The sequence below is a fragment of the Blautia sp. An249 genome (genome assembly GCF_002159835.1).
GTDB lineage: Bacteria > Bacillota > Clostridia > Lachnospirales > Lachnospiraceae > Blautia_A > Blautia_A avistercoris.
Window position 1 is genome coordinate 1 of the sequence record NZ_NFJL01000001.1, and the last position, 57,671, is coordinate 57,671.

Here is a 57,671-nt window from a genome sequence, read left to right on the forward strand (position 1 = left end):
GAGGAAGCCAGCGAAAAGATCTCAGAGCTGTACGAGGACGGCCAGGGAAGCTACGGGGGCGTCCATCAGGAGAAGATCACGGTCAATGGCTCGGAAAACTGGAGTGTCTACACGGACAATTCCTTTGAGTCATTAAAGACAGAGGATATTGAAAAGATCGCAGAGACAAAAGGGATTGCCGACTATAATATCACCACAGTCCCTACTGCCGTAAAACCGGCGGACTTTGAACGAATTGAGGACGCGGACACCGACCAGACCAATGACTTTCGGGGTGTCACCCTCATCGGAAACCGGGATATGGCGCTGGATGCCAATGTCTTAAGCGGAAATGTTACCATCAAAGAGGGGCGGATGACCACAAAAGGGGATGCCAATGTGTGTGTCATCTCAGAGGACCTGGCGGAGAAAAACGGACTGAAAGTGGGAGACCGTATGAGGTTTCACCCTCTTAAGGAAGAAGAGCCTGTACAGGAAGCAGAGATCGTAGGGATCTGTCAGGTGCAGGAGCCCATGCAGCCCTATATGTCCGGGGACACGTTCCGCTGGGAGAATGTGATCTTTACGGACCTGGATTTCCCTGCAAAGGCGGAGCAGGATGATCCGCTGTATGAAAAGGCCTATTTCAAAGTGGCAGATGTGGATGATTATGAGACGGTGAAAGACGCCATTCGGAAAACGGACATGGAGTGGGAATGGTATGACCTCATAGATAACAATGGCAATCTGGATACCATGGCGTCCAATTTTAACGATCTGGAGAAAATCAGCAATACCCTTCTGGCGGTTGTGGCGGGAGCCGGATTTGCGATCCTGTTTCTGATCTTTATTTTCTGGATCAGGAACCGGACCAATGAGATCGGAATCCTGATGTCCATCGGCATCGCAAAGGGGCAGATCCTCCTGCAGATTTTAACGGAAACGGTTCTGATCGGGGGCCTTGCCATTGTTTTGTCGTTTCTCATCGCCCCCGCGGTGTCAGACGCAGCGGCACATTACCTGACCGGTCAGCAGGAACAGCAGGCCGGGGTACAGGAGGAGATGGACGCCGGAAAGGTTGCCACGGATTACCAGGCGCCGGAACTGACTGTGACAGATGTGGAAACCAAGATTACCCCGGAGATGCTGCTTACAGACGGGGCTGCGGTGACAGGGCTGATCGTCGTTTCCACCTGCGCCTCCAGTATCCTGATTTTCCGCAGAAAACCGAAAGACATTTTAAGTGAAATGAGTTAGGAGGAAGGAAGAATGATCTTAGAAGCAAGGAATCTCATGTATTCTTATTCGTCAAAACGGGAGAAACTTGTCCTGAAAAATGTGTCGGCCTCTTTTGAAGAAGGGACGTTCTATACGGTGGTTGGTGCCAGCGGCTCCGGGAAGACTACGTTCCTGTCGCTTCTCGCGGGGCTGGACGGCCCCGTGTCCGGACAGATCCTTTATCATGGAGAAGACATCCGTAAAAAAGGGTTGAACTACCACCGCAGGCACAATATCTCTCTGGTATTTCAAAACTACAATCTGATCGACTATCTGACTACCGAGGAGAATGTAAAGCTGGGCGGCAGGAAGAACGCGGGGAGACTGCTCCGTGAAGTCAGTATTCCAAAAGAGGACTGGAAGCGAAATGTGCTGAAACTCTCCGGCGGCCAGCAGCAGAGGGTGGCGATCGCCCGTGCCCTGGCAAGTGAGGCGAGGGTGCTGTTGGCGGATGAACCCACGGGAAATCTGGATGAAGAGACTGCGGCGGAGATTATCGAACTGCTGAAGCGGACCGCCCACGAACTGGGGAAATGCGTGATCGTAGTGACACACAGTAAGCAGCTTGCAGGGGAGGCGGATGAGATTCTGGAGATGAAAGAAGGGAAACTAAGAAAGCAGGTGATATAGCTGAAAAGTGAATGAAAAATAACATTGACTGGATGGAGTGAAAAATCGATATAGAAAAAGTTGAAATTATTCGCTTTCCTGGGCGTATGGGACTAATCATATTTTGGCTTATCAACTATTACAGCCCATCGCCCCATACAGCCATAATAACCTGACACTACACCTGCATCCGGCTATGCCAATTTCCGTTTTTCCGCGTTTAGTTTTCAAATCTTCATCAAATCTTTGGAAGTTTATCCTACGATGTTTTTTGTAAATAGCAGAAAGGAGCCAAACAACATGGATTATATTTTGAAAACAACTAATCTCTGCAAATCATTCAAAAAACAGTTGGCGGTAAATGAGGTTTCCCTAAATATTCCGAGGGATTCCGTATATGGATTGCTTGGACCGAATGGTGCGGGAAAATCTACTACCTTAAAAATGCTTACTGGCATTATGAGGCCGACATCTGGAACAATTACATTTAACGGAAAGGCATGGAACAGAGAGGGATTAAAACATATTGGAGCACTTATTGAAATGCCGCCACTCTATGAAAATCTGACAGCAAAAGAAAATTTGAAAGTGCGTACTACCTTATTGGGGCTGCCTGATACACGGATTGAGGAAGTTTTGCAAATTGTTCAGCTTACTAACACTGGCAAAAAACGAGCCGGTCAATTTTCCCTTGGAATGAAACAGCGTCTTGGAATTGCAAATGCGTTGTTGAACCATCCCAAATTGTTAATCCTGGACGAACCAACAAACGGTCTTGACCCCGTAGGTATCGAAGAATTAAGGGAACTGATTCGCTCATTCCCCAAAAAGGGAATTACGGTAATCCTGTCCAGCCATATCCTTTCCGAAGTCCAGCAGACTGCTGACTATATTGGTATTATCGCAAATGGTATCCTGGGTTATGAGGGGCAGCTTCGTGATGGAGAGGATTTGGAACAACTCTTTATGCAAGTTATCAAACATGAGAGAAAGGCCGGTGAGTAAAATGAGCGGTATTATAAAAGCGGAACATCTAAAATTCAAACACACCTTTACCAAATATCTCCCTGTAATCGCGCCGATGATAACACTTCTGTTAGTGCTGGCATTGACTGGTGGATTGGAAAATGCTTTTCCGGCTGGGGCGTGGAACTGGTGGTATGCTACTTTGCTGCCTGGAACATTAGCTGTGATGTGTTATTTGAGTATAGCCAAAGACAGAAAGAACCATTATTACAATTTGAAAAGTCTGCCCGTATCAGGGCAAAAACTGATGATTGGTAAAATGATATATCTTGCGTTAGGACTTTTAGCTGCTAATGTGATCGTTTTTCTCGGAGCAACTATCGGCGGAACTATTTTTGGTACAACCATCCCCATTGAGGGTGCAGCAGTAGCTACCATTCTATTAACGATTTCTTACTTATGGGAAATTCCGGTATATCTGTTTTTAAGTGCAAAATTTGGTATGTTTGTCGATATTTTTCTCTGTATGGTGATTTCGATTGGCGGTGTGGTGACCGTGGCAGACAAAAGCTCTTGGTGGCTTTGTCCGTCCTCCATTCCAGTACGTTTAATGTGTCCCACTTTGGGCCTGCTACCCAATGGCTTGCCAATCCCCGCTGAAAGTGAATTGTGGAATACAGGTGTTATTTTACCTGGCGCTATTCTGTCCCTGGTCTGGTTTATTGTATGCGTGGTCATTTTAAATCTATGGTTTAAAAAAATGGAGGTGAAGTAAAATCGTGCTTTTTCGTTATTATGAATCAGATTTTTTAAAAACAAAGCATAGTTCAATACGAGCTGCCCATCTTTTCATTCCTATTGTGGCTGCGCTTATTTTCAGTGCATACTATTCTTACGCACCTTGGGATGATTATGTGAAAGTGGATATTTACTATCAGGTTATTGGGATGGCATTGCCATTTCTAATTGGTGTATTCTGCGCGATTATATCAGAACAGGAACAATCTGCGGGTTGCTTTCAAATGATGCTTATGACATCCAAAAAAGTGATTCCGTTTTTATCTAAACTCTTGTTGCTTCTGATATTTTGCGCTGGGGCGCTTTTCCTGGCCTCTGTGATCTTTGGCGCTATATTTCTACTTGGACTACATGGAAAAGTTGTCGGGAACGTGTTCTATCTGCTTGCCGCGCTGGTGTTGCTTTGCAGCAGCGTACCACTATATCTTCTGCACTTGTATTTATCCTTTCGGTGGAATAAGGGTGTGTCTATCGGACTGGGAATTGTAGAAAGCGTATTGTCCGCACTTTTTCTGACTGGTTTGGGTGATAGTATTTGGAAATATATTCCTCTCGCGTGGCCTGCCAGAACAGTGTCTACATTTTTAGCTGCTTATAACGGCGAAAGTCTGGCTTGTGCGGAGTTGAAACAAGTTGCCTGTATAGGTATCTTTGTAGTTGCAGCCGGAACGCTCACTTATTTATGCTGGGCTTATCGCTGGGAAGGCACCAGAACGGCGGACTAAGGTTTACTTTATATTGACAAATCATTATAATCCATAACAGGGAGGTGAACGATATGGCATACATTTTAGCGGTGGATGATGAACCTGGAATCCTGGATATGATACAAAGCATTTTAATGAAAGACGGACATCATGTAACGTGTATTGCCGCCCCCCAAAAGGTTGACTACACGAAAATCAATTCTTTTGATTTAATTTTGCTGGACGTGATGATGCCGGAAATAGACGGGTTTTCTCTTTGTCAAAAATTAAGAGGTCAAGTAGACTGCCCGATTGTTTTTTTGACTGCAAAATCAGAAGAAGATAGCTTAGTAAACGGTTTGGCTCTCGGTGCAGATGATTATATTTGCAAGCCTTTTGGAGTTATGGAATTGAGGGCAAGGGTTTCAGCTCATTTACGCAGGGAAAAAAGAGAACATTCTGTCCGTATCTCGTTTGAACGTGCCTGTTTTAATATTTCTGCAAAGCAGTTTTTGGTTGAAAATGTGGTTGTCCCTTTAACAAAAGGTGAATATGAGATTTGTGAGTTTTTGGCCAGGAATCCAGGACAGGTATTTTCAAAAGAGCAAATTCTTGAAAATGTTTTTGGCTTTGATAGTGAAAGTAACGAAAATACGATTATAACTCACATAAAAAACATCCGCAATAAATTGCAGGCATTTGACTATGCGCCGATAAAAACAATATGGGGGGTTGGATATAAATGGGAAAAATAAAACGAAAATCTCAGATTTCTTTGAGCTTATTTTATCTCAAATATTTTGTCTATATCTTTGCCCTCGTCCTTTTTTTGGCGATTGGTTTATTGGTTCTGTTCAATGCCTTGATGAATGACAGCATTGTATATCCGGCAAACTATGCACAAGAACAGGCAGAAAGCGCGTTCAGTAAGATTCAACAAGCAGAACAGGTTACAGAAGATATTATCCCGGAGTTATGTCATTACGCAGTTTTTGATCTGGATGGGAATTGGAAAAGTGGTAACTTAACAGGAACATCCGCACAAGAAGCATGGGACGCAGTACAGAAAGGCAGCACAGTGGGCGTAAAATATAATTATACTGTTATACCGAGAGAAACAGAATATTGTGTTTTGCGATATACCCTTTCTCCCCAATACAAGTCTTCCTTTTTGCAAAAACTTCTTGTTCCGCCTGAAATACTTATTTTTGTATCTGCAATTCTCGGAACATTTTTGATAATTGCAATCGTCGCCATTCGTTTCGGCAAAGTGATGAACAGAAAGTTATCTACACTGATTTTTATTGCCAACAAGGTTGAACGACAGGAATTAGATTTTGAGATTTCAACGAGCGGTATTAAAGAAGTGGATGTAATACTTCGTTCGTTGGATCAAATGCGCGTCGCAGTAAAAGATGCTCTTGAGAGCCAGTGGAAAACAGAGCAGAAAAAAAACCGTCAAATATCCGCGTTAGCACATGATTTAAAAACCCCCCTCACTCTTGTGCGCGGAAATGCGGAACTTCTTCTTGAATCTGAACTTTCAGAGGAACAAAGGAAATATACCGGATACATTGAAAGCAGCTCCTTGCAAATGCAGAATTATGTGCATACATTGATTGAAGTCACAAAATCGTGGCAGGGGTATCACTTCCGTCCTCAAAAAATCGAATGTGACGTTCTTGTCCATGAAATAAAGCAACAGTTAAAAGGATTGTGTACGGTTCATAATCTGACGGCAGCGTGTGAGTGCCATTATACTATCCATGAAATCACAGCGGATTACGATCTTCTTATCAGAGCGATTGTTAATGTCTTATCCAACGCTGTGGAGCGTACTCCAACAGGAGGAAAAGTTTTGCTATCTGTTACCGAAGAAAATAATTTTCTGCTATTTACAGTAATAGATACGGGAAGTGGTTTCTCACCAGATGCATTAAAACATGGTACAGAACAGTTTTATATGGATGATAGCAGCAGGACTTCTAAGACCCACTTTGGAATTGGCCTATATGCGGCAAATTCTATCGCCCAAAATCATGGCGGGCAACTGATTTTGAACAATTCGACAGAAACGGGCGGCGCAAAAGTCACAATTAAGATTCCCTGCTAAAGTAGAGTGGACGGAAAATTCTGTCCGATAAGCGTCAAAACGGGCTTGCAGAAAAGAAAGAAGTGTTTACATTCTTGAAAAATGATGTTTACATACCTCACAAAAGATAAAATAAAACCTTATGTTAATGCCTGTGGACAAATTTCCAACTCAACTTGCTTGTTATTAGCCTTGCGAAATTCTATACTCCATTCATAAAACATAAGGAGGACTATATCGAATGAAGTTTAATGAAAAACTCTTATCACTCAGAAAAAGGAAAGGATTATCTCAGGAAGAATTGGGTATGGAGCTTCAGGTTTCGAGGCAAACCATTTCCAAATGGGAGGCAGGCCAATCATACCCTGATTTTCAACGGCTGGTTTTGCTAAGTGACTATTTCAATTTGACCTTGGATGAATTGGTAAAAGACATTGACGTTCAGGATGTGCGTGAAAAAAATATGACAGATGAAAGAGTTGCGTCTATCTATCTGGATATTGAGAATGGAAAAGCGTCATTGAAAAAGGGGGCACGAATCGTTGGTTATATTCTTCTTGCGGTAGCAGTCATTTTTCTTATTGGATTCCTGGCTCATTTGGCGTTTCCTGATATAGAGTGGCTTTGGAGGCGCTCTTAAAAATCGTTTTATCTGCCGGACGACGGCAAAAGAAAAAAAGCCGTCGTTCAGCAGCCCATGCTCATGCTATGGACAGCCTATCGGAACTTATATGAAAGAATACCGCATTAGATAAGCTGCAATCTTATTGAGGCAGACACAGGCAACCATAGCTGAAATCGCGAATCAAGTTGGATATGAAAATCAGAGCAAATTTGCCACACCGTTTCGTGATGTTCTAAAGATTGCGCCAGCGGAGTATCGTAAAGAAAATAGTAATAATTAAGTTTGAATTTAGTTCTTAAGTTAATGTGTGAGGGTATAACTAAAATAAAGGCAGATAGGGTATTTTCTGCCTTTATTTTATAAATCAGTAGTTTCGCTATTTTGAATTTCTAACAACTGTTCAACTAAAAAATTTAGAGAATATTTAATTGCAGTATGCTCAAAGTGTCGATTGACTTTTTACTATCAAAATGATAATATTTTCATATATCGAAGCGGGAGGGCGAAAGATGACAGATAAACTTATGGATTGCATTACAAATCCGGTGAAATGCAAATTGCTGCTTGAAATATATTCAAAAGGGAAAGCAACAGCGAAACATTTAGCCGATACTTATAACGATATTCCTCAAGCTACCCTATACCGGCATATCAGGAAAATGTTGAGCGATGGCATTTTACAAGTGGTAGAAGAAACACAGGTACGCGGTACAGTAGAAAAAACCTACGCACTCGCATACGACATTAACAGCAATATGGAAACGATGGTTGAAGAAAATTCCGGCGAACTTTATATGCAGTATTTCATGCAGTATATCTTTGGATTTGCAAAGCAGTTTCAAGAGTATTGTCAATCCCCCAATATAAATATCAAAAAAGATATGACAGGATTTTCTCTCTCCCCGCTATATCTCTCGGATGATGAGTTGACATCTCTTGTGACAAGAATTTCTAAAATAATCAATACAGTAAAAAACAATGAACCTAACTCAGAACGTAAGTTACGGACTATAGGTGTAATTGTATCTCCGGCAGAAAATACAGACAAATAAAACGACCGTCCCAAATTAACGGGACGGTTTCTATTGACTTTATATTATCATTATGATAATATTATTAAAACGATAAAATTAAGGAGGAAAAACATTGAACATTCTATTTGAAATTCTGCCCTTGCTGATTCCTGTTTTGTTGGCAGACATTGCTCTTGCAGTGGCGGCGGTAAGACACATTCTGCAACATCCACACTATCGCTTTGGAAATAGAGTTATGTGGCTTGTGATTGTTGTAATCTTTTTACTCTTTGGACCGATTATTTATTTTGTTTTTGGAAAGGGGGAGAGCGAATGAACGTCCTCACAATCCAAAACTTATCAAAAAGTTTCGGAAAGCAGAAAATCATTGACAATCTTAATCTGTCTGTACCAGAGGGAAGTGTCTTTGGCTTCATAGGGAAAAACGGAGCTGGTAAAACAACGACCATGAAAATGGTATTGGGACTATTACAGCCCGACAACGGAGAAATCCATGTTTGCAATGAGTCTGTCTGCTTTGGACAGACAAGAACAAATCAATATATCGGATATTTGCCGGACGTCCCGGAATTTTATAACTATATGACGCCGATACAGTATCTAAAGCTATGCGGAGAAGTCATTGGTATATCAAAAGCCGAAATATCAAAAAGAAGTGAAGAACTTCTCTCCCTTGTCGGCCTAAATAATGTAACAAAGCAAATCGGCGGGTTTTCTCGCGGTATGAAGCAACGATTGGGAATTGCGCAGGCATTGCTCACACAGCCCAAATTGCTGATTTGTGATGAACCAACAAGTGCGCTTGACCCCGTAGGCAGAAAAGAAATTTTGGATATTCTCTATAAAATCAGAGGTACGACAACGGTGTTATTTTCCACACACATTCTTTCTGATGTAGAGCGTATTTGCGATCACGCCGCTTTTTTGAACGAGGGAAAAATCGCTGTCATTGGAACACTCGCAGAAATTAAGGCTTTGCATGGACATGACAGCTTGCTTTTGGAATTTTCAGCCGATAAAGATTTGCGTCTTTTCAAGAAACAAAAATCCATAGAGCCATTGTTACTCCATTCCGAAGAAAATAACAGGGAACTTATTTTACATAGCCGCGATATGGTAAGTGTGCAAAAATCCTTGTTTCGTGTACTTGCGGAAACAGGGATTTGCCCCATAAGGATAGAACTTATGGAGCCGTCCCTTGAAAGTCTGTTTTTGGAGGTAGTGAAATGAGTGGATATATTGCTTTTGCCAAAAAAGAATTTACGGAAAATATGAAAAACTATCGTTTTCTCATCCTGTTCGCACTCTTTTTGATTTTCGGTATTATGAGTGCGTTTCTTGCAAAATTCACACCGGAAATTTTATCGGCTTTAGCCGCAGATATGGAAATGACTTCTGAACCAGTCGCTTTGGACGCATGGAAACAATTTTACAAGAACATTTCCGGCGTTGGGTTCAGCGCATTTATCATTTTGTTTGGAAGCTGTCTGTCAAATGAATATTCCAAAGGAACCTTAGTTTTAATGGTCACAAAAGGATTATCGCGTAAAGCTGTTATTCTTGCAAAATATACGGCAGCCGCTGCACTTATGACAATCAGTTATTGGATTGGATATGCTGCGACATACGGCTATACAGCCCTTTTATGGAATGATAGCAGTCTTTCAAATGTTGCTTTAGCTGCAGTTTCGCTTTGGATAGTTGGTTTTTTATATTTGAGTATTCTGATGATTGGGTGCGTGATATTCAAGCAGACTTTTACAAGCATACTCTTTACAGGCGGCATTGTTGCCCTTATATCTTTGATAGGAATGATTGAACCGATTGCTAAATTCAATCCGTTTATTTTAACATCAAAAAATGTGGATTTAATTTCCGGCGAAGTTATTCCGGCAGAATTTGTAATACCAGCTTTCATTTCCGTCAGTTTATCCATTTTCGGATTGCTGATTGCTATTCGGCTTTTCAATAAAAAACAGCTTTGAACAGTAAATATAAAATGATTAAGACTTGTGATTGTTTGGATAAATAATTTCATACTCTTGCTTATCTTTTTCTTTTATTTGAGGATGGAAACGGCCCCGCCGAAGCGGGGCCTTCCGATTGGAGAATAAACAGAAATTCATCAGCCAGATTATGACCAGTAAATCCCCCGTCCGTGCCTGCGAGGACGTGGATGATGCGGCGCTCTCCTATGCGGAGATCAAGGCGTTGGCCACGGGCAATCCCTACATCAAAGAAAAGATGGATCTGGATATACAGGTCAGCAAGCTGAAACTGATGAAAGCCAACCACACCAGCCAGAAGTACCGGCTGGAAGCGAATATCGCAAAGGATTACCCGATGCAGATCACGGCGGCAAAGGAGCGCCTGGAAGGACTGAAAGCAGATAAGGAAGCGGTTCATCCATTTTTGGAGAAAGCGAAGGACGAGTTTTCCATGGACATCGGCGGAAAGATCTATACCGACCGGAAAGAAGCAGGAACCGCCCTGATCGCCGCCTGCGCCGGGTTAAAGGCTGTCCGCACTTCCGGGCGGGTGGGGGAGATTTACGGCTTCCATCTGTTTTCAGAATTTGACAGCTTCAACCAGAAGTACATCCTAACCATCAAAGGCCAGTGCAGCTACAAGGTGGAAGTGGGCAAGGACGCCCTTGGCAACCTGCAGCGTATCAGCAACGCCCTGTACGGCATCGAAAAGAAAGTGGCGGAAACACAGAACAAGCTGGATACCTTACAGCAGCAATTAGCCACGGCAAAAGAGGAAGTAGCAAAACCGTTCCCGAAGGAGCAGGAACTGGCAGAAAAATCGGAGCGGCTGGCGGAGCTGAACGCTTTATTGAATATGGATGAGAAAGGTCCATCAGAAGCACTGGATGTGGATGAGGGGGCGGAGGAACCCATTGTTGCGGACAGCCCACGAAAGCCCTCTGTCCTTGGGAAACTCAAAGAAGCGAAAGAGCGGCTGTCAGCGGCCCAGGGGGAACAGGGGCAGCCAAAGCACAGACAGGAGCAATTCATATAAAAGAAGTCCCATCCCGCCGGGAAACTGGCGGGATGGCTTGATGGAGGAAAATCGCATATATGGCAGAAAACAGAAATGAGCGGATGCAGGAGATTACGCAGCGCCTGGAGCAGGGCGTGAAAGAAATCTTTACATCAGAGATGTATATGGAATATCTCAATACCATGTCAAAATTCCATAATTACAGTTTTAATAACACCATGCTGATCCACATGCAGAAACCGGACGCAACCCTTGTGGCCGGCTACCAGGCATGGCAGAAGAAATTTAAACGGCAGGTAAAGCGGGGCGAGAAAGGCATCCGGATTATTGCGCCTGCCCCGATCCGGGAGAGGGAAGAAGTGGAGAAGATCGACCCGGAAACCCAGGAGCCAGTCTTAAAATCGGATGGGACACCGGAAACAGAGGAAGTGGTGTACACCATCCCCCGTTTCCGTGTCATGACGGTGTTTGATGTGTCACAGACGTATGGGGAACCGCTCCCGGAGATTGAGACGCCGGAGCTTATGGGAAGCGTGGAAAACTATGACACGTTTCTGCAGGCCGTCCGGGAGGTTTCCCCGGTGCCTATACGGTTTGACAATATTGAAAGCGGCGCAAAGGGATATTACAGCAGCGCTGATAAAGAGATTGTCATCCAGGAGGGGATGAGCGAAAGGCAGACCATGAAAACCGGCATCCATGAGACGGCTCACGCAAAGCTCCATGGCCGTGACGTGATGGAGGAGCTAGGGGAGAAGAAAAGCCAGATGACAAAGGAAGTGGAAGCGGAGAGTACGGCCTATGTGGTCTGCCAGTATTTCGGCCTGGATACCTCGGATTATTCCTTCCCTTATATCGCCGGGTGGAGCAGCGATATGGAAATGCGGGAGCTTCGTGCATCCATGGATACCATACGCAGAACCGCCGGGGAATTGATCGACCAGATGGTAGAGCGGATGAGGGAAATCCAGAGGGAAGCGCAGCGCCAGAGCGAAACGGCCCTTTTTGAAAGCCGGGAGGACAGATACGGGATTTATCAGCTTGCGGATGAGGGAAACGGGCAGGCGTACCGGTTCATGGGGATGATTTACCTGCAGGAGCGTGGCCTGACCGTGGATGGGGCGGACTACCGGTTTGTGTACGGGGATGTTTTGGAAGAAGGGGAAAGCCTGGAGAGCCTGTACCAGAAATTCAACATGGAGCATCCCCAGGATTACACAGGCCATTCCCTGTCGGTCAGCGATGTGGTAATTATAAAGAAGGATGGCGGGCTGACCGCACACTATGTGGACAGCTTCGGCTATCAGGAACTGCCGGATTTTACCCGGCAGAGGCAGGCTTACCTGGAGAAAGGGGAAACGGCCCGGAACTATCCGCCCCTTTACCTGTCCAGCCTGACGTATGCGATGGAGCATGGAAACGTGGACGCCTATCTGGATTCCAGGAAGCTGAACCTGGATTGCAGACGTGCCATTGAGGAAGCGGTCAGCGATAACTTTGACGGGTATCATCTGAAATCAGACGCCGCCGTGGGCGTGGTGGATACCTATGGCCCGGAGCGTGTGTCCTACGTCCTTGCCTGCACGGTGCAGCATCTGGAAAATGACGGGCGCTTCTCCAGGGATACGAAAGAGTGGGCCGGCAGCTTTGCCATCCCGGAAAATGTCAGCCGTGGGGTTGACCACAATGGGGATTACGTTGTTTCCAGCCATCTCGCTGTCCTGGAGGGATTTATCCGCCTTGCAAGGGAAGAAATCGGCTCAAGGGAGAAAGAAGCGGAAAAGGAGACGGCACAGGTTGACAAAGATACCAGTGGACTTTTTGTGGAAGGGCATTTCGGAACCTGGCACACGGCGGAAACCCGTGAGATCATGGGAGCGCCCTTTTTCCGGATGGAGCATGATACCTACGGAAATACGGTGGCCGGCATTATCGTCAATGAAAAGGGAAAACTGGTGGCGGAAGATCTGGAACACGGGTTTGATGAGGGCGCTCTTGAAGCTATCCAGGAGTATCTGCAGGAAGAAAGTCCGATGCCCTTTCTCAAACAATTTTATGTGGTCAATGACGCTTATGGAATCCAGGCAGAGAGGGAATATCAGTATTTTGAACGCCTGGAGGACGCCTTGGATGCCTATCATAGCCTGCCGAACCATCTGCCAAAGCAGATCGGCATGGAAAGTAATGAAGCGGAACCGTCCAGAATGACGCTGCTTCGCTGCGAGAACGGGATAGATACGATAGAGGACATCGGGCAGGCTTCTTTGTCGGGGAAATGGATGAAGCCGGAGACAGAAGCCGCCGTGAAAGAAGCAGAGGACTATCTGAACAGCCGTGACACGGAGGCTGCGTATGAGCTGGCCGGAGGAAAAGCCTATCTCTTTGTGCAGACCACAGGGGAGGGATATGATTATACCTTTTATAGTATGGAGTTCCATGCGGTTGACGGCGGGATACTGGAGAACCAGGAATTATCCTTTGGAGAAGCGGTAGAGGACATTCTGGAGGGCGGCGGTTTTGGACGCTCGGACGGCAAGGTTATCGAATGTGAGAAGTTTCTGGAAACAGTGGAACGGGCAGAAGCGGTCTTGGAAAGACAAAAGGCGATGTTTGCGTACTATGGGAATCTGGATGAAAAAGTGAAAATAGATTTAATCCAAAAAATCTTCCGATACTACACGGAACATGAGCCGGGAAGTGATATGCTGAAAGATTGGAATGGGGAACCGGTTACAGAGGATGCGCCAGAGATTTACCAGATATTTGAGGTGATAGACTTCGCATTGGAGAGAAAGGACGCAGAACCATTCCTGAAATACTTGGAAACGGTCATAGGCGAGCATGAGGCGGATGAGCCGATTGCAAAAGATGCGGCAGAGCTGTTGGAAGATATGAGGAAAGCGCTACAGGAGCCGGCCAAAGAGCCGACGATTTCCTTTTACGTTGCAGAATGTATGGAGTTCCCGGTGCTTGGGGAATACCACGATAATCTGACCTTGGAGGAAGCGGTCAAGCTCTATGACGCCATCCCTGCCGACCGAAGAAGCGGCATTAAAGGCATTGGCTTTTGCCTGGAGGACGGCAGCGATTATGACGGGGAGTATGAACTGATGAGGGCAGGCGTGGTTTCCAAAGATTTGATTGACCTGGTTCCCCATTATAAAGAAAGTCCCCTGGTGCAGAAAGCCGTTGCCGACCTGGAGCATATCTTATCCCAGCGGCAGGAACAGGCAAAGGAGGCGGAGAAAACCGCAGAGAAAGGCGAGGGCACAAAGCAGTCTGTTATACAAGCCCTGTCGCAGTGGAGAGAAAAGCAAAAAGAGAAGGATAAAGCGGAGCAGAAGGATATGGAACAATCAGGCAGCCGCAAGAAAGGGGAAATGGCATTATGAAGCCGGCCCTTCATCAGTTCGCCCTTTACCAGTTAAAAGACCTTCCGGAAAACCGGCTGATCCGCTTCCGCCCCTATGAGACGCTGCAGAAACAGAACATCCAGGTGCGGTGTGAGAACTACGAACAGAAATACATCGGGCAGATGGGGGAAAGTGACACGCCGGCAAGCATCCGGAAACGCTTTGACGAGCATCCGCCCCGCACCTTTGGTGGCCATTCCATCAGCGTCAGCGATGTCCTGGTTTTAAACCATCAGGGAGAGGTAACGTCCTACTATGTGGAAAAGGACGGGTTTGTTGTAATTGCTGGATTTATCCGCACAGGCTCATCCAGTGCGCTCATTTCCTTTGACACCACGGATTTCCACATCGAGGGGAAAGAAGGGAGCTGGCTGGCCTATGACAGCATCCGCATCGACGGGCGGGAATTTTTCCTCATGGAGCATACGGTTTACGGGGCGGAAGCCGCCAATGTGGTTCTGGACGAACAGGGAAAGCTGATAGTGGATGATGTCTTTCACGGTTTTGATGAGACGGTAAAGGCGCAGATCAAAGCGTATCTAAGTCCGCCGGGAAATACTTTGCCCCCGGAGCGGAAAGAAAAGCCGCCGCTTGAGAATTGGCAAAAGGCATATGAAAACGGGGAATATCTTAGGAGCGCCGAGATAACAGAAGAACAAAACTACAATATGATCGACGGACGGATGAATAACCTGCCGCCAAAACCACGGAAGATTGGTAAGCGTATCTCTGTCCTGGATCGGCTTCATCTCAAGCAAGCGGAGATTGCGGAAAAAACCGGGAGAGCAGCGCCGCAGATGGCGGCAGAGGAAGATTTGGAGCGGAGAAGGAAATAAAATGAGAGGAAGATGTTGGCCTTATTGCGGCGGCATCTTCCTCTTTTTCTATGATGTCAGATGATAGCGGGTAATTGCCTTCCAATTTTTGGGAAATCCCATATGCGCTAAGAGTTCAGCTTCTGTAATATGTACTAGCTTTTTGCTTACATTGGTAATTTCAAAGGTTAGTTTTTTCTTAAAAGCCAGGAAATCCTCATTAGGCAGGAGGTAACGGAACGCAATCACAACGGCGAACAAATCTTGTTTTCCATAAATGTATTGATTGCCCTGACGGGGGATGTTCAGCTTTGCATGAAGCGGAGTGTCTAATATCTGGTCTACGGTTCGGTAAGTAAATAATCGGTCGCTATGAGCGCATACATTCCGGTATTTGGTTAAGACGGATAAAAACCGTTCAAGCTGTTTTTGGTTTACCATCGGAAAATGCTTGCATATCTTGGAACGCAGGGATTGTGTCAATACATTATACATTTTGGAAAGGCTTCCAAAAGATAAGATGCTGACTGCAATCCAGAGAGGAACGTTGCCATATTGAAGCCTGTAATAATTTACATAGGCATAGTCCGTGGTGGTCACTGCGCCGTATAGCTTACGCATAAGTCCCGATATGGTTCTTTTGTTTCGTGATATATGATTGTAATTAGCAGGATTCATATATTCTGCCTGGGAAGTTCCGTGAAGCTCTACAAAATAGTAAGCAATCAGATTTCCGATATGGCGCTCTATCTGGAGCAGATATTTTAAAAACAGCTCTCTTAACTCGGAATCAAACTGATAGAGTGCAACAATCTCATCAAAAGCAGTTCCAGGTTTATATTTTTTGGTAAACGGAATTCTGAATAATTCCTTATAACCGTCTATTAAAGAAAAATATCCGATTCGCTGCAGAAGTTCTTCTGCGGATTTTTCGTTTGCAATATCAAGTTGTTTATCAAATTTCAGATGTTTGATCTGTTGTGAAAAAGTCAAAAATTCTTTGGAAGCAGCCATATATTATCTCCTGTAATATAAAAGAGGGAGAGACTCGAAAGCTCTCCCCCGCCTGTGGGCTTCGCAAGTTTCCACAGAACGATCACTGAACTAAATATAGCAAAACTGACGCAAAAAGTCAATCCCGCAATTTAGCTCTATTTCAAGTATATGCACACTTAAAATAATAATGCAGAAAAATCGTCTCATTTTGAGCGAGTATTTTCTCTATCCTGTTCTGCCTGCCGGGAAAGGTCTTTCCCCAGAATAACAGTCACATTTGCCCGCACGGTCTTTAGCTCTTTTTCATGGCTGCGGAGTTTCTGGTAGGCTTCGTACTGACTGTCCTTCTGTGCCAGAAGATCTTCTTTTTCCGCTTTTAGCGCTTTCATGGAAGGCAGCTTTCCGCCGTTTGCGTGTTCCTTCAGCACTTTCCGGGCCGTCTCATAGAGCGTGATTTCAGACTGGTGTTCCTGACGGAACTTCTTTTTATTCTTAGAGCCGAGATATTGTTTGTATACAGATTTATTAGCAAGGTACTGTCCGGTGTAATGGATTTGTGCATTGACGCTTTTCAAGTCCTGCTCTGTCTTTCGGAGTGCTTTTCGCATTTGGGAAGCCTGGGCTTGTGCCTTTTGGAAAGCGTCCGCTAAATCCTCCTCGCTCTGATACCCATACTCTTGGATGTAAGCGATGGTTTTGGCCATCTGCTGTAAATTGGACAGCTTTACCTTCCTGGCATACGCCGCACTCTGCTGTGCTTTGACACAGCTCTGCAGATCCGTGACAAGACGGAGGTCGGATTTGATGAACAGGAAGGCCGGCAGTCTGGCAGAAGCGTCCTCAAGGGATTTTGCATTTTTCTCCAATACGGACAGCAGATGCGCTTTCTCATAACGGGTTCCCAGGCTCCTTCCGGTAATCGCCTTGTTTCGTTCCGGATGCTAATAGCTGAAACGGCCACGGCTGATTTTGAAGGAAATCTGATACTTTTCCCACAAGAAGTTTTGAAATTCCTCCAAAGAAGCGCAGACTACCGCCGCTTCGTCGATGGCGCTGCGGAGAAAATCTTTCTGCGTCTCGAAAGTTGTTTTTCGGGGAGTAATGCCCTCCGATGCCATCTTTCGGTTTCGTTCCTCCATCTTTTTCTGCCCCCTGCGTCTTGCCTGATATTCCCGGTCAGTGATTCTCTTTTCTGCAGGAGTGAACAGGTCTACTTGATGAAGCTGCTCCCGATGGCAGAGATCCATCACTTCCTGCTTCAGATAATTCAGGTAATCGTTGGTAAGATGGTGCTTGTAACCGGCACGGGAATCGCAGGAGCGCTCCATAAAGTCCTGGTGCTCCACATCATATTTTCTCACGCTGTTGATCACGATATGTACATGAATGTTGCCGCTTTCGTTGCTGCCGTCCGTGTGGGTGCAGAACCAAAAGCCATGAAATGGGTTTTGAGTTACGCAGGCGAATCTTGCTCTGAAGAAGCTCTCTTAATATAAAAGCCGATTTTAGAGAGAAAATGGTAATATGGTTTTCGTGATATAAATTCAACTACACAGGATGGAAATGAATTTCTTGTGTTTTTTCAAAAAATTGAATATAATAGGATTAAATACTTAAACATGTTGTTGGATGGAAGGGGGATTGTAAACATGGAAAACGCTAGGAAATTGGAACAAGAGTTTAATACTTGCCAGAAAATATTGACTGCTTTTGGCGACGAGGTCCGGCAAGAACTTTTGATGTTGATGGTTATGGAAAGCAGGGAAGGAATTCGGGTTGCAGATCTTGCAGATAAGACTAGCCTCACACGATCAGCAGTTTCCCACCATATGCAGATTTTGAAGGATGCTGGAGTTGTGAAAAGCCGCAAGGAAGGAAAATTTGTATACTACTATTTTGATGCGACCTGTAAAAATATAGATGCGTTGCTTCGTCTGTTTGAAGATGTAAAGCGCGTGATACAATCAGGAAAAGTATAAGGAGAAAATGGATTATGGCGAATTACACACATAAGGCAATTTTGCAGACATTTGATGAGATGCTAATGGAGATGCCATTCGAGAAAATTACGGTATCTGCCCTTGTTGCCAGATGCGAAATCAGTTCCAATACGTTCTATTATCATTTTCAGGATATTTATGACCTATTGGATGAATGGATGGATGAACAGAAAAATAAGTATTTTCAGGAAACAAAGCATATAGAAAATTGGGATGGACAACTCAAAATCCTTTTACATAAAATTCAAAAGGAACCGGAGCGGGTGCAGCATATTTCTAGTTCGATTTCCCGGGAACGGGTGGAAAATTATGTTTTTAACTCAGTAGAAACATGGTTTTACGAAGGGGTTACAAAGCGTGCGGCAGCCATTCCGAATCTGACCGAAGAAAAAGTACGACGGATAGCAGAGTTTTATTGCTATGCGTTCTTAGGACTTTTCTTGAAGTTCATATGGGGTCAAATGAAAGCGGACGTGGATGAAAATGTTGACAGCATTTATCAGATATTTCGGGAAGTCTGGAAATATATGACCGAGACGGAAACAGAGGAAGAAAAATAAGGAATTACGATTTTAGAAAAAATGGAGCCGAGGAGGAGTGTTTATGGAATATTTCTGGTGTATATTAGCAGCCGCTGGCGCAGGAATCGGAACAGGGCTTGCCGGATTGTCTGCTGCGACCGTGATGGTTCCGATGTTGCTCGTACTGTGTCCTTCTTTTTCCAGCAAGGTCGGTTCTGTGAATACATTGGGATTGGAGCAGTGATTTTGCTGCTTATGTGGAGGTTTGCAAAGATTCCTTCTTATATTTTCCGAAAACTGCTGCATTTAGTTGCGTTTACCTCTTTGATTGAGATGATGCTGACAACAGACTGTTGGTATATCGCTTCTCTGACAGCGCTGCTGTTTGCGGCCCTGGTTTATCCAATCCTCTGCCGGTGTGAAAAGTATTCCTGGTATGACGGACTGTTTGTGCAGAAGGAAAAAGGTGAGGTTAAAAAAAGCCTTGTTCTGTTATTCACTATGATTGCCGCCGTAATGGCCTTTACCTGGGGCTTTTAGGAGAGCGATACGCTGCAGTTGCCGCTATATGGATGTGGGGTGCGGGTGACGCAGCTGCCGCCATCATTGGAATCCGTTTTGGCTGCCATATTGTGTAAGGCCGTTTGGTCGATGGAAAGAAGACATGGGAGGGCAGCTGTGCCATGTTCTTTACCGCTTTTTCTGTGGGAACCCTTTCCCTGGTGTTAGAAAGCTCCTTACCCCTGCCGATTTGTCTGGGAATTGCATTTCCTGCGGCGCTGACAGGAACGGTTGTAGAATTGATATCGAAGCACGGAGATGATACAGTAACCGTTCCCGTAGCGATTTCTTTCGTAGTATGTTTGCTGAGCAGCCTGGTTCTATAACGGCATTTTAGGACAAAAATTGGATTTTGCGCAAAATTTGATGAATTTCGTCGGTTTCTCCTATTTTAGGGGAAACCGCTTTTTTTGCCCATAGAAGCTTTTTTAGGGGAGCCGTATAATACAGGCAGACCGAAAGGTAAGGATTTCCTGGCAGTGTACAGGCGTGTGAAATCCTCATTCACAGCGGCCATCATACTAAGAGAAGGAGAATGAATACATATGAACGCAAGCGCAACACTGAAGAAATTTGGAATCGAGCAGGCCATGAAATACCTTTACAAGGAGCCCGAAAAGAACATGCGGATTCTGATGGATTGGGCGGATAAATTCTGCAAAGGTGAGTTCCCTTCCCAGCGCAAGGCAATCCGTCATGCCATCGAAAACCCGGAGGATCCTTATTACCATTATATCCGGCACATGATCCGGGATGTAGATCATGAGGTACTGTCTGCCGTTGCAGTCAATTTCTTTATCAATGCAAACCTGGTTGGCTGGCCCATCCAGGAAGAAAACCGAAAAAAACATCATTGCAACATTCCATGGGCGATCCTCCTGGATCCGACTTCGGCCTGTAATCTGCACTGTACCGGTTGCTGGGCGGCGGAATATGGAAACAAGCTGAATCTAACCTTCGATGAGATTGACAATATTATTCAGCAGGGGAAAGAGCTGGGTATCTACATGTATATTTACACCGGCGGTGAGCCGTTGGTGCGCAAGGCGGATTTGATTAAACTCTGCGAAAAGCATAATGATTGTGTGTTCCTGTCCTTTACCAATGGCACGCTGATCGATGAGAAATTTGCTGATGAAATGCTGCGGGTAAAAAACTTTGTGCCGGCGATCTCTCTGGAGGGCAACGAGGCGGCAACTGATGGCCGGCGGGGCAGTGGCGTCTTTGGCAAGGCTACCCATGCGATGGAACTGCTTCATGAGAGGAAACTGTTGTACGGCATTTCCTCCTGCTATACCAGTGCCAATTATAAGTCGATTACGTCCGATGAATACTATCAGAGCCTGATCGATATGGGCGCTTATTTTATCTGGTATTTCCACTATATGCCCGTAGGCAACGATGCCGCTCCTGAACTGCTTCCAAATCCGGAGCAAAGGGAGTATGTCTATCATCGAATCCGGGAACTTCGCATGACCCGTCCGCTGTTCGCCATGGATTTCCAGAATGATGCGGAATTTGTAGGCGGTTGCATCGCCGGCGGGAAACGGTACCTGCATATCAATGCAAACGGAGATGTGGATCCTTGTGTGTTCATCCACTATTCCAATGCGAATATCCGGGAATGTACGCTGCTGGAGGCGCTGAAGAGTCCTATCTTTATGGCTTATCATGATAATATGCCGTTTAATGACAACATGCTGCGTCCCTGCCCTATGCTGGAAAATCCAAAGTGCATTGAAGAAATGGTAAAGAAAACAGGCGCTCATTCTACTGACCCCATGAGTCCGGAAAGTGTGGAGCATCTTTGCGCCAAGACCTGTGATTATGCTGAAAACTGGAAAGCTGCTGCGGACAGGCTCTGGGAGGAATCCCTGGAACGGAAACCGGGGCTTGCGCATAAGGCGGAAGATGAGCGGAAGCGCACTTATTAAATGAGATACAGATGAACAGCAAAAAAGCAATAGGGAGGGGGATTGCTGTGGAAACCGCAATCGTGACAGACAGTAACAACGGTATTTTTGAAACAGAGGGTAAAGACCTGGGTGTTTTTGTGGTGCCAATGCCCGTTCAGTTTGATGAAATCACCTATTATGAAGGAAAAAATATTACGTACGAGGAACTGGTATATATCCCAATGTCCAGCGGATTGAGCGGCTCCTGTGAGACAGCTTTAGGGTTGGCGCAGGAGTATGAGGGCAAAGTTCAGGTAGTAGACAACCACCGGGTTTCCGTTACCCAGCGTCATGCTGTGCTGGATGCCCTTTCGCTGCGGGCGGCAGGATATACTGCCGCATAGATTCGGGAAATCCTGGAAAAAACCGCTTCTGATTCCTTGATTTATGTGGGCGTAAATACATTAGAAAATTTAAAAGCCAGCGGCCGGGTGACAAGGACGGGGGCTGCGCTGGGGACGGTACTAAATATCAAACCGCTGCTGGTAATCCGCGGCGAGCGGCTGGACGCATACGCAAAGGTCCGGGGCACAAAACAATGCCAAAAGCAACTGATTGCATCTATGCAGGAATATGCCCACAAGCTTCGTGGAGAAGGTGCTGCTCTGCGAATCGGCGCTGCGGGCAGCTTTGCGGATCCGGAGGAGGCCGCACACTGGGAGGCGATGGTAAAGGAAGCGTTCCCGGAGGATGAGGTATGCTATGATCCACTGACCTTCAGTATCGCCTGCCATACCGGCCCGGGCGCTTTTGGAATGGGAATCAGCAGCTCTGCTATCGAAAAAATCAGAAAAGGAGACTTGGCATGAATACATTTTTTACTTCAGAATCAGTTACCTGCGGACATCCGGATAAAGTATGCGACCAGATCGCAGACCGCATTTTAGATGAAATGCTGGCACAGGACCCTGGGTCCCGGTCGGCGTGCGAGGTCACCTGCGCGACGGATCAGGTACACATTTTCGGAGAGGTCACAACAACGGCTAAAGTTGATTATGAGGCAATCGCCCGCAGAGTGATTGCGGAGATCGGCTATACGGCGCCAAACCGTGGTTTTGATACAAAGAGTTGTCGGGTCAAGGTGGATCTGCACGGGCAGTCCCCGGATATTGCTATGGGGATTACCCGCCGGATCAAAACGGAGGAGCTAAACAACGGCGCCGGTGATCAGGGAATGATGTTCGGCTATGCCTGCCGGGAGACTGACAGCCTGATGCCGTTGCCCATTGAACTGGCCCATTCCTTGGCGAAACGGCTGGAACAGGTGCGGCGGTCGGAGGAACTTCTATATCTGTTTCCGGACGGGAAAACCCAGGTCACGGTGGAGTATCAGGATGACAGGCCAAAACGGATTTCTACGGTGGTTCTCTCAGCACAGCACCGGGAGGACGTGGATATTCAGACATTGCGCAATGACCTGCTGGCCCATGTAATCATGCCCACACTGCCGAAAGAACTGACGGATGCGGATACCCAGTTTTTCATCAATCCTACTGGACGGTTTGTGATCGGCGGCCCGGCGGGCGATTCCGGACTGACGGGACGGAAGCTGATTGTGGACACCTATGGTGGTTATGCCCGCCATGGCGGAGGGGCGTTTTCCGGCAAGGACGCCACGAAGGTAGACCGCAGCGGTGCGTACATGGCCCGTTATATCGCCAAGAATATCGTGGCGGCAGGATTGGCAGAAAAATGCGAGGTGCAGCTGAGCTATTCGATCGGGCTGGCAGAGCCGGTTTCGGTGCGAATTGACACCTTTGGCAGCGGTAAAGCAACGAAAAGTGTTCTTTATGACGCAGTCATTCGTTCCACAGACCTGCGTCCGGCCGCGATCATCCGTAAATTTGGCTTAACCAGGCCCATTTATTCCGGCATATCCTGCTATGGACACTTTGGCAGCAACGCCCTCACGATGCCCTGGGAGCAGACGGATTTGGCGGAGAAGCTGAAAAAGCTGCTGGATTGAAAACCAGCGGTATAAGGAGGTATTTTTCATGAAAGAAAGTTGGAAACGATTTCGCCGTTTGTCCCTAGTGATAAGCTTTTGTATGCTGGCGTTGGGAATTGTTATGGTTATATGGCCTGAGATTTCCGCAGTGGCTGTGTGTTGTGTTTTGGGGATTATCTGTCTCGCAACCGGCATTTACAAAATGGTTCGGTATTTCAATCTTGGATTTGCCGGATTGTTTTTCCGTTTTGATCTGACGCTTGGCATATGCAGCATTCTGTCGGGTATTTTACTGTTGCTTCATCCAGCAGGTGCGGCGGCGCTTCTTCCGTTTGCAGCCGGACTCTACATCATAACTGGAAGTGTTTTTGACATCCAGTCGTCTGTTGAGATGCGCCGGCTTGGTATCGGAAACTGGTGGCTGTCGATGGCATTGGGAATTGTCAGTACGATCTTTGCCTTTTTCCTGCTACTGAATCCATTTCAGGGTGTGGCAGCACTGATGGTTTTTATCGGGATATCTTTAATCGTAGGCAGTATTCAGAATCTTTACACGCTACACTGCATTTCCAGCGCAGTAAAGGCTAGCAGGAAAGATGACGTGATCGATGTCTCGTGGAAATCCATAGATTAAGACGAATGATAGGTTTGCATTTTGTATTGGAGACTTGATTTTTACGCAGCCGGGAGGTGATTCTTATGAGCCGCAGATGGAATCGAAAAGATATTTTAACGATTCCGAATGCCATGAGTTTGTTCCGTCTGCTTTTGATTCCGGTAATCATATGGCTCTACTGCAGGCAGGAGAATTATTTATGGGCAGCAATTATAACAGCACTCTCAGCTGCCACTGATATTGCTGATGGGAAAATCGCACGAAAATTTCATATGGTCTCAGATTTTGGCAAGGTGTTGGATCCGGTTGCAGACAAAATGACACAGATGGCGCTTTTACTCTGTCTTCTTTCCCGTTATTCTTTTCTGTGGCTGATGATTGTTTTATTTGTAATAAAGGAAGGATTGATGGCCTTTTGGGGATACCTCTCGCTTCGATTTACGAATGCTGTAAATGGAGCCCGTTGGTACGGTAAACTGAGTACGGTCATTCTATATGCCACGATACTGCTTCTTTTTCTGTTTCCGCAGCTTCCTGAAACGACAGTAGTTGTCATGGCTGTGATATGTGCGGTCACAATGCTGCTGTCCCTGATTTTATATGGACGGTTCTACAGCCAAATTTTGTCGAAGGAAATGCTCAGAGATAAATGGGAAAAACTCACTGTCTGGCTATGGAGAGTTCTCCTTGCCGCTATTTGGACAGTAGTTATCCTATTGATCCTGTCACGCAAGGATGAGTTTACCATAGCTGAGATTTTGGCGTATACACCATCGAATCCTATATTAGCGGCAATCATGATACTTCTGCTTTTCGCTCTGAAGAGCGTGAGTATCGTGCTGTATAGTGGAATCCTGTATGCGGTAAATGGAATCCTGTTTGCCCTTCCCATAGCGATTCTGCTCAATGTCATGGGAACTGTCATTATGGTGACGATTCCCTATCTAATTGGAAGGAAAACCGGATCGGCCGCAACGGAACGGATTATCAAAAAATATCCGAAGGCAAATCAGTTAAAGGAATTCCGGCAGGAGAATGATTTCTTTCTTGTATTTTGTGTGCGCCTGCTGGGACTGCTTCCCTGTGATATTGTAAGTTTATATATGGGTGCCATCCGGGTGGATTACGGGAAATATCTTTTGGGATGTATCATGGGCATGCTGCCACCCTCCGTTACCTTTCCTATTATGGGAATGAGTATTACTGATGTCCACTCACCTATGTTTATTACAGCTTTTTGCGCAGAATTATTTTTTATGGCATCGTCTTTTTTTCTGTATCGAATTTACAGAAGAAAAAAGCTTTTGGGAAGAATTTGACTGACGTGGCAGAAACGGGTTATAGGAGGTCGGAATGAAGACGCAGAAAACGGGTTTCCAGCGATCAGCTGGTTTTAGATGATATTGTTGTTTTTGAAGCAGGAAACCAGATTTGTGCAGATGCGGTTCTCTGCGATGGAACGCTGTCTGTAAATGATGCATTGATAACCGGCGAAGCGGATGAAGTGAAAAAAGAGGCGGGCGATACACTGCTCTCAGGAAGCTTTGTGGTATCAGGAAAGGCGAGAGCCAGGCTGGAAAGGGTTGGGGACGAATCCTTTGCCGCCGGATTATCGAAGGATGCCAAAAAAATTAAAAAGAAACAGCAACCGGGTATGATGAAGTCTCTTACCCGGCTGATTCAGATTATTGGAATTATTATTATTCCTTTTGGAGTCCTGATGTTTTGGAATCAGCATCATATGCTGGGACTTTCCGAAAAAATCAGTATGGAAAATACGGCCCGCAGCCATCATTGGTATGATACCCGAGGGACTTTATCTTCTTACCAGCATTGCTCTTGCGGCCAGTACGATTCGTCTGGCAAAAAGTAATACACTGGTGCATGATATGAAGTGCATTGAGGCATTGGCCAGAGTGGATGTGATTTGTGTTGATAAAACAGGGACAATCACAGAACCGGGAATGTGTGTAAAGGAAATTCTGCCCGTAGAGGATCCCGTCAACGAAGTTTCTGGAAAACTGGGGGAATTTTCTGCTTGTATGAATGCTGATAACGAAACGATGAAAGCGCTGCAAAAACACTTTAAGGGACAGATTTTTAAACAAAAGCGCTACGGGTAAAAGGCTTTTCCTCGGCGGAAAAATACAGTGCGGCTGATTTTGGAGCCGGGGAGATATACATTTTAGGGGCACCGGAATTTATTTTGAAAAAGATTCCTCCGGCTCTTGCGGACACTCTTGTGGAACATGCTTCTTTAGGAGATTCGGTAAAGCCATTGGCATTGGTTACATTGAGTAATCAGGTTCGTCCGCAGGCAAAAGAAACGTTTCGTTATTTTACGGAACAGGGTGTAGCTATTAAGGTAATATCTGGAGACAATCCAATGACGGCGGCAATTGCGGCGAAGGCTGCCGGTATTCCGGGAGCGGAGGAATATATTGATGTTTCTGCTTTAGGCAGTGAAGAAGAGCTTGCAAAGGCCGCATTAAAATATACCGTGTTTGGGCGGGTAACGCCAGAACAAAAGAGGAAGATTCTTGGCGCGATTAAAAAATCCGGGCATACAGTTGCCATGACCGGGGATGGCGTAAATGATGTGCTGGCCCTGAAAGATGCAGACTGCAGTATTGCCATGGCCTCCGGCAGCGAAGCCGCAGCAAACGTGTCAGACCTGGTTCTTTTGGATTCGGATTTTGCAGGTATGCCAAAGATCGTGGAAGAGGGACGGCGTGTTATCAACAATATTGAACGTTCAGCGGCCCTGTTCCTGGTAAAAAATATTTTTTCGTTTTTGTTATCAGTAATCAGCCTGATCTCCGTTTCTCTTTATCCATTGAAGCCAACGCAGATTTCCCTGGTGTCAGCGCAGATGATAGGGATTCCCTCTTTCTTTCTGGCATTGGAACCAGGCAAGTGAGCTTGTGCCGGGTGACATAGTGCTATTGGAGGATGGCTCTATCGTTCCGGCAGATCTTCGATTGATGAAAGAGAATCGTCTGGCTCTTCAGGAAGCATCGCTGACCGGAGAGTCTGTACTTATGGAAAAAGACAGCGAGGTTGTTCTGGCCGAAGACACTCCCCTGGGAAACCGAGTCAATATGGCATATACCTCATCGGTCGTTCTATTATTCCAGAGGGACTTCCTGCGACGGCAACTATCGTAATGGCGCTTGGTGTACAGCGAATGGCGAAGCAGAATGCGATTATCCGAAAGCTGCCCGCAGTAGAAACACTGGGGAGTGCGACGGTTATCTGCTGTGATAAAACCGGCACGCTGACACAGAATAAGATGAAAGTAACACATTTGGCAACCGCTGGGAATTTTGCCAGAGGAACTGCCTCTCTTCTAACGGATATCCAGAGCAAGAAAAAATACGGAATAGTGGGGGCGTCTATCAAATTTTTGTATGTTACTTTACCGCATATGAGCATTTGCGCCTGAAATATGTCAATGGAAATAAAAATTTTATGAGGCAAATTCTGATGTCTCAACGGGGGATTGTTTAAAATATGTTTCTCTGTTATACTTAACTTGTGCGCACAAATAATTCATAGGAAGGGGTATGTTGTTTGAATAATAACGGATGTGCTATTGTATCAGGCCGGGAGGCTTGCGTGCAATAACCCGGCAAACCTCCCGGAGGATTTGGACAGAACAAATACTTTCAGGAGGATAAATCAATGAACCGTGAGAATAAACGGAAAAAATATGAAAAACATTATTACAAGAATCATGCCTGTACCGAATCCTTTACCTGTAAGGTATGCGGACGTCTGGTCGTTCCAGGAGGGGCAGGATCAGACCACAGGAACCACTGCCCAAACTGCCTGAGCAGTCAGCATCTGGACAATGAACCCGGAGACAGAGAATCAGACTGCGGCGGTGTGATGGAGCCTGTGGCAGTATGGGTAAGAAAAAATGGAGAATGGGCTATCATCCATAGATGCCGTATCTGCGGTAAACTGTCATCCAACCGGGTGGCAGCGGACGATAATCCGATGAAGCTCATGGCAATCGCCATGAAGCCCTTATGCGAACCGCCGTTTCCGGTGGAGCGCATTGAGGAACTGACCGCCCTTATGGGAGGGGAAGGCAGCTTAAAATAATGATTACGGAAAGCATTTGTCATAATGGCAGATGCTTTCTTTTATGTCCGAAAATACCCGGGCTATTTTTGTACTTACTTTCAGGCGGGATGTGAATAACCGTTGCATTTAGGAAATATGTGCTGAAAACAGCAAGAATAATGAAAAAGAAAAATACTCTTTGTGATACAATATCTCTCTGGAAAGGGGGCAACATAGTGCAAGGTCAAAAGGTACATATTATTTCAAAAGCTATCAGTTATATAGAAGCAAATTTAGATAACAAATTGGATTTAAAAGCGGTTGCGGCGTCTTTGCACTACTCGAAGTATTATTTGCACAGGCTGTTTGTACAAACAGTCGGTCTGACAATCCATGATTATGTTCAGAGGCGGCAGCTGACAGAAGCAGCAAAGCTGTTGGTATTTTCCCAAAAGCCGATTCTTGAGATTGCTCTTATCAGTGGATATGAAAGCCAGCAGGCATTTACAAGCGCTTTTAAGGCGATGTATAAGATGACGCCTTCCGAATACAGGGTATCGGAAATATTTTATCCCTTACAGCTTCCGATTTATTTGAAGGAAGAACCAATAAAGATGGACTTTACCAAAAATGATATACAGTTTGCGACATTATCAGATGTAAATGATTGGATGGAATTAGTTCATTTGACAGTTGACGGATACCCTTATCTGAATGAAACAGAATATATGGAAAAGCTTCATCAATATGTTTCTGACAGGCAGGCATTCATCCTGCGGGATGAAGGTATGGCAATCGGTATCATGGGATTTTCGGCTCAAACGGGAAACATCGATTATTGGGCGATACATCCGCAATATCGTGGCTTAAATACTGAAAAAATTTTTCTTGAAAAACTAGATGAGCTGCTTTTCGGCAGGGAAATCAGCCTGACTACATACCGAAAAGGAGATAAAGCGGATACGGGATACCGGGAAGAATATCTCCGGCTTGGATTTGCAGAAAGAGAATTACTGACAGAGTATGGCTATCCAACACAGCGTTTTGTGTTTTCTCCAAAAGATACCCTCTCTTTACAAGGACACACGCGGTCGATAAAGAGAGGGGAAGGAGGAAAAGTATCATGTTGAAGGCACAGAATAACTGGGAGAAGAAAATTATTCTTTTCTTTGTCAGCCAAAGCATTACCCTGTTCGGTTCACAGATTGTCCAGATGGCAATCGTATGGTATGTAACGCTGTCTACAGCAAGAGGAATCTGGGTAGCAGCGTTTTCGATTTGCTCTTATCTGCCGCAATTTTTGATTTCGTTTGCAGGCGGTGTCTGGGCAGACCGATATAATCGGAAACGGATGATTCTCTATGCAGATGCGTCAATAGCAATTGTCACATTCGGAATGTTTCTTATTCTGCCGTATATTTCTCAGAGCGGGATTTTGCTTGGAATGCTGTTGGCAATGTCAGTTCTTCGTTCACTGGGCGCAGGCATTCAGTCTCCTGCAGTGAATGCTGCTATTGCGCAGATTGTTCCCAAAGAACATCTTATGCGGTATAACGGAATGAACTCTTCCATGCAGGCAGCAGTCCAGTTTTTTGCACCTGCTGTGGCAGGTGTAGTTCTTACAATGGGAACCCTGCGTTCTACATTGATGATTGATATTTTCACAGCAATCATTGGAATTGGATTGTTTTCCCATATACGAATGCCCAAATCGGAAAAACAAAAAGCATCTGCTTCTACAGTATTTTCTGATATAAAAACAGGCATTCAGTATGCTTTCGGGAAACCGTTGATTGGCGGATTACTTATGGTTTATGGCCTGTTTACTTTTTTCTGTGTTCCTGCCGGTTATCTTTCCGGTCTGTTTGTCAGCAGAGTTTACGGAGAGACTTATTGGTATCTGACGGCAGTGGAACTGTGTGGATTCGGGGGAATGATGGCAGGCGGGCTTCTGATGAGCGTAAGCGGCGGGTTTAAGAAACGCAGAACAACAATGTTTATTGGATTAGCGGTATTTGGCGGGATGGCAATCGGGATGGGTGCAGTAAAGCAGTTTGTTTTGTACCTTGCCTTTATGGTTATATATGGTGTCGCATTGACAACTGTGCAGACCACTATTAACACTTCCCTTCAGGTTCATACAGAAAGTGCTGTGCAGGGGAGGGTATTTGGATTCATAGGTTCTATGTATGCAGTCTGCTATCCCGCAGGTATGACTGTTTTCGGACTGATGGCGGATAGGATACCGCTGCAGTGGATTATGGAAGCCTCTGGTATTGTTTTAATTTTAATGTCAATATATATAGCTGCAAAAAGAGATTTACAAGATATGTAGTTTGAAGATCGTTTTTTCAGTTTTGACAAAAGCGGTCAGACTATGTTACATTATAAATAATGACAAAGGCGTCCTGGAATATAACAGGGCGCCTTTGCGTTTTAGAAAGGGGTGTTTTAATGAAAAGGGATATGTCATACTTAGAGCAAATGCCAATCGTAGTTCTGGGTGGTGGTGCGGTTGGAAAAACAGTTGCCGCAGACTGTAAGCTGGCGGGCCGGGAAGTACGTCTGTATTCCAGGAGCCGATCGTCCATAGACGGACTTGAAAGAACAGGGATCCTTTTGGACGGGATACAGAGAAACCTCTACGGTTTTGAACGCTCCGGCAGAGCATTTCTGGATATGGTCAGTACGGACATGGCAGAAGCGGTAAAGGGTGCGGGCCTGATTGTAATCGCGATTCCGGCACATGCCCATGAATATTATCTTCGGACTCTGGTCCCTCTGTTGGAAGACGGGCAGGTAATCCATATCTTTACCGATAATTACGCAAGCCTTCTGCTCAGAAAATATATGAAAGAAATGGGATGCCATAAAGATGTAGTGATAGGAGGATGGGCGTCTGCACCTTATGGAACAAGGATAGAATCTGTCGGTGGATTCCGGATGCCGCATGTGGGGGTAAAATACCGGGCAATCACATTGAGGGGAGCAAGCCAGCCTATGAGCGATATGGAATCCTTTATGGAGTCCACAAAATATCTGCCATGTATGGATGCGGTCACACAAGGGCTGGGACCAGCAGAAGGAGATACCATTTTAGATATAGGATTCTCCAATATCAATCCGGTCATTCATGTCCCGGCATCTGTTCTTGGAGTATCCTCTATGGAAAACTGGTCCTGTATATTTGGGAAAGAGCCGGGTACGTATTCACTGTATTCACATGGACTCTGTCCCTCCATCTGCCGCATCCAATATCAGTTCTACGAAGAGGAAAGAGCGATTGCCAGAGCAATTGGCATTCAGGTTCCGGCATATCGTTACGAATCCTTTTTCTCCAGGCGGAGCGTCCTGACACAGGAGTACATGGGAACAGATGAGGACGGAAAAGACAATGTTGTATTTCCGTTGGATCAGCCCTGCGATGAAGGAAATGTCGGCCCCGACAGCATTAATCACAGATATATCACGGAAGATATTCCGGTTGGATGCAAGATATACCATGACCTGGGTGTGAAATTCGGCGTTCCTACCCCAATCATCGATTCCATGATTGTCCTTGGCGGAGCTATGCATGAGACGAATTACTTTGAAACATCAAGATATAATCTGGATTATCTTGGAATAGGGAAGATGGGAAGAAAAGAGCTGCTGGAATATCTGTATAACGGAAAATAACCTCATCATTTCTACAAAAATATGTTTGGGAAATGCCCGGCCGGACGTCCTGGAACATGATGCCGAGAAATTAAAGTTAAAATATGAACAAACTGCGAACAAAATATGAATTTCTTTTATTGACAAATGGGTAGTCAGGGTATAAAATGAAATAGCAAAAGAGCTTAAATTTTTTTGAAAATTCCGGTTGTTTATAGGCATAATTACTAATTTTTCTGGAGAATATTGGGAGATATATAAAAAATTAAGGCTCAAGTTTAGTAACCATACATATTGTACAGAGGGAGGTAATTATGAAAAACAAATTACTCAAAAAAATCGTCAGCACAGCATTATGTGCGACAATGGTTGCAGGACTGCTTGCCGGATGCGGCGGCTCATCAAATGGCGGAGGATCAGCTTCCGGCGAAATAGCCAATGAAGACATCAAAATCGGTGTTTCTATCTGGAGTTCTACTGACGTACTTGGATCACAGTGTAAACTGATCCTGGATGCAGCAGCAGAAGCTCTTGGAGTTGAAGTTCAGTATGTTGACCAGGCACACGTTTCTGAAAAGGTTACTGCTTCTGTTGAGCAGCTGTGTGCAGCAGGATGCCAGGGAATTATCATCTGTAATTCAGCAGATACAGAAATGACATCTGCTATTAAGACATGTAACGACAACAAAGTATATCTGTCACAGTTCTTCCGTATTATCGATGAAGAAGCCAATCCGGACATTTACAAGGTGGCTCAGGATTCTGAATACTACATCGGCGCCGTTCATGAGAACGAAGTTGAGAACGGAAAACAGCTTGTTCAGATGCTTCTGGACAAGGGCAACCGCAACATCGGTCTGATCGGCTGGGAGCAGGGCGATGCTACATGGCTTGGAAGATGGCAGGGATACCAGGAAGGTATTGAAGAGTGGAACGAAGCGAACCCGGACGACCAGGCAAAACTTTCCGAACCACAGTACGCAGGAACTTCTTCTGACGGCGGTTCCAAAGCTGCAGAAGCTCTTATGTCAGCAGACGATACCATCGATGCTCTGATTCCAGCAGGCGGCGGCGGTGACCCGCTTCAGGGAGCAATCGCAGCAGTTGAACGTGCAGGCAAAGTGGACGATATTGATATTGTATCTACAGACTTCCTTCCGGACCTTGGCGAGCGTCTTGAGAACGGCTCCATGGCCGGTGAGTCCGGCGGACATTACTGTGACCCGTTATATGCATTCATGATGGTTTACAATGCAATCAAAGGCAACTACACAGATATTGGCGGAAACTTCGTAGATGTTGAATTCCCATATCTGTACGTATCATCTCCGGAAGATTACGCAGCATATGAAAAATACTTCGTAGATCAGCTTCCATACACAAGTGAAGAGATTGTTGAAATCTCCGAAATGAGCCTGGATGATATGATTGCTAAAGCTCAGTCACTGTCTATTGAGGATGCAGTCGCACGAGCAGGCGGCGGTACAGGTGATGCAGCTGATTCAGGTGATGCAGCTGATTCAGGTGATGCAGCCGAAGCAGAGGATGCAGCCGATGCAGCTGAATAATTCCGGTCAGATTACAGAACGGGTTTGAACTGAATTGTAGAATAATGGGAGACCGGTATCGGTGATACCGGTCCCATTTATGAAAGTAGTAAACCATACAACTTTTAAAGAATGAGGTATACAATATGAGTTCTTCTATGAAAACAACTGAAAAGAAAAAGTTGTCAGGAAAAGCAAAAGGTTATCTGATCCTGATCGTTTTGCTTGTTGCATCCTGGGTAATCTTTAAAATTGCAACTCCTGGTAACTTCGGTTCTCCCAAGCAGATGCTTCAGTATTTCCAGGCCAGCCTCCTTGCAGCGACAGGTGCTGTAGGTTTCTATTTTGTAATGGTTATGGGTATGTTCGACTTCTCTATCGGCGCGAACATCGTCCTTTCCTCCATTCTCGGCTGTGTTCTGGCAACGAATTTCGGATTGGGATATGTGGGATTTGTCGTAGGAAGTATTGTCTGCGGCGCATTAGTAGGTCTTCTTAACGGTGCATTCTATGTAAAACTGAGAATCCCTTCCATGATCGTTACCACAGGTCTTGCACTTATTTACGAGGCCGTTGCCAACTATATCGCAGGCGGTGTAGAGCAGACACTTCCGTCTGATATGCGTGCATTTGGTTCCATGCCGGGAAACGTTATTCTGGCTGTGATTTCCTTTATTGTCGCATATATTTTCCTGAACTATACAAAAGTGGGTACCTATACATATGCAATCGGTTCCAATGAATTTGTTGCAAAGAATATGGGTATTAACGTAAATAAGTACAAAGTGATCGCATTTTTGATCAGCGGCGCTTTCTTTGGCGTTGAGGCTATCCTCTCCATCAGCTATGGTTCATCTATGGTGGCTGTTACGGGTATGGCATCCATGTCACGAAACTTTATTCCTACAATGGGATGTTTCTTCGGTATGGCTTTCCGTAAATATGGTATCCCGATTCAGGCTATCATCATTGGTGAGTTCGTTATCAATATTATTTTCTACGGATTCATCGCACTTGGAGCGCCTACAGCGATCCAGGACGTTATCACAGGTCTGGCCCTGCTGATCATCATTACACTGACAACAAGAGTTGACAAGGGCGAAATCGTTAAATAATCGAAGGAGGGACATACTATGAGTAATGAAGTAAGATTACAGGTGAAAAACGTATGTAAGTCCTTTGGTATTACGAAGGCCGTACAGAATGTTTCATTTAATATCAATAAAGGTGAAGTTCACGCGCTGATCGGTGAAAATGGTTCCGGTAAATCCACACTTACCAACATGCTGACAGGGATTTACCCCATTGACAGCGGAATATTCATCCTGGATGGAAAAGAAATTCATCCGAAGAACCAGATAGAGGCAAACAATGAGGGAGTTTCCATTATTGTGCAGGAACTGGGAACACTTTCCGGTCTGACGGTAGCGGAAAATATTTTCCTCGGCCATGAGGATCGGTTTGTAAAAGCCGGTATTAAAAATACAAACGCAATGAATAAGGAAGCGGATGCGCTTCTGAAGAAATATGGATTTGAACGTATTAAAGCAGCTCATATGATTGATGAATACAATTTCGAGGACCGCAAACTGGTGGAAATTGTTAAGGCTACATACTTCTCGCCAAAGATTGTGGTTATTGACGAGACAACAACCGCTCTTTCACAGGAAGGCCGTGAAGAGCTGTACAAACATATGGAGCGTATCCGGAACGAGGGAAATTCCATTATCTTTATTTCCCACGACCTGCCGGAGATTCTCGATAAATCGGATACGATTACAGTTCTCAGGGACGGCGTTTATATCGATACGGTAAAGAGTAAGGATATGACAGAGGACGACCTGAAAAAACTGATGGTAGGCCGTGAAATGACCGGTAAATATTACCGTGCAGACTATGGTGAGAAAGTTTCCGATGAAGTGGTTCTTTCCGTGAAGAACGTAACGGTTCCGGGTCTGATTTATGATGTATCCTTTGACCTTCATAAAGGTGAGATTCTGGGATTCGGCGGTCTGTCAGAGTCTGGTATGCACGAAGTCGGAAAGGCCATCTTCGGCGCATCCTTTGACAGAGAAGGAAGCGTAACACTTGCAGACGGAACACAGATCAATGATATTCCGACTGCTATTAAAAATGAGATTGCTTATACGTCCAAAGACCGTGATAACGAATCAATCGTAATCAACCAGAGTATCGGAGATAATATCTGTCTGCCGTCTCTTGGTAAACTCGGATCCGGGCCGCTTAAGCTTTTAAGTGACAAGAAACTCCGTGCATTCTCAGATAAATATGCAAAAGAAATTTCTGTAAAGATGGTTAATACAGACCAGTTTGTATCAGAGCTTTCCGGTGGTAACAAGCAGAAAGTCGTACTGGCACGCTGGATTGGACGTGATTCAGATATTATCGTTCTGGATTCCCCAACCCGTGGTATCGATATCAAAGTAAAACAGGATATTTATCAGCTGATGGACCAGATGAGAAAAGACGGCAAATCCATTATCATGATTTCCGAGGAGCTGATGGAGCTAATCGGTATGTGCGACAGGATTCTTATTATGAAAGACGGCAAGATCAGCGGTCAGTTGGATCGTAATCCAGATATGGATGAAAACAGCCTGATTTCAATGATGGTTTAAGGAGGAGAGTCATGGCTAACGAAAATGCAAATGCAGTAAGCAAAGAAAAAGAACTGAATAAATTTTCCAAGATGGCAATGCTCCGCAGATTGCTTCCTGTAGTGGGACTTGTGGCAATTTTCATTCTGTTTAATGTGCTGACTGGCGGAAGAATGATTTCCAATATGAACCTGGTACTTTCCCAGGTATATGTAACAATGATTGCATCCATGGGTGTATTCTTCGTTATGACAATGGGAGGTCTTGATTTCTCCCAGGGATCTATCCTTGGTATTTCCTCCATTGTGGTGTGCGTACTTACACAGTCATTCCCGCTGCCGGTTGCGATCCTGGGAGGAATTGTTACAGGAGCGGCCATTGGAGCGATTAATGGTTTCTTCTATGTAAACCGTAAGATCAAATCATTTATTGTAACAATCTGTACCATGTTCCTGCTCCGCGGTGTTATTAAATATCTGACAACCGATGCACCGATAGCAGGTTCCGCTACACTTATTAACTATGATACGACTATGATGAAACTGCTCTGTACAGTTATCGTTCTTGTAATCGGATTTATCGTATTCCGTTATACAAAGTTTGGTATCTATCTGAAAGCAATCGGAGCAGGAGAGAAGGCAGCAAAATTTGCCGGCATCCGCACAGACAGAATGAAATTCCTCATCTATGTACTGGCAGGAGCGATTACAGGTTTTGCAGCATTTATCAATGTAGTTAAGGTAGGATCTGTAACATCTTCCGGCGGTAACCAGCTGGAAACGCAGATTCTGATTGCCCTGGTACTTGGCGGTATGCCGATTTCCGGCGGAGCAAATGTAAGATTTGAAAATATCATTGTTGGTTCCATGCTGTTTATCGTACTGCAGAGTGGACTGACCATGATGGGTATTTCCACACAGATGCTGCAGTTGATCGAAGGTATTGTATTCCTTGTATTCGTGGCAGTATTTGCAGACAGAAAATCCCTGCAGGTTATTAAATAAACGATTTGATAATTCTGACAGGAATCATAAGTGAAATAAAAGTGTCGCCGGACAGCGGATAAATCGCTGGCCGGCGGCATTTTTATTGTTCAGGGCTTCTGTCCGGACGTATTTATTTTTTCTGATAGTAGTCAACAAACAGTTTTATAAATTTTTCCACAGGATGGGACAGGTAACAATGGCGGTTCGTCACAATATTCATTTCGCGGATCGCCTCCGGATGTTCTATGCGATAGAACAGGCACTGGGGAGAAGGTTTGTTGATAATACGATTGCTGATAAAGGATGCCCCGATGCCGGCCTCTGTCAGGGCATATAAGGTGGCCATCTGGGAGGCTTCCATACGAACGGCAGGGGAAATACCTGCTGTTTCAAAGAACAGACGGGCCCTGTGACGCAGATCGTAAGTTGACTTTAACAAAACGAAGGGGGTATCGGAAAATGCTTTTAAATCCACTGCCGGATGGGAGGCAGGGGATGAGCGAAGGACTTCTTCACTGGTCATGGAAAAAGAAGACAAAGCTTCATTTACCGGAAAAGAAGCCGGTACGGCCAGTACCAGTTCATCCTGAAACACAAATTTATTTTTGAAATTTGGTTCTTTTGCGGGCCGGCTGACAAAAGTAAGATCGATTTTTTTATCAAGCAGCATTTTCTTGAGTTCATAAGCGCCATTTTCAACAATATCCAGTTGTACGTTGGGATATTGTTTCTGATATTCCAGTAAGACCGGCGGCAGAATATAGGAGAAGAAATAGCTTGTGGCTCCTATTTTTATGTTACCGGTATTCAGATCTGATAAATCCTGAATTTTTTCCTGCAATTCTTTTTCTATATGTAGTAGTTCTTCAATTTTCTCAATATATATTTCACCGGCGGAAGTAAGTTTTAATGGCTTTTGGCCCCGATCAAAGAGCGGCATACCGATGCGAGCTTCTACTTTCTGGACAGCGATACTAAGAGCAGGCTGGGTAAGATACAGAGACTGAGCTGCTTTTGCAAAGCTTCCTTTCTGATAAATCGTATAGATATATTTCATTTCAGATTCCATGGTAATCTCCTATAAATTGAATTAATGTTAATTAAATTATATAAAATTGTATTTATACTTACAACTGTTTATTATGAATTTAGAAGACAAAATAATCATAGTGAACAGGAGGTAGTCTATGGGGGAATTGAAAGTGCAGAAATTTCCGGAAAAAATGGCAGATTTTTCGGTTGATTTTGCCCATCCCAATCGATCGCTGGTACAGGGATATTTTGAGGAATGGGTGTGGGTAAATGGAGACAGAAGAAGTTTTCTGACCTATATTCCGGAAAATCTGGAGTATTGCCGTCCATGTCTGATTGTGGCAATACCGTCCGGAAAGGAGGGAACAGAATATGCACAGGAATCCGGACTGAAGAAGCTGGCAGATGAGGAAAAGCTGTTTCTGTTTTTACTGGAATCCGCTCCTTCCGGATGGGAATATGGAGGACAGGATGCAGATTATATGAATGCCGTATATTCTGCTGTGCAGTCCAGAGATTATTATGTGACGATGCAGGATAACATCTTTGCCTGCGGTATTGGGGACGGGGCTGCCATAGCCCATCAGGCAGTTCAGAAGATGACCAGTGAATGGAGCGGCCTCTTTAGTTTCGGAAGAATTGAGGCGAATTTACGGGAATCCGGGGAGTGCCTGGCAGGAAATGCCGAACAAAATGGGGTGGAACTTCACATTGAAGCTGCAAAATGTCAGGTTCCTGTGTGGATGTGGCTGGATGATTCAAAGGATTCCTGCAACCGGGAGGCACTCTCTTACTGGAAGGAACAGAATCATGTGACTGGAGAACCGTTAAAAGGGCAGGGCGCTGACTGGATATGGATGCCGTCACCGGTGCATAACAGAACCCAGGTAAATGAGGAACAGATTTCCCAGGTCAGAGTTACCCTGGGCTCAGGGAAAGCAGACTTTGAAAGTCTGAGTAAGACATGGGCTTATATCGGCATGGCAAGGAGACACAGAGGGTTTGCCGGGAAGAATCTCCGATATTTCAGAGACCCGGTTGTCAGCGGAGCTGTCCTGCAGGAACGTGTCTTTGAGGGGATGAACCGGCTCTGGTATGAGTATGTGCCGGAAAGCTGCGGTACAGATCAAAAATGGCCCCTGGTAGTTGTGATGCATGGAAGAGGGGGAACGGCAGAGAGCTTTTTTGACATCAGTGCAATGGCGCAGGTGGCAGAAGCCAGGAGGTTCCTTGTGGTATTCCCTCAGGCGGGCATTCATCAGCAAAAGCCGGACGGTCTGAAAAATGTGCTTTACTGGAATGGAAGTTATGCAGGCAGGCCGGTCAATGATGTGGGATTTATCCGGTCAATGGTAGAAGATGTGTCTGCCAGGCTTCCGGTTGACCCAAAAAGAATTTATGCCTGTGGCCAGAGCAGCGGCGGAATTATGGCGGATGTGCTTTCTGACAGCGCCGGAGATTTGTTTGCGGCCTGTGGATGCTGGTCCGGAATGTATCATCCCCGGAAGGTTCACAGAACCTATGAAAAAACAGAAGCGGTGGTTCCTGTCCTGTTTCTGTGCGGAGAGAAGGATCGGTTTTGTATGTCGGAAGAGGCGGATACGGAATTTCCTTTTTCTCTCATTCCGGAATTGCGGAAGGATATTGTGGAAAAAATAGAACATTGTCATCTGGATAAAAATCATGTTCAGACCTGGACCACGTGGCCGGTTACCTGGTACAGCTACCCCAACCGGCAGGGGATACCCCTTTTAACTGTGGGAATTGTCAGCGACATGGCTCATGCCAATTATCCGGAAGAGAGCTGGATCACCTATGATCAGTTTTTTTCCCAGTTTGCAAAGGATGAGGAAGGAAATTTATGCTACCGCGGAGAGAAGGTTTTCATTTAGCGTATTCATTTTAATGGGGGACAGAATATGAGCAAAGAGAAAAAAACAAGAAAATTTACAGTACCGCATCAGTTAATTATCATTTTGGCCATTGCTTTTCTGGCTATGACTGCAACCTATCTGATACCGGCAGGGATGTATGAAAGTATCGAAGTAAACGGAAGAACTGCCATTGACGCCAATTCCTTTTCTTACATGGAACAGACTCCGGTGAGTCCGTGGGAGGCTCTTCTGGCTCTGCCCCAGGGATTTTCTCAACAGGTGGATATTATCGTAATGGTTCTTATGATTGCCGCCTCTATGGAAGTTATTAATGCGACCCAGGTATTCGATGCTACCATCGGGAAGCTGGCGGCGAAATATAAGAACAATCTGTATCTGATTATTCCCATTCTTCTCGGGTGTTTTTCCATCCTGGGCGCTATGGGAATTAATACGCCGATTATTGCCTTTGTGCCTTTGGCCCTTCTTCTGGGCTATAACCTGGGCGGCGACGCTATGATTGGAGTATCGCTGGCGCTTCTGGGAATGACCTGCGGTCTGGCAGGAGGTGCTTTTTGTTCTTCTTCCACAGCAGTGGCCCAGGGCCTGGTGGAACTTCCCCAGTTTTCCGGATGGCAGCTTCGTGTGGCAGCCACGGTGGTATTCTGGGCATTTACCTCGGTTTTTCTCATTCGGTACACCAGAAGGGTACAGGCAGATCCCAAAGCAAGCATTCTCTATGGTGTTTCCGGAGTCATCCGCCAGGTTGAGGAAAAGAAGACGGCAGAGTTAACGCCCCGTAAGATCTGTACACTGGCTGCGTTTTTAATCGGATTTGTAGTGGTGGTTTACGGCGCAACCCATGGATGGAGTACTTCTGATCAGATTCCGGTTGTCTTCATGCTGACTGCAACCGCCTGCGGACTGATTTCCGGTATGTCGGCAAATGATATGGCCAGACATTTCATAAGCGGAGCAAAGTCTGTCATTGGCGTCTGTGTTATTATCGGTTTTGCCACAGGGATAAATATCATTTTAACAAACGGCAACATTCTGCATACTATCGTACATGCATTAAGCAGTCTGTTTGTCAACAGTTCCAGTTATGTATCGGCACTGGGAATGTATATCTGCAATCTGCTTATTAATTTTGTTATCTGTTCTTCTTCCGGACAGGCTACAACTGTAATCCCCATTTTCTCCGGGATGGGTGATGTACTTCAGGTCACTCAGCAGTCGATCGTACAGACCTTTAATTTCGGAGATGCTATTACCAATGTTATTACACCTCTGTCAGGAACCCTGATGGCAAGTATCGGATTTGCCGGGATCTCTTTGGATCGCTGGGTAAAATTTGTATGGAAATGGATTTTAATGAGTGTATTGGCCGGAGGCGTCTTTGTTGTTATCGGAGTAGCCATCGGGTACGGGCCATTTTAGGGGTTACCATTTCCCTCAATGAGTGGTATGATAAGTAAATACCATAGAATTATTATTAAGTGTAAAACAGCGGCGGAGGACTGGAATGCTTGCAGATTATCATGTACACACAGAATACAGTGATGATTCCGTTTATCCGATGGAAGAAGTTGTAAAAGACGCAGTCAGAATGGGCCTGGAGGAACTGTGCTTTACAGATCATGTGGATTATGGGACGATATGTGGATTGGAAGGAAAACCAAAGAAGGAGCAGAAGATGACAGTATCGAATTATGAAATCATGCGGAACCGGATGCGGGGAGAGTTTGTGAAATACGATCAGGAGAAAATGATTGAAAAGTTTAAACTGGATTTTGATGAAGCGTATCTCTATCTTTCCTTTGTATGCAGAGATTACAGAATCAACCGGAAAAATGGAATTGTAGAATGGTCAGAAGACGGATTCCAGTCGGTAACAGAAGGGGATTACAACGAATCTATGACTATTTATGACGTTTTATGTTATTCAAAAGAGGATTGTCATCTGTCCGGAAAATTTGTTCCCCTTTACAGCGCAAAAGGAATGGCAAAGGGACTGCATGCCGCAGACGGCAGCAGAATGTTTCAGAAAACGGCAGACAGCTTCCAGGGACATTTGGGACAACTGGAAGCTGTTTGCCGCTCTTTGGGCGAGCCCGCCGGTATGAGCGGGGATGTGGCGGCTGTTCTCAGAGTCTTTCCGTTTTTGCCGGCGACCTTTCAGTTCTGGGAGGGGGACGAGGAATTCCCTCCCAGTATGAAATTTATGTTTGATGAAAATATACTGGATTATATGCACTTTGAGACAGTATACTTTATGATGTCTCATATTCTGGAACGGATGGGAGAGATGCTGTCTATTGAAGTGAAGAATAAAAAGACTGCCGGTTATATCCGAAAAACTGATTAACGGCCATCCTGAATAAAGTAGCTTTCCAGCCCCGATTTGATAAACTGATCGATGGTTTGCCGGATTTGATTCCAGTCTCTGCAGTTATTTTGCAGTATCCGCTTATTGATGGCGAGACATCCATTCATCTGAAAATATAGAACAGCCTCCGCCTGCTCATAGGAAAGGAGGCTGTTTTGCATTAAATTTGTAATAAAGTTTTCTTTGGAAAATTCACAGAGTTTATCCAATAGTTTGGCAGAAGCAGTTTCATCAAAAAGCAAAATCTGAAATTCCTCACTTTCCTGTACCTTCTGGCAAAAAGGATATGTGCATTTGCTTTGTTCAGGACACATTACATGATCCATGATCGGGGTGGTTCCCTGTATGGAATTAACTATAATATCATCCAATACATCTTCCAGATCATAATAGTGCAGATAAAATGTGCCTCGATTGATCTCTGCTAAACGACAAACTTCTGTAACCGTAATTTTAGTAAAGGCCTTTTTCTTCATAATAGACAACAGGGAGTCATGAATGGTCTGGCGTGTATAACGTGTGCGGCGATCAGTATGGGCCGCATTTTTTTTGCTTTTCATAAGTTCAACCTCTTTTCCTGTACAATTCTTGAAATCTGTTAAGAAACCTAACAATATAGACAATCTGATTATTGAATTTAAGATTAAGTATATTATAATAATTTTAAAAGAAATAATCAACATATTGTCTATAAAAATACAGATTGTTTAAGGAGGTATTATGGGACATATTATTGCAGTAGCCGGAAAGGGCGGAGTCGGGAAAACCACACTCTGCGGATTATTGATTCAATACCTGTGTGAAACAGGAAAAAGGCCAGTGTTGGCCGTGGATGCAGATGCAAATGCAAACCTGAATGAGGTTCTGGGTGTTGAAGCGGGAGTAACGCTGGGAGAGCTGCGGGAAGAAATTGAACGTGCGGGCGTTGATCCAAAGTATCAGATACCTGCCGGAATTACTAAGGCGGTTTACCTTGAAAGCAGAATGGCGGACGCGCTGGCAGAAGAGGCAGATTATGATCTGATGGTCATGGGAAGATCTCAGGGGCAGGGCTGCTACTGCTTTGTGAATGGAATTGTACAGACACAGATTCAGAAACTACAAAATCATTATCCGTATATTGTAGTGGATAATGAAGCGGGGATGGAGCATATCAGCAGAGGAATCTTACCCACAATGGAAATCGCAATCCTTGTCAGTGACTGTTCCCGAAGAGGAGTTCAGGCGGCCGGCCGGATTGCAGATCTGATGAAAGAGCTGAATTTGAAACCGAAAAAGACAGGATTAATTGTAAATCGTGCGCCGAACGGAACGTTGGATGAGGGGACACTGGAAGAAATCAGAAAGCAAAAATTGGATTTGTTGGGCGTGGTTCCACAGGACGAAACAGTATATCAGTTTGACTGTGAGGGAAAACCCATGATTCAGCTTCCGAAAGATTCGCCGGTAAGGGAGGCGCTGAAAAATATTATAGAGAAGATGGAAATATAAAATGGGGCGAAAGGAAGTATTGAGGCATTTGAGCGTGACGGCAAGACCATAGGTGACTGTGTTTGTGAGGAATGCGGCTGCACGATTCCGGAAGGGATCAGTCTGAAGAATTATCTGGCTGAAAAATAATTTTCCTATTGGAAAAATCCCAGAAACCGGCAGGAAGAAAGAAAAATCCTGCTGGTTTCTTTTATGTAGTTCCGGTCAATAAAGCAGTATCTTTCTGAAAAGATATGCTTTATAATAATAAGAAATTTACAACTACCTGGGGGAATGAAATGATACATATTGCGATTGTCGAAGATGAAAAATCCTATATAAAGCAGCTTACAGAATATATTGATCGATTTAGCAGGGAATTTTCTCAGGAAATCAAACTTTCTGTTTTTACAGACGGAGATGAAATCCTGGAAAAATATACTGCAGATTATGATATTATTCTTCTGGACATACAGATGCAATTTATTGACGGTATGACAGCTGCGGAGAAAATACGGGAAATGGATAAAAGTGTAGTGATCATGTTCATTACAAACATGACTTCTTATGCTGTAAAAGGATATGAGGTAGATGCTCTGGATTATATGGTAAAACCGGTGGAGTATTTTTCTTTTTCTCAAAAAATGTCCCGTGCTATCGGAAGGATTAAAAAAAGAGAAGAACATTATCTTTTAGTTTCTGTGGAGGCAGGGGTACAGAAGATTAATATAGAAGACTTGTACTATATAGAAAGTTTTGGCCATCAGCTTATTTATGTAACGAAAAAAGGTCGTTACAGCTCCAGAGGAGTAATGAAAAAAATGGAAGATAAGCTGACACCTTATGGATTTTACAGGAGTGCGAAGAGTTATCTTGTGAATATGAAATATGTAGAGGGAATTTTTGAAGGCTGCTGTCTGATTCATAAGGAAAGTCTTCAGATTAGCAGGAAAAAAAGGAAGAAATTTATGGAAGTTCTTTTAAATTACATGAGCGAGGTGGCACAATAATGGAAGTATACAGAGACATACCACGATTTTATACGGCTTTTGCGGAATGGGCAGCCTGTGGAATGTATATTTACCTGTTTCCGAAAAGATGGGGAAAAGGTGTAACGCTCCTGTTTTGTCTGGCGGCTCTGGTTATACAGGAGGGGCTTCTTGTCTTGACAGCGGATGTGCCTATTTATATGTGGCTGCCGGTTATGGGCCTTGCAGTGGCAATGATGTATGGACTGCTTGCGATTTGCAGTAACGGCTCTCTGGCTCTTGCAGGATATAATTGTGCAAAAGCCTTTTTAGCTGCTGAATTTGCGGCATCTCTGGAATGGCAGGCAGAAAGCCTCTTAGGTAATACATTTGGAGGGCTCTTTCCGGCAGTTCGTCTGATATTGGTGGCCGGGATATATGGATTAGTCTTGGGATGTATTTTCCGTGCGGAACAGAAAATGCAGTTTTACCAGTACTGCCATCAGATTACGGGGAAGGAAACGATATCTGTTGTCTGCATAGCATTACTATCTTTCCTGTTCAGTAATGTCAGCTTTTTGGTGGCCAGATCTCCCCTGGAGGGGGAGCTGCTGGAAGGGATTTTTTATATGAGAACACTGGGAGATCTCTGTGGACTGGCAGCCCTGTATGCCTTCCAGACCAAGGTGTGCGAATATATTGTGGAAAGAGAACTGGCAGCCGTAAAAAGTATGTACCGGAAGCAGTATGATCAGTATCGTTATTACCAGTCAAGTATGGAAATGATTCATATGAAATATCATGACCTGAAGCATCAGATAACCGGTCTGAGAGGGGAAGCAGATGAGGAAAAACGGAAACAGTGGCTGGATAAACTGGAGCAGGAGCTGGATGAAAACCGTCTGATAGAGGAAACCGGAAATCCGGTACTTGATACGATGTTGGCGGCAAAGATTTTCCATGCCAGAAAAAATAAGATTCGGATTACCTGTGTGGCGGATGGAAAACTGCTGGATAGTATGCATGTGGCAGACATATGCACGATTTTCGGAAATGCTCTGGATAATGCAATAGAAAGTGTAATTACCCTCGAAGATCAGAAAAAGCGTATGATCCATGTAACACTGAGAGAACAGAAAAATTTTATTTTGATTAATATAGCCAATTATATTGAGAAAGAGATCGGTCTGAATCATGGAGAATTTCCGAAAACGACAAAGAAAGACAGAGAAAATCACGGATACGGCCTGAAAAGTATCCGGCAGACCATTGAGAAATATCACGGGACCATGTCCGTGCAGGCAAAGAATAACTGGTTTGAACTCAGAATTTTAATTCCCGAGAAAAATAAAGAACAGACTTCAAAAGGCGGTATCCGGTTGTAAACGGATACCGTTTTTACATCATAGGAAAACCATTTGTCCTCTTTGTTCCCACAGGGAAATTATCAGTTATGTATTTTGTGCCGGAAATCCGCATCTTGTGTCACGGACATTTCCGGATAAGATTTTTATGATATAGTTTCTGACAGGAAGAAGAGAGGAGGAAAGGAATGAAGCATAAAGAGATCATTGAAAAAATGACATTAATAGAAAAAGCTGCCTTTCTCAGTGGAAAAAGCGAATGGGAAACAAGGGATTTTCCAAGAATCGGCATTCCTTCCATATTCTGTGCAGACGGCCCCAATGGCGTGCGGAAACAGGCAGGAGCCGGAGATCATCTGGGAATCAATCCATCTGTTCCTGCCACTTGTTTTCCAACAGCCGCAGCCATGGCAAACAGCTGGGATGAGAAACTGGAAGAACAGGTGGGGGAAGCCCTTGGAAAAGAAGCCATGGAGGAAGAGGTAAATGTGCTTCTGGGGCCTGGCCTGAACATCAAAAGAAATCCATTGTGCGGCAGAAACTTTGAATATTTTTCTGAGGATCCTTATTTGTCAGGAAAGATGGCGGCTGCGTTTATCCGGGGAGTACAAAAGCAGGGAGCTGCAGCCTGTGCAAAGCACCTTGCAGTGAACAGCCAGGAACTTCGGCGCATGGCTATGAATGCAGTAATCGATGAGCGAACCCTCAGAGAAATATATCTGACCGGATTTGAGATTGCCGTTAAAGAAGGAAACGTTAAGACGGTTATGACAAGCTATAATGAGGTAAACGGAGTATACGCCAATGAAAACAAACATCTATTAAAAGAAATTTTAAGGGATGAATGGGGATTTCAGGGAGCGGTTATTACCGACTGGGGAGGGTCTAACGATCATTGTGCAGGTGTGAAAAACGGCTCCACCCTGGAAATGCCTACTCCCGGCCTGGATTCGGCAAGACAGATTCTGGAAGCGGTTGAAAACGGAAAGCTAAAAGAAGAAGATGTGAATGAACGGGTGGATGAACTCCTGACCCTTGTAATGGATCTGACAGAATCAGCAAAAAATTATAAAAAAGAAAAAAATAAACAGGCGATTCATGAAAAACACCATGAACTGGCAAGAAAAGCCAGCGAGGGCAGCATTGTCCTGCTGAAAAATGAGGAGAACATTCTTCCTCTGAAAAAAGGGGTAAGGGCAGCCATAATCGGAGATTTTGCTTTTACGCCCAGGTATCAGGGTGCCGGATCCTCCATGGTGAATTCTACAAAGACAGATTCGATTAAAGAAATGCTGGGAATGCAGGAACTGCAAGTGACAGGAATCGTACAGGGGTATCAGCGAGACGGACGGGAAGACGAAGCAATGAAAAAGGAAGCCCTGGATCTGGCTAGAAGCAGTGATGTGGTACTGTTTTTCTTCGGACTGAATGAACAAAGCGAAACAGAAGGACTGGACAGGAAACACCTGCGGATTCCGCAGAATCAGATTACACTTTTGCAGGAACTGGCAAAGGCAAACCAGAATATCGCAGGCGTTATCAGCGCCGGATCAGTCATCGAAATGCCCTGGCACCATCATTTAAAGGCTTTGTTGTACGGCTCGTTGTCCGGACAGGCAGGAGCGCGAGCCATTCTTAATGTGATTACAGGAAAGGTAAATCCCTCCGGAAAACTTGCGGAGACGTATCTGAGGCGGTATGAAGATACACCCTCTTATCATTATTATCCCGCTCAGGAAAGAAACTCGGAATACAGAGAAGGACTGTATGTGGGATACCGATACTTTGATACAGCAGGGGTTCCTGTAACTTATCCGTTTGGATACGGGTTGTCTTATACCAGCTTTGCATACAGTGCTCTGAAAATAGAACGTACAGGCGTAAGCTTTACATTGAAAAATACAGGCAGATTTGACGGGGCGGAAATTGCACAGCTTTATGTGGGACTTCCTGAAAGCAAAGTTTTTCGTCCGAAAAAGGAACTAAAGGGATTCTGTAAAGTATTTTTAAAAGCGGGAGAAGAAAAAAGGGTTACGATTCTCTTTGATGATAAGACCTTCCGTTATTGGAATGTAAAAACAAACCGATGGGAGACAGAAGAAGGAGAGTATTGTATTCAAATCGGAACCAGTGTGGAGAATATTTGTCTGGAAAGCTTTTTGCCTGTAGGAGGAACGACCCAGATAATGCCTTATTATACAAATCGGGTTCCATCTTATTTTGCGGGAACGGTACAAAAGGTTTCAGACAGGGAATACGAGACTCTTCTGGGGCATCCGATACCGGACGGAAGCTGGAAAGGAAAATTGGGATTAAATGATGCACTCTGTCAGATGTATTATGCAAAAAGCGGACTGGCCCGTTTTATCTGCAAAAAACTGGCTGCTCGTGTAAAGAAATCTGAAGAGAGCAATACTCCGGATTTAAATACGCTATTTCAGTATAATATGCCGTTTCGGGCCATTGCAAAGATGACGGGAGGACTGGTTTCTATGGAGATGACAGAAGGACTGGTTACTGTAGTTAACGGGCATTTTTTCCGGGGAATGAGTAAAGTTATCGGGGGCTTTTTTAAAAACCGAAAGTTAAATAAAAGATATGAAGCTGAGCTGAGAAAGGGGATATGAAATGAACGGTGTGAGAAGGTTTATCATAGCTCATCCGACTGCATGGGAGTTTATTCTGTTTAATATCCTGTCAAACTGTGCAACGGTAGTAAATTTTGCAGTGATGTGGATCTGTACAGGATTTGTATTTCGCAGTTTATCAGAAACGCCTTTTCGGTTTTTAGTGTTTAATTATGAGGATAATATAAAATCGAATCTGGGTTTGTGCGGTTTTCTTAGCTTTCTTGTGGCAACGGCACTGGCGCAGACCGTAAATTTTTTCGTACAGAAAAATTTTGTATTTAAGTCCAGTGCAGCTTTTCAGGAAGCGGTGCCAAAATATATTTTTATGGCGGTAGTACTTGTATTTTTATCTGCGGCTCTTCCGGCATATAGCCAGAGTTTTTTTGTAAACATAGGAGCTTCGGAAGGACTGGCACCGACCCTGGCCAATGTTGTAAACATCATCATGCAGGTAGCAATTAGTTATCCCATGATGAAGTTCTGGATTATGCCGGAAAAACAAAAGAAATGACAGATGCATTTTGCGACAGAAAAGAACATCTTGTGACAGGGACCGTTATAAGAAGAAAAATGTGCTATGGTATGAAAAACAAATAAATAGGAGGAGAAGAGTATGATAGGTATTGAGATGTCAGATGTAATTGGGGTATTGCAGACATGCAGAAATTATCTGATTGCACTGGGAATTATTATTCTGGCTGCTTTGATTATACTGATTGCATCAAGAAAACTTCCAAAGCAAAAAAGATCCTTCCTTCGGTGGGAAACCGTTCTGGCAATGCTGCTTGGAATCGTAATTATGGTAAATGCCATTGTGTTCGGACCTATGTATACGTTGGTCAGTCTTACTATGGGGAGTGGAACTGTAACAGAAGAAACAACGGCAGAGGCAGAGGCGGCAGCAGAAGAAATTTCAGAAGAAGGATTTGTCCTTTTGAAAAATGAACAGGGATTTCTGCCTTTAAAGGATACAAAGAAACTGAATCTGTTCGGATGGGCTGCTTCCAATCCGATTTACGGAGGAAGCGGATCCGGAGCAATTAATGATTTATATCCGGTGGTCAGTCTGGTGGATGGAATAAAAAACAGCGGTTATGATGTAAATCAGGAACTGTTGGATTTTTATACAGAATATTGTGAAAACAGGGCGGCTATGTCCATAGAGGCAGCACAGAACTGGGACTTGCCGGAGCCTCCGGTCAGTACGTATTCAGATGAGCTGCTGGACAATGCTAAAGCATATTCAGACACTGCGGTTGTGGTAATTTCACGGCTGGCAGGGGAGGGTCATAACGATATTCCGCAGGATATGTCAAAAGCTCAGTATGACGACAATTCAGAGGATTATGCGGACTTTGAAGAGGGAGAACATTACCTCCAGCTTTCCCGGACCGAAGAAGATATGGTAAATATGGTCTGCGAGAATTTTGATAATGTGATTGTTGTCTATAACGCTGCCTATACTTTTGAATTGGGATTTACAGAAGAACATCCGCAAATCAAATCCGTTATCTGGGCTCCTGGTCCGGGAAATGTGGGATTCGGCGCGCTGGGGAAAATTTTATGCGGCCAGGTCAATCCATCCGGAAAAACAAACGATACGTTTGTATATGACATAGACAAGGCGCCCTACTATTATAACGCAGAAAAAACAGATTATGAAAATATGAAAGAAATGACAGTAGAGGGTATGAATTCCGGGGTAGCCACAAACTATTCCCCTTCTTTTATAAACTATGTGGAAGGGATTTACGTGGGATATAAATATTACGAAACGGCCGCTTCAGAGAATGTCATTGACTATGAGAAAGTTGTACAGTATCCTTTTGGCTATGGATTAAGTTATACCAGCTTCAAACAGGAAATGAGCTCTCTGACGGAAGAAGACGGAGTTGTCAGTTTTGATGTAACAGTAGAAAATACAGGAGATATTGCAGGAAAAGATGTGGTAGAGGTTTATTATAATCCCCCTTACACCAATGGAGGAATCGAAAAAGCATCCGCGAATCTGCTGGATTTTGAAAAGACATCATTGCTGGAACCGGGACAGAGCGAAACCATTCATTTTCAGTTCGACCAGGAGGAGATGGCTTCGTATGATGAAAAAACAGCAGAGGCATATGTACTGGAGGAAGGTGAATATATTCTTTCCATAAACAGTGATTCCCATCACGTTCTGGATTCGGAAATTTACCAGGTGGATAAAACGATTGTATATAATCAGGAAAATCCGAGAAAGAGTGACGATACAGCAGCTGCGAATCTGTTCCAGGAGGCGCAGGGGGATGTGACATATCTTTCAAGAAAAGACGGATTTGCAAATTACGAGGAAGCAACAGCAGCTCCTTCAGACTTAAATATGCCTGAAAATTACAAAGAAGGGTATCATCTGAATGCAAATTATGATCCTGCCGCTTATATTAACGAAGAGGATGAGATGCCTGTAACGGGAAAAGATAATGGATTAAAGCTGGTGGATTTGCGTGGAAAAGACTATGACGATCCTATGTGGGACGATTTACTGGATCAGCTTACAGTGGATGAAATGAGTGATTTAATTGCTCTTTCCGGCTACCAGACAGGCGCTGTTCCGTCTATTGGAAAAGTACAGAATGTGGACTGTGACGGACCTGCGGCGATTAATCATAACTTTACTGGAGCCGGTTCCATCGGTTTCCCGGTTGAAGTAGTGATTGCCTGTACCTGGAATAAAGAGATGGCGGCATTATGGGGCGATGCTATGGCGCAGATGGCAAAGGAAATGGGAGCTACCGGCTGGTATGCGCCTGGCATGAATACACACCGTTCTGCTTTTACAGCAAGAAATTATGAATATTTCTCGGAGGATGGAGTGCTGGCAGGAAAAATTGCAGCGGCAGCGGTGGCAGCAGCCAATGAAAAGGGTGTGTATTCCACAATTAAGCATTTTGCTATGTATGATTCGAATGGAAAAATGGTAAGCGCCTGGTCAACAGAACAGGCCATGCGGGAAATCTACCTGAAACCATTTGAGATTTCTGTAAAAGAAGGAGGGGCGACGGCTGCCATGGCGTCCTGGGCTTTCCTTGGAAACAAATGGGTAGGTGAACTTTCCAGCCTGATGAATACCGTTCTGCGCGACGAATGGGGATTCCGCGGATTCGTGGTATCTGATTTCTTCAGAAATAACGGTCATGGATTTATGAATGCGGATATGGCTTTGGCAAACGGGGTGGATGCCATGTTGTCAACTTATGCAGGCGGTCCGAATCAGGTAACGGATAAAACTGCCGCTTCCAATGTGAATTATATGCGCCAGGCCACAAAGAATATTCTGTATACTACAGCAAATAGCTGGGCTTATGATGAAGAACATCAGCAAAGCGGCATGGAAGGGTGGAAGATAAAAATCTATGCTGCAGATGGCGCTGTGATTGCCCTGATCGCAATCGGAGCAGTACTTATCTACAGAAAATACAGGAAGAAAGCAAACGCCTAATGGAATGAAAAGCGCTCCGCTATGGATGCGACCAGATGCAGACTGCCTGCGGCAGTCTGCATCTGGCGTATTATCTGACTGTAAAGTATATGGCCGAAAAGCCTTTTACATTAATTTTCAATAAGGATTTCCTGAAGGAATAAAAAGTGTTGTTTGGTGTCGTGGTTCCTCCGAAACATTCCCAGTCGCTGTGAAGCAGCAGATTCACCTGCTTCTTATCCGGCATTTCTAATTCATAGGTTAATACGTCTTTATTGCTGAAATTAAATACAGCCAAAAGGGTCTGCCGTTTTGATTTCCGAAGAAAGGCATAAATGGTGTCTGCTTTATGCTCGCAGTCCATCCACTGGAAGCCTTCCCGGTCATAATCCCCTTCATAAAACGCTGGATTTTCCATATAAATTTCGTTTAATTCCCTCATAAAATGGTAAAAAGCGTCATGCTGAGGAAACTGAAGTAAATTCCAGTCCATCTCTCTTTTTTCATCCCATTCCCGCATATGTCCGATTTCATTTCCCATAAAGTTCAGTTTCTTTCCCGGATGGGCGTACATATACATATAAAGCAGCCGGGCCTGTGCAAATTTATTCAGGTAGTCCGATCCGTTCATTTTCTGTACGACAGCGGCCTTTCCATGGACAGTTTCATCATGGGACAGGGGCAGAAGATAGCGCTCATTGTAGAAATAGTCCATGGAAAAGGTTAATTTATGATACTGTTCTGAACGCACGGAGGGCGGAGACTGCAGAAAGGTAAGCGTGTCGTTCATCCAGCCCAGATCCCATTTATAATCAAATCCTAAGCCGCCCTTTTCCACAGGGGCAGTAACACCCTGGTAAGCGGAGGAATCTTCTGCAATTAAAAGGGCAGAAGGGATTCTCTCTTTCAGTCCCCGGTTCATATTTTGAATAAACTGAATGGCAGGCTGATTGGTTCCCCGTTCAGGAGTTCCCTGCCAGTAAATCAGATTATTTACAGCATCTGTTCTGAGGCCGTCAAAATGAAATTCCTTCAGCCAATAATAAGCGGAGGACTGCAGAAAACTTCTGACCTCACCTCTCGAGTGCATAAAATTGCAGCTTCCCCACTGATTAAATCCAATATCATTATGGGGATATTCATAGATAGATGTGCCGTCATAATTCCAAAGAGCATAATCATTGACGGCGAAATGCACAGGAACAAAATCAATAATTACGCCGATGTTTTCTGCGTGGCATTTATCCACAAAATAACGCAGTTCATCCGGATTCCCATATCTGGAGGTGGGACTGAAAAATCCGGTTGCCTGATAGCCCCAGGATTCGTCGCAGGGATATTCGTTTAAGGGCATAATTTCCACAAAATTATAATGATTCTGCGAAAGATACGGAATCAGTAAATCTGCTAATTCGCCATAAGTATACCAGGATTCTTTTTCATCGGATGGTTTTTTCCATGAACCGGCGTGAATTTCATAGATATTTACCGGAGCGTGGGGATTGTTTTTGCGTTGTTTCAGATACGCGGCGTCATGGAAGGTATAATTGGACAAACTGTAAATAACAGACGCGGTTTTCGGCCGCAGTTCCGAATAAAAACCATAGGGATCACAGTGATCGATATAATTTCCGTTTTGGCTGTAAATCCGATACTTATACTTCATGCCCTGAAGGGCGTCTGCTATGTAACATTCCCAGAAATTTCCGTCATAAACTTTCTGCATGGGTGTTTCCTGCCAGCCATTAAAATCGCCTATGACGGATATTTTCTGTGCATTGGGAGCAAACGTGCGAAAAACAGTTCCTCTCTCTTCCGTATGTGCGCCTAAATAGGAATAGGCAGTGAATTCCTGTCCTGTATAAAATCCATAATAATCCATTTTTCCCTCCTGAATAATAGACATTAGTTGTTTTTTTCATTATAATAATTTGTAACAGGAATGGGTACCAACAATCGTTCCATAGAGTTGGAAAACCAACGTTTAGAAAAGAAAGTCGGAAAAACAGAGGGGAATTGTTATGGATGTAAGGATTGTGAAAACGAAAAACAGTATTATAAATGCCTTTTTGGAATTGCGTTCTCAGAAAAACATTGAAAAAATAACGGTGAAAGAATTATGTGAAAAGGCAATGATAAATAAATCCACCTTTTATTCCCATTTTACTGACCTGTATGCTTTATCCGAATACCTGGAAATGCAGGTTGCAAATGAAGTCCTTGAAGAAATAGGAAATCCGGAATTTTTATTTTCCAATCCGGAAGAATTTAATAAACAGTTACTTTATGCATATCTGTCCCATGAGAATCTGATCGAAACACTTTTTTCCGGCAGCCGTTCGGATTACTTTTTAGTCCGTATCGAAAACAGTCTGAAAGAGGCGGTTTTTGGGGTCAGACCAGATTATAAAGAGGATGCAGTTGCCAATATTGTTCTGACGTATGCGATCTGCGGAGGCTTCTATGCTTTTCGGAAATGCCGCAGCTTCGGGGAAGAGGCTCTTATTGAGGTTATCGCCTTGCTGAATAAAAAGGCAACGGAATTACTGGAAGAACAAAAACAGACTGGTACAGGAAGGAGGAAACCGGTATGAAACCATTGAAACGAACTGTGATTAATTTTATTATTTTTTTTATTACCTATGTGGGAGTAACCTATGCCATGAAGCACTCCATTGAGGGAAAGACACTGGTTATTCTTTCGGTATTTTATTTCATTATAAACTATGTGATTTATACTATATTGGATAAAGTATCAAAAGACTGAATCAGAAAAACGGAAACTGCTGAGGAAAAAAAGGCCATGTCTGAAAGGAACATGGCCCTTTTAATGGGATGAAGGAGGTTATAGAGTCTACTCAATAAGGTAAGCAGCCAGGACTTCTCCATAGTAGGCAGTGTGATAGTCCCGGTTTGAGCCGCAGAAGCTGCCGTCTACATCCTGAGGATAAAATTTCCTCTTACTTTCCTCGGTAATTGCTTCCGGATCCTGTTTCTGTTTATAAATGATCCGACATTCCAGCGTAAGAGGCAATTCCCTAATTGCGGGGACAGAAATAACTTCCGGTGGTTCCAGAGTCAGTCCGGCCAGTTGGATTTTATCCGTATCCTTTCCTGATTTTGTACCGCAGATTCCCAGGATTTTTTTATCAAGGGTTCCATAGGGAACATTGATCGTAAACTCCGGATTTTCCTCTAAGAAGGTTCTGGTATACCGGTTTTCTCTTACAAAAACCGTGAAAATGGGTCTGGCCCATTCAATTCCCAGAGTTCCCCATGCAATGGTCATGGTGTTTACCCGTTCTCCTGATTTCGTGGTCAGAAGGACACCTTTTTGAAGTTCTTTCATGATGTCTCCGGCATAATCCCACAGATTTATTTCTTTCTTCATATTCAACACTCCTTGTCTTTGTGATGCCTATATGATATCTTTATATGAGCGATTATGCAAGTACGCACTATTAAGATAGATACTATCAAAAAAAGAGGTGTATTGTTTGGAAATCAGGGAGATGGAAAAGAATAAGAAACAGTTTCTGTCCCTGCTGCTGCTGGCAGATGAACAGGAAAATATGATAGACCGGTACCTGGATAGAGGAACGATGTATGTGCTGGATGACAATGGAGTAAAAAGTGAATGCGTTGTCACAGACGAAGGAGAGGGGATACTGGAAATCAAAAATATTGCCACGAAACCAGGCAGCCAGAGGAAGGGATATGGAAAGAAATTAATTGAATTTCTTGCAGATAAATACCATGGACAATATAAACTGTTGCAGGTGGGGACAGGAGAGAGTCCATATACCATTCCCTTTTATGAAAGGTGCGGCTTTGTGCGCTCCCACAGCATTAAAAATTTTTTTACGGATCATTATGACCATCCCATTTATGAAGACGGAATTCAGTTAATTGACATGATTTATCTACGCAGAAATATTTAATATCCGGGCGTGTATAAACCTTACTCAGCGGGAAATGTTATAGATAAAAGCGTTGAGGAGGCAGATAATGGAATCCATTTGGTGTAAGACCTGTGATATAAAGAGATACCCGGAGCTTGAGGGGAATGTGAAAACAGATGTGGTCGTAATCGGCGCAGGTATGGCAGGGATTCTGACGGCATGGCAGCTTGAGCAGGCGGGTGTGCATACGGTGGTGCTGGAAGCGGATACAATCGGGGCGGGACAGACGCAGAATACCACAGCAAAGATTACTTCGCAGCATGGGATGTTCTGTCATTCTTTTATAGAGAAAAAGGGGAAGGAAACGGCAGAGAAATATGTTCAGGCCAATCAGGCTGCGGTAGAAGAATATAAACGGATTATGAAAGAACAGGAGATTGCCTGTGATCTGAGCGAGAGGGATGCTTATGTCTATTCCGGGGAGGAAGAGAAATTAAGACAGGAGGCAGAGGCAGCACAGAGTCTGGGAATAGACGCATCATTGGAACGTCAGATTGAAGTTCCGGTATCCTGTGCCGGCGTGGTGCGTTTCCCGGGGCAGGCGCAGTTTCATCCTCTGAAGTTTCTGGGAGCACTGGCAGAGAAATTAAAGATCTACGAACATACTCCGGCAACAGAAGTGAATGAAAATTTGGTAAAGACACCCCGCGGGAGTGTAAAGGCAGATAAAATTGTATTTGCCACACATTTTCCTTTTATTAATTTTCCGGGACTGTATTTTGCCAGGATGCATCAGGAGAGATCCTATGTGATCGCACTGGAAAATGCAGGGAAAATTTCCGGAATGTATATAGGAGACGGGGAGAACTCTCTTTCTTTCCGGCAGTATGAGAACTATCTGCTGTTGGGAGGAGCGGCGCATCGGACGGGAGAGAACCGTACAGGAGGACGTTATGAAAAACTGAAAGAGGCTGCCGGGAAACTGTTTCCGCAAAGTTCTGTGGCTGCCTGCTGGTCAGCCCAGGACTGTATCACAGCAGATAAAATTCCATTTATCGGACCGTACGCCGCAGATCGTCCCAACTGGTTTGTGGCAACGGGATTTCAGAAATGGGGGATGAGTTCGTCCATGGTATCCGCTATGCTGTTAAGAGATCAAATCTGTGAAATCAGAAACCCCTTTGAAGAAGTATTTGCTCCGTCCAGATTCTCCATGGAGGAAATTCCTCAGCTTATGAAAGACGGAGGAAAAGCCGTAAAAGGACTGACGAAACGGTTCTTTCATCTTCCTTCTGAGACGGTAAATGCCCTGGAACCGGGACACGGAGCTGTTGTGGAGACTCCTTTGGGAAAAGCCGGGGTATATAAATCAGAAAAAGGGGAAGTTTTTCAGGTGGATGTGGTCTGCCCGCATATGGGCTGTGAACTGTCATGGAATCCGGATGAACGCTCCTGGGACTGTCCCTGTCACGGTTCCCGGTTTGACTGTGAGGGAAATCCGATGGAAGGTCCGGCACAGGAGGGAATCCCATATGAATGATTATTTCTACGGATGGTATTTCCGATGTCAGGGAAAAGAAGGATGTGCGGCGGTGATTCCGGCGGTACATCTGTCTTCGGAAAAACGTTCCTGTTCCATTCAGGTAATCACAGAGAAGGGGAGTTTTTACAGAGAGTTTCCGGTTTCCCGATTTCGGCTGAACCGGAAAAAAGGAGTTATGCAGATTGGAGAAAACCTGTTTTCTTCAAAGGGAATCCGTCTGAACATGGAGGCCTTCCGGACAGAAGAGGAAAAACAAAAGAATACC

The 57,671-nt window shown here is 44.6% G+C and carries 55 protein-coding genes and 4 pseudogenes (1 of these 59 running past the window's edge); 52 read left to right on the forward strand and 7 right to left on the reverse strand.

Features of this window, described 5'->3' with window-relative positions; all coding sequences use genetic code 11:
* The 16 genes from B5F53_RS00005 to B5F53_RS00080 form a co-directional block, all read left to right on the forward strand.
* Positions 1–1,236 (forward strand): ABC transporter permease (locus B5F53_RS00005; RefSeq protein ID WP_140398183.1); only part of this gene is annotated, 1,236 nt, incomplete at its 5' end.
* 12 nt (positions 1,237–1,248) lie between these two features.
* Complete coding sequence (locus B5F53_RS00010; protein WP_204246880.1) at positions 1,249–1,887, forward strand: ABC transporter ATP-binding protein; 639 nt, start codon at positions 1,249–1,251, stop codon at positions 1,885–1,887.
* 279 nt (positions 1,888–2,166) lie between these two features.
* Positions 2,167–2,871, forward strand: coding sequence for a lantibiotic protection ABC transporter ATP-binding protein (locus B5F53_RS00015; protein ID WP_204246881.1), 705 nt, complete (start codon positions 2,167–2,169; stop codon positions 2,869–2,871).
* A 1-nt stretch (position 2,872) separates the two neighbouring features.
* The gene (locus tag B5F53_RS00020) at positions 2,873–3,607 is read left to right on the forward strand and encodes a lantibiotic immunity ABC transporter MutE/EpiE family permease subunit (RefSeq protein WP_242970205.1); all 735 of its coding nucleotides are present in this window, start codon (positions 2,873–2,875) and stop codon (positions 3,605–3,607) included.
* 4 nt (positions 3,608–3,611) lie between these two features.
* Positions 3,612–4,355, forward strand: coding sequence for a lantibiotic immunity ABC transporter MutG family permease subunit (locus tag B5F53_RS00025; RefSeq protein WP_162610499.1), 744 nt, complete (start codon positions 3,612–3,614; stop codon positions 4,353–4,355).
* A 53-nt stretch (positions 4,356–4,408) separates the two neighbouring features.
* The gene (locus tag B5F53_RS00030; protein ID WP_087217907.1) at positions 4,409–5,071 is read left to right on the forward strand and encodes a response regulator transcription factor; all 663 of its coding nucleotides are present in this window, start codon (positions 4,409–4,411) and stop codon (positions 5,069–5,071) included.
* On the forward strand, positions 5,059–6,429 hold the full coding sequence (locus B5F53_RS00035; RefSeq protein WP_087217910.1) for a sensor histidine kinase: 1,371 nt from the start codon (positions 5,059–5,061) through the stop codon (positions 6,427–6,429). Before B5F53_RS00030 ends, B5F53_RS00035 begins: the two co-directional genes overlap by 13 nt.
* 220 nt (positions 6,430–6,649) lie before the next feature.
* Complete coding sequence (locus B5F53_RS00040; RefSeq protein WP_087217913.1) at positions 6,650–7,048, forward strand: helix-turn-helix domain-containing protein; 399 nt, start codon at positions 6,650–6,652, stop codon at positions 7,046–7,048.
* 127 nt (positions 7,049–7,175) lie between these two features.
* Positions 7,176–7,313 (forward strand): AraC family transcriptional regulator, encoded by a 138-nt coding sequence (locus B5F53_RS00045; protein WP_330396114.1) that lies wholly within the window; start codon positions 7,176–7,178, stop codon positions 7,311–7,313.
* Positions 7,314–7,542: 229 nt separating this feature from the next.
* Positions 7,543–8,085 (forward strand): helix-turn-helix domain-containing protein, encoded by a 543-nt coding sequence (locus tag B5F53_RS00050; protein ID WP_087217916.1) that lies wholly within the window; start codon positions 7,543–7,545, stop codon positions 8,083–8,085.
* Positions 8,086–8,179: 94 nt separating this feature from the next.
* Entirely contained in the window at positions 8,180–8,383 is a 204-nt protein-coding gene (locus B5F53_RS00055) for a PLD nuclease N-terminal domain-containing protein (protein ID WP_087217920.1), read from the forward strand.
* Complete coding sequence (locus B5F53_RS00060; RefSeq protein ID WP_087217923.1) at positions 8,380–9,297, forward strand: ABC transporter ATP-binding protein; 918 nt, start codon at positions 8,380–8,382, stop codon at positions 9,295–9,297. Before B5F53_RS00055 ends, B5F53_RS00060 begins: the two co-directional genes overlap by 4 nt.
* A complete protein-coding gene (locus B5F53_RS00065) occupies positions 9,294–10,052 on the forward strand; it encodes an ABC transporter permease (protein ID WP_087217926.1) in 759 nt (252 codons plus the stop codon). The genes B5F53_RS00060 and B5F53_RS00065 overlap by 4 nt, the downstream gene beginning before the upstream one ends.
* A 118-nt stretch (positions 10,053–10,170) precedes the next feature.
* The gene (locus B5F53_RS00070) at positions 10,171–11,091 is read left to right on the forward strand and encodes a helicase (protein ID WP_087217929.1); all 921 of its coding nucleotides are present in this window, start codon (positions 10,171–10,173) and stop codon (positions 11,089–11,091) included.
* Positions 11,092–11,150: 59 nt separating this feature from the next.
* Positions 11,151–14,465: a DUF3849 domain-containing protein gene (locus tag B5F53_RS00075; protein WP_087217932.1), complete on the forward strand. Its 3,315-nt coding sequence runs from the start codon at positions 11,151–11,153 to the stop codon at positions 14,463–14,465.
* The gene (locus tag B5F53_RS00080) at positions 14,462–15,322 is read left to right on the forward strand and encodes a YodL domain-containing protein (protein ID WP_087217935.1); all 861 of its coding nucleotides are present in this window, start codon (positions 14,462–14,464) and stop codon (positions 15,320–15,322) included. Before B5F53_RS00075 ends, B5F53_RS00080 begins: the two co-directional genes overlap by 4 nt.
* Positions 15,323–15,370: 48 nt before the next feature.
* Here B5F53_RS00080 and B5F53_RS00085 read toward each other — a convergent pair whose 3' ends face one another.
* From B5F53_RS00085 to B5F53_RS20205, 3 genes are all read right to left on the reverse strand, one after another.
* Positions 15,371–16,315, reverse strand: coding sequence for an Abi family protein (locus B5F53_RS00085; RefSeq protein WP_087217938.1), 945 nt, complete (start codon positions 16,313–16,315; stop codon positions 15,371–15,373).
* A gap of 185 nt (positions 16,316–16,500) precedes the next feature.
* Positions 16,501–17,163 (reverse strand): hypothetical protein, encoded by a 663-nt coding sequence (locus B5F53_RS20200; protein WP_242970190.1) that lies wholly within the window; start codon positions 17,161–17,163, stop codon positions 16,501–16,503.
* Between the two features lie 75 nt (positions 17,164–17,238).
* Positions 17,239–17,658, reverse strand: coding sequence for a hypothetical protein (locus B5F53_RS20205; protein ID WP_242970191.1), 420 nt, complete (start codon positions 17,656–17,658; stop codon positions 17,239–17,241).
* A 288-nt stretch (positions 17,659–17,946) separates the two neighbouring features.
* On the opposite strand from B5F53_RS20205, the gene B5F53_RS00095 reads away from it, so the two are divergent.
* From B5F53_RS00095 to B5F53_RS00195, 22 genes and pseudogenes are all read left to right on the forward strand, one after another.
* The gene (locus B5F53_RS00095; protein ID WP_087217942.1) at positions 17,947–18,276 is read left to right on the forward strand and encodes an ArsR/SmtB family transcription factor; all 330 of its coding nucleotides are present in this window, start codon (positions 17,947–17,949) and stop codon (positions 18,274–18,276) included.
* A 14-nt stretch (positions 18,277–18,290) separates the two neighbouring features.
* Entirely contained in the window at positions 18,291–18,857 is a 567-nt protein-coding gene (locus B5F53_RS00100; RefSeq protein ID WP_087217945.1) for a TetR/AcrR family transcriptional regulator C-terminal domain-containing protein, read from the forward strand.
* Positions 18,858–18,900: 43 nt separating this feature from the next.
* On the forward strand, positions 18,901–19,062 hold the full coding sequence (locus tag B5F53_RS20210) for a hypothetical protein (protein ID WP_242970192.1): 162 nt from the start codon (positions 18,901–18,903) through the stop codon (positions 19,060–19,062).
* Between the two features lie 2 nt (positions 19,063–19,064).
* Positions 19,065–19,358, forward strand: a complete 294-nt coding sequence (locus tag B5F53_RS00105; RefSeq protein WP_087217948.1) for a hypothetical protein — start codon at positions 19,065–19,067, stop codon at positions 19,356–19,358.
* Positions 19,359–19,501: 143 nt separating this feature from the next.
* Positions 19,502–19,705 (forward strand): hypothetical protein, encoded by a 204-nt coding sequence (locus B5F53_RS00110; protein ID WP_087217951.1) that lies wholly within the window; start codon positions 19,502–19,504, stop codon positions 19,703–19,705.
* Positions 19,706–19,924: 219 nt separating this feature from the next.
* Entirely contained in the window at positions 19,925–21,313 is a 1,389-nt protein-coding gene (locus tag B5F53_RS00115; protein WP_087217954.1) for a radical SAM protein, read from the forward strand.
* Positions 21,314–21,441: 128 nt separating this feature from the next.
* A pseudogene (locus B5F53_RS00120) lies at positions 21,442–22,143 on the forward strand (DegV family protein).
* Positions 22,140–23,300, forward strand: a complete 1,161-nt coding sequence (gene metK, locus B5F53_RS00125) for a methionine adenosyltransferase (RefSeq protein WP_087217957.1) — start codon at positions 22,140–22,142, stop codon at positions 23,298–23,300. The pseudogene B5F53_RS00120 and the gene metK overlap by 4 nt, the downstream one beginning before the upstream one ends.
* A gap of 28 nt (positions 23,301–23,328) precedes the next feature.
* Entirely contained in the window at positions 23,329–23,916 is a 588-nt protein-coding gene (locus tag B5F53_RS00130) for an HdeD family acid-resistance protein (RefSeq protein WP_087217961.1), read from the forward strand.
* A 65-nt stretch (positions 23,917–23,981) separates the two neighbouring features.
* On the forward strand, positions 23,982–25,217 hold the full coding sequence (locus B5F53_RS00135; RefSeq protein ID WP_087217964.1) for a CDP-alcohol phosphatidyltransferase family protein: 1,236 nt from the start codon (positions 23,982–23,984) through the stop codon (positions 25,215–25,217).
* Positions 25,218–25,276: 59 nt separating this feature from the next.
* A pseudogene (locus tag B5F53_RS00140) lies at positions 25,277–25,771 on the forward strand (P-type ATPase); the annotation flags it as partial.
* Between the two features lie 16 nt (positions 25,772–25,787).
* Positions 25,788–26,021 carry a hypothetical protein gene (locus B5F53_RS00145; protein WP_087217970.1) on the forward strand — a complete coding sequence of 78 codons (234 nt, stop codon included), beginning with the start codon at positions 25,788–25,790 and terminating at the stop codon, positions 26,019–26,021.
* Positions 26,022–26,056: 35 nt separating this feature from the next.
* Positions 26,057–26,818: pseudogene (locus B5F53_RS00150) on the forward strand (HAD-IC family P-type ATPase); the annotation flags it as partial.
* Positions 26,811–27,238: pseudogene (locus tag B5F53_RS20905) on the forward strand (HAD-IC family P-type ATPase); the annotation flags it as partial. The pseudogenes B5F53_RS00150 and B5F53_RS20905, both read left to right, overlap by 8 nt.
* A gap of 344 nt (positions 27,239–27,582) precedes the next feature.
* Positions 27,583–28,008 (forward strand): RNHCP domain-containing protein, encoded by a 426-nt coding sequence (locus tag B5F53_RS00160; RefSeq protein WP_087217975.1) that lies wholly within the window; start codon positions 27,583–27,585, stop codon positions 28,006–28,008.
* Between the two features lie 197 nt (positions 28,009–28,205).
* Complete coding sequence (locus B5F53_RS00165) at positions 28,206–29,099, forward strand: helix-turn-helix domain-containing protein (RefSeq protein WP_087217978.1); 894 nt, start codon at positions 28,206–28,208, stop codon at positions 29,097–29,099.
* The gene (locus B5F53_RS00170; protein ID WP_087217981.1) at positions 29,093–30,304 is read left to right on the forward strand and encodes an MFS transporter; all 1,212 of its coding nucleotides are present in this window, start codon (positions 29,093–29,095) and stop codon (positions 30,302–30,304) included. The genes B5F53_RS00165 and B5F53_RS00170 overlap by 7 nt, the downstream gene beginning before the upstream one ends.
* Positions 30,305–30,423: 119 nt before the next feature.
* The gene (locus B5F53_RS00175; RefSeq protein ID WP_087217984.1) at positions 30,424–31,647 is read left to right on the forward strand and encodes an NAD/NADP-dependent octopine/nopaline dehydrogenase family protein; all 1,224 of its coding nucleotides are present in this window, start codon (positions 30,424–30,426) and stop codon (positions 31,645–31,647) included.
* 293 nt (positions 31,648–31,940) lie between these two features.
* Positions 31,941–33,194 (forward strand): sugar ABC transporter substrate-binding protein, encoded by a 1,254-nt coding sequence (locus tag B5F53_RS00180; protein WP_242970194.1) that lies wholly within the window; start codon positions 31,941–31,943, stop codon positions 33,192–33,194.
* A gap of 137 nt (positions 33,195–33,331) precedes the next feature.
* Complete coding sequence (locus tag B5F53_RS00185; RefSeq protein ID WP_087219009.1) at positions 33,332–34,288, forward strand: ABC transporter permease; 957 nt, start codon at positions 33,332–33,334, stop codon at positions 34,286–34,288.
* Between the two features lie 18 nt (positions 34,289–34,306).
* The gene (locus B5F53_RS00190) at positions 34,307–35,812 is read left to right on the forward strand and encodes a sugar ABC transporter ATP-binding protein (protein ID WP_087217987.1); all 1,506 of its coding nucleotides are present in this window, start codon (positions 34,307–34,309) and stop codon (positions 35,810–35,812) included.
* A gap of 11 nt (positions 35,813–35,823) precedes the next feature.
* Positions 35,824–36,795: an ABC transporter permease gene (locus B5F53_RS00195; RefSeq protein WP_087217990.1), complete on the forward strand. Its 972-nt coding sequence runs from the start codon at positions 35,824–35,826 to the stop codon at positions 36,793–36,795.
* 112 nt (positions 36,796–36,907) lie between these two features.
* Here the strand turns inward: B5F53_RS00195 and B5F53_RS00200 are convergent, their stop codons facing one another.
* Positions 36,908–37,846 carry a LysR family transcriptional regulator gene (locus B5F53_RS00200; RefSeq protein ID WP_087217993.1) on the reverse strand — a complete coding sequence of 313 codons (939 nt, stop codon included), beginning with the start codon at positions 37,844–37,846 and terminating at the stop codon, positions 36,908–36,910.
* A gap of 118 nt (positions 37,847–37,964) precedes the next feature.
* Between B5F53_RS00200 and B5F53_RS00205 the strand changes: the two genes are divergently transcribed.
* From B5F53_RS00205 to B5F53_RS19770, 3 genes are all read left to right on the forward strand, one after another.
* Entirely contained in the window at positions 37,965–39,701 is a 1,737-nt protein-coding gene (locus tag B5F53_RS00205; protein ID WP_087217996.1) for a PHB depolymerase family esterase, read from the forward strand.
* A 27-nt stretch (positions 39,702–39,728) separates the two neighbouring features.
* Positions 39,729–41,123 carry a YfcC family protein gene (locus B5F53_RS00210; RefSeq protein ID WP_087217999.1) on the forward strand — a complete coding sequence of 465 codons (1,395 nt, stop codon included), beginning with the start codon at positions 39,729–39,731 and terminating at the stop codon, positions 41,121–41,123.
* An 85-nt stretch (positions 41,124–41,208) separates the two neighbouring features.
* Positions 41,209–42,051, forward strand: a complete 843-nt coding sequence (locus tag B5F53_RS19770) for a DUF3786 domain-containing protein (protein WP_162610500.1) — start codon at positions 41,209–41,211, stop codon at positions 42,049–42,051.
* Here the strand turns inward: B5F53_RS19770 and B5F53_RS00220 are convergent.
* On the reverse strand, positions 42,048–42,632 hold the full coding sequence (locus tag B5F53_RS00220; protein WP_087218002.1) for a TetR/AcrR family transcriptional regulator: 585 nt from the start codon (positions 42,630–42,632) through the stop codon (positions 42,048–42,050). The two genes, B5F53_RS19770 and B5F53_RS00220, sit on opposite strands and share 4 nt — an antisense overlap.
* 160 nt (positions 42,633–42,792) lie before the next feature.
* On the opposite strand from B5F53_RS00220, the gene B5F53_RS00225 reads away from it, so the two are divergent.
* From B5F53_RS00225 to B5F53_RS00250, 6 genes are all read left to right on the forward strand, one after another.
* Positions 42,793–43,563, forward strand: coding sequence for an ATP-binding protein (locus B5F53_RS00225; protein ID WP_087218005.1), 771 nt, complete (start codon positions 42,793–42,795; stop codon positions 43,561–43,563).
* Between the two features lie 278 nt (positions 43,564–43,841).
* On the forward strand, positions 43,842–44,552 hold the full coding sequence (locus B5F53_RS00230; RefSeq protein WP_087218008.1) for a LytR/AlgR family response regulator transcription factor: 711 nt from the start codon (positions 43,842–43,844) through the stop codon (positions 44,550–44,552).
* Complete coding sequence (locus B5F53_RS00235) at positions 44,552–45,895, forward strand: ATP-binding protein (RefSeq protein WP_087218011.1); 1,344 nt, start codon at positions 44,552–44,554, stop codon at positions 45,893–45,895. Before B5F53_RS00230 ends, B5F53_RS00235 begins: the two co-directional genes overlap by 1 nt.
* A 167-nt stretch (positions 45,896–46,062) precedes the next feature.
* Positions 46,063–48,501 carry a glycoside hydrolase family 3 C-terminal domain-containing protein gene (locus B5F53_RS00240; protein ID WP_087218014.1) on the forward strand — a complete coding sequence of 813 codons (2,439 nt, stop codon included), beginning with the start codon at positions 46,063–46,065 and terminating at the stop codon, positions 48,499–48,501.
* A gap of 1 nt (position 48,502) precedes the next feature.
* Positions 48,503–49,015, forward strand: coding sequence for a polysaccharide biosynthesis protein GtrA (locus tag B5F53_RS00245; protein WP_087218017.1), 513 nt, complete (start codon positions 48,503–48,505; stop codon positions 49,013–49,015).
* A gap of 102 nt (positions 49,016–49,117) precedes the next feature.
* Positions 49,118–51,982: a glycoside hydrolase family 3 protein gene (locus B5F53_RS00250; RefSeq protein ID WP_087218020.1), complete on the forward strand. Its 2,865-nt coding sequence runs from the start codon at positions 49,118–49,120 to the stop codon at positions 51,980–51,982.
* Between the two features lie 70 nt (positions 51,983–52,052).
* On the opposite strand, the gene glgB is transcribed toward B5F53_RS00250, so the two are convergent.
* On the reverse strand, positions 52,053–53,867 hold the full coding sequence (gene glgB, locus B5F53_RS00255) for a 1,4-alpha-glucan branching protein GlgB (RefSeq protein ID WP_275532186.1): 1,815 nt from the start codon (positions 53,865–53,867) through the stop codon (positions 52,053–52,055).
* Positions 53,868–53,982: 115 nt separating this feature from the next.
* Between glgB and B5F53_RS00260 the strand changes: the two genes are divergently transcribed.
* Positions 53,983–54,555, forward strand: coding sequence for a TetR/AcrR family transcriptional regulator (locus B5F53_RS00260; RefSeq protein ID WP_140398187.1), 573 nt, complete (start codon positions 53,983–53,985; stop codon positions 54,553–54,555).
* Entirely contained in the window at positions 54,552–54,728 is a 177-nt protein-coding gene (locus B5F53_RS19775; RefSeq protein WP_162610501.1) for a hypothetical protein, read from the forward strand. The genes B5F53_RS00260 and B5F53_RS19775 overlap by 4 nt, the downstream gene beginning before the upstream one ends.
* Positions 54,729–54,815: 87 nt before the next feature.
* On the opposite strand, the gene B5F53_RS00265 is transcribed toward B5F53_RS19775, so the two are convergent.
* Positions 54,816–55,352: a flavin reductase family protein gene (locus B5F53_RS00265; RefSeq protein WP_087218026.1), complete on the reverse strand. Its 537-nt coding sequence runs from the start codon at positions 55,350–55,352 to the stop codon at positions 54,816–54,818.
* Positions 55,353–55,473: 121 nt separating this feature from the next.
* Here B5F53_RS00265 and B5F53_RS00270 point away from each other — a divergent pair, with 121 nt between their 5' ends.
* From B5F53_RS00270 to B5F53_RS00280, 3 genes are all read left to right on the forward strand, one after another.
* Positions 55,474–55,902 carry a GNAT family N-acetyltransferase gene (locus tag B5F53_RS00270; protein ID WP_442856278.1) on the forward strand — a complete coding sequence of 143 codons (429 nt, stop codon included), beginning with the start codon at positions 55,474–55,476 and terminating at the stop codon, positions 55,900–55,902.
* A 67-nt stretch (positions 55,903–55,969) separates the two neighbouring features.
* Complete coding sequence (locus B5F53_RS00275; protein WP_087218032.1) at positions 55,970–57,403, forward strand: FAD-dependent oxidoreductase; 1,434 nt, start codon at positions 55,970–55,972, stop codon at positions 57,401–57,403.
* Positions 57,396–57,671, forward strand: partial view of a tocopherol cyclase family protein gene (locus tag B5F53_RS00280; RefSeq protein ID WP_087218035.1) — the start only. Its footprint extends 633 nt past the window's final position; the window shows 276 of its 909 coding nt (coding positions 1–276); its start codon is at positions 57,396–57,398; the stop codon falls past the right edge of the window. The genes B5F53_RS00275 and B5F53_RS00280 overlap by 8 nt, the downstream gene beginning before the upstream one ends.

Excerpts from the sequence above, each read along its gene's own strand:
- B5F53_RS00085 (WP_087217938.1), bottom strand. The coding sequence starts at position 16,315 with ATGGCTGCTTCCAAAGAATTTTTGACTTTTTCACAACAGATCAAACAT.
- B5F53_RS00020 (WP_242970205.1), top strand. The coding sequence starts at position 2,873 with ATGAGCGGTATTATAAAAGCGGAACATCTAAAATTCAAACACACCTTT.
- B5F53_RS00100 (WP_087217945.1), top strand. The coding sequence starts at position 18,291 with ATGGCGAATTACACACATAAGGCAATTTTGCAGACATTTGATGAGATG.
- B5F53_RS00010 (WP_204246880.1), top strand. The coding sequence starts at position 1,249 with ATGATCTTAGAAGCAAGGAATCTCATGTATTCTTATTCGTCAAAACGG.
- B5F53_RS00185 (WP_087219009.1), top strand. The coding sequence starts at position 33,332 with ATGAAAACAACTGAAAAGAAAAAGTTGTCAGGAAAAGCAAAAGGTTAT.
- B5F53_RS00115 (WP_087217954.1), top strand. The coding sequence starts at position 19,925 with ATGAACGCAAGCGCAACACTGAAGAAATTTGGAATCGAGCAGGCCATG.
- B5F53_RS00015 (WP_204246881.1), top strand. The coding sequence starts at position 2,167 with ATGGATTATATTTTGAAAACAACTAATCTCTGCAAATCATTCAAAAAA.
- B5F53_RS00135 (WP_087217964.1), top strand. The coding sequence starts at position 23,982 with ATGAGCCGCAGATGGAATCGAAAAGATATTTTAACGATTCCGAATGCC.
- B5F53_RS19775 (WP_162610501.1), top strand. The coding sequence starts at position 54,552 with ATGAAACCATTGAAACGAACTGTGATTAATTTTATTATTTTTTTTATT.
- B5F53_RS00030 (WP_087217907.1), top strand. The coding sequence starts at position 4,409 with ATGGCATACATTTTAGCGGTGGATGATGAACCTGGAATCCTGGATATG.
- B5F53_RS00230 (WP_087218008.1), top strand. The coding sequence starts at position 43,842 with ATGATACATATTGCGATTGTCGAAGATGAAAAATCCTATATAAAGCAG.
- B5F53_RS00220 (WP_087218002.1), bottom strand. The coding sequence starts at position 42,632 with ATGAAAAGCAAAAAAAATGCGGCCCATACTGATCGCCGCACACGTTAT.
- B5F53_RS00275 (WP_087218032.1), top strand. The coding sequence starts at position 55,970 with ATGGAATCCATTTGGTGTAAGACCTGTGATATAAAGAGATACCCGGAG.
- B5F53_RS00180 (WP_242970194.1), top strand. The coding sequence starts at position 31,941 with ATGAAAAACAAATTACTCAAAAAAATCGTCAGCACAGCATTATGTGCG.
- B5F53_RS00160 (WP_087217975.1), top strand. The coding sequence starts at position 27,583 with ATGAACCGTGAGAATAAACGGAAAAAATATGAAAAACATTATTACAAG.
- B5F53_RS00210 (WP_087217999.1), top strand. The coding sequence starts at position 39,729 with ATGAGCAAAGAGAAAAAAACAAGAAAATTTACAGTACCGCATCAGTTA.
- B5F53_RS00245 (WP_087218017.1), top strand. The coding sequence starts at position 48,503 with ATGAACGGTGTGAGAAGGTTTATCATAGCTCATCCGACTGCATGGGAG.
- B5F53_RS00235 (WP_087218011.1), top strand. The coding sequence starts at position 44,552 with ATGGAAGTATACAGAGACATACCACGATTTTATACGGCTTTTGCGGAA.
- B5F53_RS00270 (WP_442856278.1), top strand. The coding sequence starts at position 55,474 with ATGGAAAAGAATAAGAAACAGTTTCTGTCCCTGCTGCTGCTGGCAGAT.
- B5F53_RS00065 (WP_087217926.1), top strand. The coding sequence starts at position 9,294 with ATGAGTGGATATATTGCTTTTGCCAAAAAAGAATTTACGGAAAATATG.
- B5F53_RS00080 (WP_087217935.1), top strand. The coding sequence starts at position 14,462 with ATGAAGCCGGCCCTTCATCAGTTCGCCCTTTACCAGTTAAAAGACCTT.
- B5F53_RS00240 (WP_087218014.1), top strand. The coding sequence starts at position 46,063 with ATGAAGCATAAAGAGATCATTGAAAAAATGACATTAATAGAAAAAGCT.
- B5F53_RS00265 (WP_087218026.1), bottom strand. The coding sequence starts at position 55,352 with ATGAAGAAAGAAATAAATCTGTGGGATTATGCCGGAGACATCATGAAA.
- B5F53_RS00190 (WP_087217987.1), top strand. The coding sequence starts at position 34,307 with ATGAGTAATGAAGTAAGATTACAGGTGAAAAACGTATGTAAGTCCTTT.
- B5F53_RS00170 (WP_087217981.1), top strand. The coding sequence starts at position 29,093 with ATGTTGAAGGCACAGAATAACTGGGAGAAGAAAATTATTCTTTTCTTT.
- B5F53_RS00205 (WP_087217996.1), top strand. The coding sequence starts at position 37,965 with ATGGGGGAATTGAAAGTGCAGAAATTTCCGGAAAAAATGGCAGATTTT.
- B5F53_RS00260 (WP_140398187.1), top strand. The coding sequence starts at position 53,983 with ATGGATGTAAGGATTGTGAAAACGAAAAACAGTATTATAAATGCCTTT.
- B5F53_RS00145 (WP_087217970.1), top strand. The coding sequence starts at position 25,788 with ATGAAGTGCATTGAGGCATTGGCCAGAGTGGATGTGATTTGTGTTGAT.
- B5F53_RS20210 (WP_242970192.1), top strand. The coding sequence starts at position 18,901 with ATGGAATATTTCTGGTGTATATTAGCAGCCGCTGGCGCAGGAATCGGA.
- B5F53_RS00130 (WP_087217961.1), top strand. The coding sequence starts at position 23,329 with ATGAAAGAAAGTTGGAAACGATTTCGCCGTTTGTCCCTAGTGATAAGC.
- B5F53_RS00225 (WP_087218005.1), top strand. The coding sequence starts at position 42,793 with ATGGGACATATTATTGCAGTAGCCGGAAAGGGCGGAGTCGGGAAAACC.
- B5F53_RS00195 (WP_087217990.1), top strand. The coding sequence starts at position 35,824 with ATGGCTAACGAAAATGCAAATGCAGTAAGCAAAGAAAAAGAACTGAAT.
- B5F53_RS19770 (WP_162610500.1), top strand. The coding sequence starts at position 41,209 with ATGCTTGCAGATTATCATGTACACACAGAATACAGTGATGATTCCGTT.
- metK (WP_087217957.1), top strand. The coding sequence starts at position 22,140 with ATGAATACATTTTTTACTTCAGAATCAGTTACCTGCGGACATCCGGAT.
- B5F53_RS00075 (WP_087217932.1), top strand. The coding sequence starts at position 11,151 with ATGGCAGAAAACAGAAATGAGCGGATGCAGGAGATTACGCAGCGCCTG.
- glgB (WP_275532186.1), bottom strand. The coding sequence starts at position 53,867 with ATGTCTATTATTCAGGAGGGAAAAATGGATTATTATGGATTTTATACA.
- B5F53_RS00175 (WP_087217984.1), top strand. The coding sequence starts at position 30,424 with ATGAAAAGGGATATGTCATACTTAGAGCAAATGCCAATCGTAGTTCTG.
- B5F53_RS00040 (WP_087217913.1), top strand. The coding sequence starts at position 6,650 with ATGAAGTTTAATGAAAAACTCTTATCACTCAGAAAAAGGAAAGGATTA.
- B5F53_RS00060 (WP_087217923.1), top strand. The coding sequence starts at position 8,380 with ATGAACGTCCTCACAATCCAAAACTTATCAAAAAGTTTCGGAAAGCAG.
- B5F53_RS00035 (WP_087217910.1), top strand. The coding sequence starts at position 5,059 with ATGGGAAAAATAAAACGAAAATCTCAGATTTCTTTGAGCTTATTTTAT.
- B5F53_RS00200 (WP_087217993.1), bottom strand. The coding sequence starts at position 37,846 with ATGGAATCTGAAATGAAATATATCTATACGATTTATCAGAAAGGAAGC.
- B5F53_RS00250 (WP_087218020.1), top strand. The coding sequence starts at position 49,118 with ATGATAGGTATTGAGATGTCAGATGTAATTGGGGTATTGCAGACATGC.
- B5F53_RS00050 (WP_087217916.1), top strand. The coding sequence starts at position 7,543 with ATGACAGATAAACTTATGGATTGCATTACAAATCCGGTGAAATGCAAA.
- B5F53_RS00095 (WP_087217942.1), top strand. The coding sequence starts at position 17,947 with ATGGAAAACGCTAGGAAATTGGAACAAGAGTTTAATACTTGCCAGAAA.
- B5F53_RS00110 (WP_087217951.1), top strand. The coding sequence starts at position 19,502 with ATGTTCTTTACCGCTTTTTCTGTGGGAACCCTTTCCCTGGTGTTAGAA.